The 57,671-nt window shown below is 34.7% G+C and carries 58 protein-coding genes, 1 tRNA gene, 1 pseudogene and 2 riboswitches (2 of these 62 running past the window's edge); of the genes and pseudogenes, 2 read left to right on the top strand and 58 right to left on the bottom strand.

Annotated features, from left to right (window positions below; genetic code table 11):
• The 22 genes from THYS13_RS13305 to THYS13_RS13200 all read right to left on the bottom strand — a co-directional run.
• On the bottom strand, positions 1 to 1,077 hold the 5' portion of the coding sequence (locus tag THYS13_RS13305; protein ID WP_042835014.1) for a M20 family metallopeptidase. The gene continues 96 nt to the left of window position 1, outside the view; 1,077 of the gene's 1,173 nt are visible here — the first part of the coding sequence; the start codon lies at positions 1,075 to 1,077; its stop codon lies off the left edge, out of view.
• 18 nt (positions 1,078 to 1,095) lie between these two features.
• Complete coding sequence (gene murI, locus THYS13_RS13300) at positions 1,096 to 1,890, bottom strand: glutamate racemase (RefSeq protein ID WP_042835013.1); 795 nt, start codon at positions 1,888 to 1,890, stop codon at positions 1,096 to 1,098.
• 68 nt (positions 1,891 to 1,958) lie between these two features.
• On the bottom strand, positions 1,959 to 2,558 hold the full coding sequence (locus THYS13_RS13295; RefSeq protein ID WP_042835012.1) for a class I SAM-dependent methyltransferase: 600 nt from the start codon (positions 2,556 to 2,558) through the stop codon (positions 1,959 to 1,961).
• Positions 2,559 to 2,641: 83 nt separating this feature from the next.
• Positions 2,642 to 3,901, bottom strand: a complete 1,260-nt coding sequence (gene purD, locus THYS13_RS13290; RefSeq protein ID WP_042835011.1) for a phosphoribosylamine--glycine ligase — start codon at positions 3,899 to 3,901, stop codon at positions 2,642 to 2,644.
• A 12-nt stretch (positions 3,902 to 3,913) separates the two neighbouring features.
• Positions 3,914 to 5,440: a bifunctional phosphoribosylaminoimidazolecarboxamide formyltransferase/IMP cyclohydrolase gene (gene purH / locus THYS13_RS13285; RefSeq protein WP_042835010.1), complete on the bottom strand. Its 1,527-nt coding sequence runs from the start codon at positions 5,438 to 5,440 to the stop codon at positions 3,914 to 3,916.
• Between the two features lie 35 nt (positions 5,441 to 5,475).
• Positions 5,476 to 6,090: a phosphoribosylglycinamide formyltransferase gene (purN, locus tag THYS13_RS13280; RefSeq protein ID WP_042835009.1), complete on the bottom strand. Its 615-nt coding sequence runs from the start codon at positions 6,088 to 6,090 to the stop codon at positions 5,476 to 5,478.
• Positions 6,087 to 7,097: a phosphoribosylformylglycinamidine cyclo-ligase gene (purM, locus tag THYS13_RS13275; protein ID WP_042835008.1), complete on the bottom strand. Its 1,011-nt coding sequence runs from the start codon at positions 7,095 to 7,097 to the stop codon at positions 6,087 to 6,089. The genes purN and purM overlap by 4 nt, the downstream gene beginning before the upstream one ends.
• 17 nt (positions 7,098 to 7,114) lie before the next feature.
• On the bottom strand, positions 7,115 to 8,512 hold the full coding sequence (gene purF / locus THYS13_RS13270; RefSeq protein WP_042835007.1) for an amidophosphoribosyltransferase: 1,398 nt from the start codon (positions 8,510 to 8,512) through the stop codon (positions 7,115 to 7,117).
• Entirely contained in the window at positions 8,491 to 10,692 is a 2,202-nt protein-coding gene (gene purL, locus THYS13_RS13265) for a phosphoribosylformylglycinamidine synthase subunit PurL (protein ID WP_042835093.1), read from the bottom strand. Before purL ends, purF begins: the two co-directional genes overlap by 22 nt.
• Positions 10,693 to 10,694: 2 nt before the next feature.
• Complete coding sequence (gene purQ, locus THYS13_RS13260) at positions 10,695 to 11,369, bottom strand: phosphoribosylformylglycinamidine synthase subunit PurQ (RefSeq protein WP_042835006.1); 675 nt, start codon at positions 11,367 to 11,369, stop codon at positions 10,695 to 10,697.
• Positions 11,370 to 11,371: 2 nt separating this feature from the next.
• Positions 11,372 to 11,620, bottom strand: coding sequence for a phosphoribosylformylglycinamidine synthase subunit PurS (gene purS / locus THYS13_RS13255; RefSeq protein ID WP_011025203.1), 249 nt, complete (start codon positions 11,618 to 11,620; stop codon positions 11,372 to 11,374).
• 1 nt (position 11,621) lies between these two features.
• Positions 11,622 to 12,329, bottom strand: coding sequence for a phosphoribosylaminoimidazolesuccinocarboxamide synthase (purC, locus tag THYS13_RS13250; protein WP_042835005.1), 708 nt, complete (start codon positions 12,327 to 12,329; stop codon positions 11,622 to 11,624).
• 19 nt (positions 12,330 to 12,348) lie between these two features.
• The gene (gene purE, locus THYS13_RS13245; protein ID WP_042835092.1) at positions 12,349 to 12,810 is read right to left on the bottom strand and encodes a 5-(carboxyamino)imidazole ribonucleotide mutase; all 462 of its coding nucleotides are present in this window, start codon (positions 12,808 to 12,810) and stop codon (positions 12,349 to 12,351) included.
• Between the two features lie 59 nt (positions 12,811 to 12,869).
• Complete coding sequence (locus tag THYS13_RS13240; protein ID WP_042835004.1) at positions 12,870 to 14,204, bottom strand: NCS2 family permease; 1,335 nt, start codon at positions 14,202 to 14,204, stop codon at positions 12,870 to 12,872.
• 153 nt (positions 14,205 to 14,357) lie between these two features.
• Positions 14,358 to 14,459: riboswitch (purine riboswitch) on the bottom strand.
• Positions 14,460 to 14,543: 84 nt separating this feature from the next.
• Positions 14,544 to 16,082, bottom strand: a complete 1,539-nt coding sequence (gene guaA / locus THYS13_RS13235; protein WP_042835003.1) for a glutamine-hydrolyzing GMP synthase — start codon at positions 16,080 to 16,082, stop codon at positions 14,544 to 14,546.
• A gap of 13 nt (positions 16,083 to 16,095) precedes the next feature.
• Positions 16,096 to 17,550, bottom strand: coding sequence for an IMP dehydrogenase (gene guaB, locus THYS13_RS13230; protein ID WP_042835002.1), 1,455 nt, complete (start codon positions 17,548 to 17,550; stop codon positions 16,096 to 16,098).
• A 135-nt stretch (positions 17,551 to 17,685) separates the two neighbouring features.
• A riboswitch (purine riboswitch) is annotated at positions 17,686 to 17,787 on the bottom strand.
• Positions 17,788 to 18,037: 250 nt separating this feature from the next.
• Positions 18,038 to 18,114 (bottom strand) — tRNA-Arg (locus THYS13_RS13225).
• A gap of 93 nt (positions 18,115 to 18,207) precedes the next feature.
• Positions 18,208 to 19,833, bottom strand: a complete 1,626-nt coding sequence (gene groL / locus THYS13_RS13220; protein ID WP_042835001.1) for a chaperonin GroEL — start codon at positions 19,831 to 19,833, stop codon at positions 18,208 to 18,210.
• Positions 19,834 to 19,847: 14 nt separating this feature from the next.
• Entirely contained in the window at positions 19,848 to 20,132 is a 285-nt protein-coding gene (groES, locus tag THYS13_RS13215; RefSeq protein ID WP_003870514.1) for a co-chaperone GroES, read from the bottom strand.
• Between the two features lie 234 nt (positions 20,133 to 20,366).
• Positions 20,367 to 21,341, bottom strand: a complete 975-nt coding sequence (locus tag THYS13_RS13210; RefSeq protein WP_042835000.1) for a hypothetical protein — start codon at positions 21,339 to 21,341, stop codon at positions 20,367 to 20,369.
• 270 nt (positions 21,342 to 21,611) lie between these two features.
• Positions 21,612 to 21,806 (bottom strand): hypothetical protein, encoded by a 195-nt coding sequence (locus THYS13_RS13205; RefSeq protein ID WP_042834999.1) that lies wholly within the window; start codon positions 21,804 to 21,806, stop codon positions 21,612 to 21,614.
• A gap of 71 nt (positions 21,807 to 21,877) precedes the next feature.
• Positions 21,878 to 22,063 carry a hypothetical protein gene (locus tag THYS13_RS13200; RefSeq protein WP_003869358.1) on the bottom strand — a complete coding sequence of 62 codons (186 nt, stop codon included), beginning with the start codon at positions 22,061 to 22,063 and terminating at the stop codon, positions 21,878 to 21,880.
• 307 nt (positions 22,064 to 22,370) lie between these two features.
• On the opposite strand from THYS13_RS13200, the gene THYS13_RS13195 reads away from it, so the two are divergent.
• Positions 22,371 to 23,609, top strand: a complete 1,239-nt coding sequence (locus tag THYS13_RS13195) for a S8 family peptidase (RefSeq protein WP_042834998.1) — start codon at positions 22,371 to 22,373, stop codon at positions 23,607 to 23,609.
• Between the two features lie 13 nt (positions 23,610 to 23,622).
• On the opposite strand, the gene THYS13_RS13190 is transcribed toward THYS13_RS13195, so the two are convergent.
• The 35 genes and pseudogenes from THYS13_RS13190 to THYS13_RS13030 all read right to left on the bottom strand — a co-directional run bounded on the left by THYS13_RS13190 (position 23,623) and on the right by THYS13_RS13030 (position 55,190).
• Complete coding sequence (locus THYS13_RS13190; protein WP_042834997.1) at positions 23,623 to 24,036, bottom strand: HutP family protein; 414 nt, start codon at positions 24,034 to 24,036, stop codon at positions 23,623 to 23,625.
• 17 nt (positions 24,037 to 24,053) lie between these two features.
• Positions 24,054 to 24,743: a DUF554 domain-containing protein gene (locus THYS13_RS13185; RefSeq protein WP_042834996.1), complete on the bottom strand. Its 690-nt coding sequence runs from the start codon at positions 24,741 to 24,743 to the stop codon at positions 24,054 to 24,056.
• The gene (locus tag THYS13_RS13180; protein ID WP_042834995.1) at positions 24,744 to 25,637 is read right to left on the bottom strand and encodes a DNA-3-methyladenine glycosylase; all 894 of its coding nucleotides are present in this window, start codon (positions 25,635 to 25,637) and stop codon (positions 24,744 to 24,746) included.
• Between the two features lie 146 nt (positions 25,638 to 25,783).
• The gene (gene gltA, locus THYS13_RS13175) at positions 25,784 to 27,175 is read right to left on the bottom strand and encodes an NADPH-dependent glutamate synthase (RefSeq protein ID WP_042834994.1); all 1,392 of its coding nucleotides are present in this window, start codon (positions 27,173 to 27,175) and stop codon (positions 25,784 to 25,786) included.
• Positions 27,165 to 28,016 carry a sulfide/dihydroorotate dehydrogenase-like FAD/NAD-binding protein gene (locus tag THYS13_RS13170; RefSeq protein WP_042834993.1) on the bottom strand — a complete coding sequence of 284 codons (852 nt, stop codon included), beginning with the start codon at positions 28,014 to 28,016 and terminating at the stop codon, positions 27,165 to 27,167. Before THYS13_RS13170 ends, gltA begins: the two co-directional genes overlap by 11 nt.
• Before the next feature lies 1 nt (position 28,017).
• On the bottom strand, positions 28,018 to 28,848 hold the full coding sequence (locus THYS13_RS13165; RefSeq protein WP_042834992.1) for an Asp23/Gls24 family envelope stress response protein: 831 nt from the start codon (positions 28,846 to 28,848) through the stop codon (positions 28,018 to 28,020).
• A gap of 392 nt (positions 28,849 to 29,240) precedes the next feature.
• On the bottom strand, positions 29,241 to 29,372 hold the full coding sequence (locus THYS13_RS14035; protein ID WP_072967242.1) for a cyclic lactone autoinducer peptide: 132 nt from the start codon (positions 29,370 to 29,372) through the stop codon (positions 29,241 to 29,243).
• Between the two features lie 252 nt (positions 29,373 to 29,624).
• The gene (locus tag THYS13_RS13160; protein WP_042834991.1) at positions 29,625 to 30,209 is read right to left on the bottom strand and encodes an accessory gene regulator B family protein; all 585 of its coding nucleotides are present in this window, start codon (positions 30,207 to 30,209) and stop codon (positions 29,625 to 29,627) included.
• Positions 30,202 to 31,065 (bottom strand): sensor histidine kinase, encoded by an 864-nt coding sequence (locus THYS13_RS13155; protein WP_042834990.1) that lies wholly within the window; start codon positions 31,063 to 31,065, stop codon positions 30,202 to 30,204. The genes THYS13_RS13160 and THYS13_RS13155 overlap by 8 nt, the downstream gene beginning before the upstream one ends.
• Positions 31,066 to 31,084: 19 nt before the next feature.
• Positions 31,085 to 31,795 carry a LytTR family DNA-binding domain-containing protein gene (locus THYS13_RS13150; RefSeq protein WP_042834989.1) on the bottom strand — a complete coding sequence of 237 codons (711 nt, stop codon included), beginning with the start codon at positions 31,793 to 31,795 and terminating at the stop codon, positions 31,085 to 31,087.
• Positions 31,796 to 31,816: 21 nt separating this feature from the next.
• Positions 31,817 to 32,275 carry a hypothetical protein gene (locus THYS13_RS13145; RefSeq protein ID WP_042834988.1) on the bottom strand — a complete coding sequence of 153 codons (459 nt, stop codon included), beginning with the start codon at positions 32,273 to 32,275 and terminating at the stop codon, positions 31,817 to 31,819.
• Positions 32,276 to 32,397: 122 nt separating this feature from the next.
• A pseudogene (locus tag THYS13_RS14995) lies at positions 32,398 to 32,547 on the bottom strand (butyrate kinase); the annotation flags it as partial.
• Positions 32,548 to 32,555: 8 nt separating this feature from the next.
• On the bottom strand, positions 32,556 to 33,368 hold the full coding sequence (locus tag THYS13_RS13140) for a methyl-accepting chemotaxis protein (protein WP_042834987.1): 813 nt from the start codon (positions 33,366 to 33,368) through the stop codon (positions 32,556 to 32,558).
• A gap of 37 nt (positions 33,369 to 33,405) precedes the next feature.
• Complete coding sequence (locus tag THYS13_RS13135) at positions 33,406 to 34,386, bottom strand: 3-oxoacyl-ACP synthase III family protein (protein ID WP_042834986.1); 981 nt, start codon at positions 34,384 to 34,386, stop codon at positions 33,406 to 33,408.
• A 16-nt stretch (positions 34,387 to 34,402) separates the two neighbouring features.
• Positions 34,403 to 35,299, bottom strand: coding sequence for an alpha/beta fold hydrolase (locus THYS13_RS13130; RefSeq protein WP_042834985.1), 897 nt, complete (start codon positions 35,297 to 35,299; stop codon positions 34,403 to 34,405).
• A gap of 113 nt (positions 35,300 to 35,412) precedes the next feature.
• Positions 35,413 to 36,621 (bottom strand): triacylglycerol lipase, encoded by a 1,209-nt coding sequence (locus tag THYS13_RS13125; RefSeq protein WP_042834984.1) that lies wholly within the window; start codon positions 36,619 to 36,621, stop codon positions 35,413 to 35,415.
• A 49-nt stretch (positions 36,622 to 36,670) separates the two neighbouring features.
• A complete protein-coding gene (locus THYS13_RS13120) occupies positions 36,671 to 37,966 on the bottom strand; it encodes an acetyl-CoA hydrolase/transferase family protein (protein WP_042834983.1) in 1,296 nt (431 codons plus the stop codon).
• 38 nt (positions 37,967 to 38,004) lie between these two features.
• Positions 38,005 to 39,033, bottom strand: coding sequence for a 3-oxoacyl-ACP synthase (locus THYS13_RS13115; RefSeq protein ID WP_042834982.1), 1,029 nt, complete (start codon positions 39,031 to 39,033; stop codon positions 38,005 to 38,007).
• Positions 39,009 to 39,848: an alpha/beta fold hydrolase gene (locus THYS13_RS13110; RefSeq protein WP_042834981.1), complete on the bottom strand. Its 840-nt coding sequence runs from the start codon at positions 39,846 to 39,848 to the stop codon at positions 39,009 to 39,011. Before THYS13_RS13110 ends, THYS13_RS13115 begins: the two co-directional genes overlap by 25 nt.
• 71 nt (positions 39,849 to 39,919) lie before the next feature.
• Positions 39,920 to 41,191 carry an ABC transporter substrate-binding protein gene (locus tag THYS13_RS13105; protein WP_042834980.1) on the bottom strand — a complete coding sequence of 424 codons (1,272 nt, stop codon included), beginning with the start codon at positions 41,189 to 41,191 and terminating at the stop codon, positions 39,920 to 39,922.
• Positions 41,192 to 41,213: 22 nt separating this feature from the next.
• Positions 41,214 to 41,942 carry an ABC transporter ATP-binding protein gene (locus THYS13_RS13100; protein ID WP_042834979.1) on the bottom strand — a complete coding sequence of 243 codons (729 nt, stop codon included), beginning with the start codon at positions 41,940 to 41,942 and terminating at the stop codon, positions 41,214 to 41,216.
• Positions 41,935 to 42,705, bottom strand: a complete 771-nt coding sequence (locus THYS13_RS13095; RefSeq protein ID WP_042834978.1) for an ABC transporter ATP-binding protein — start codon at positions 42,703 to 42,705, stop codon at positions 41,935 to 41,937. Before THYS13_RS13095 ends, THYS13_RS13100 begins: the two co-directional genes overlap by 8 nt.
• 10 nt (positions 42,706 to 42,715) lie before the next feature.
• Positions 42,716 to 43,711, bottom strand: a complete 996-nt coding sequence (locus tag THYS13_RS13090) for a branched-chain amino acid ABC transporter permease (RefSeq protein ID WP_042834977.1) — start codon at positions 43,709 to 43,711, stop codon at positions 42,716 to 42,718.
• A gap of 2 nt (positions 43,712 to 43,713) precedes the next feature.
• Positions 43,714 to 44,580: a branched-chain amino acid ABC transporter permease gene (locus tag THYS13_RS13085; RefSeq protein ID WP_042834976.1), complete on the bottom strand. Its 867-nt coding sequence runs from the start codon at positions 44,578 to 44,580 to the stop codon at positions 43,714 to 43,716.
• Positions 44,581 to 44,610: 30 nt separating this feature from the next.
• A complete protein-coding gene (locus tag THYS13_RS13080; protein WP_201035692.1) occupies positions 44,611 to 45,030 on the bottom strand; it encodes a MaoC family dehydratase in 420 nt (139 codons plus the stop codon).
• Positions 45,031 to 45,295: 265 nt separating this feature from the next.
• Positions 45,296 to 46,702, bottom strand: coding sequence for a sigma-54-dependent Fis family transcriptional regulator (locus tag THYS13_RS13075; protein ID WP_042834974.1), 1,407 nt, complete (start codon positions 46,700 to 46,702; stop codon positions 45,296 to 45,298).
• Between the two features lie 132 nt (positions 46,703 to 46,834).
• Positions 46,835 to 48,013, bottom strand: a complete 1,179-nt coding sequence (locus tag THYS13_RS13070) for an acetyl-CoA C-acetyltransferase (protein WP_042834973.1) — start codon at positions 48,011 to 48,013, stop codon at positions 46,835 to 46,837.
• 27 nt (positions 48,014 to 48,040) lie between these two features.
• Complete coding sequence (locus tag THYS13_RS13065; RefSeq protein WP_042834972.1) at positions 48,041 to 48,886, bottom strand: 3-hydroxybutyryl-CoA dehydrogenase; 846 nt, start codon at positions 48,884 to 48,886, stop codon at positions 48,041 to 48,043.
• An 82-nt stretch (positions 48,887 to 48,968) separates the two neighbouring features.
• Complete coding sequence (locus tag THYS13_RS13060) at positions 48,969 to 49,976, bottom strand: electron transfer flavoprotein subunit alpha/FixB family protein (protein ID WP_082990427.1); 1,008 nt, start codon at positions 49,974 to 49,976, stop codon at positions 48,969 to 48,971.
• A 15-nt stretch (positions 49,977 to 49,991) separates the two neighbouring features.
• On the bottom strand, positions 49,992 to 50,774 hold the full coding sequence (locus THYS13_RS13055; RefSeq protein WP_042834970.1) for an electron transfer flavoprotein subunit beta/FixA family protein: 783 nt from the start codon (positions 50,772 to 50,774) through the stop codon (positions 49,992 to 49,994).
• A 12-nt stretch (positions 50,775 to 50,786) separates the two neighbouring features.
• Positions 50,787 to 51,929 carry an acyl-CoA dehydrogenase gene (locus tag THYS13_RS13050; protein ID WP_042834969.1) on the bottom strand — a complete coding sequence of 381 codons (1,143 nt, stop codon included), beginning with the start codon at positions 51,927 to 51,929 and terminating at the stop codon, positions 50,787 to 50,789.
• A 76-nt stretch (positions 51,930 to 52,005) separates the two neighbouring features.
• Positions 52,006 to 52,788, bottom strand: a complete 783-nt coding sequence (locus THYS13_RS13045) for a short-chain-enoyl-CoA hydratase (protein ID WP_042834968.1) — start codon at positions 52,786 to 52,788, stop codon at positions 52,006 to 52,008.
• 82 nt (positions 52,789 to 52,870) lie between these two features.
• On the bottom strand, positions 52,871 to 53,545 hold the full coding sequence (locus THYS13_RS13040) for a redox-sensing transcriptional repressor Rex (protein ID WP_042834967.1): 675 nt from the start codon (positions 53,543 to 53,545) through the stop codon (positions 52,871 to 52,873).
• A gap of 129 nt (positions 53,546 to 53,674) precedes the next feature.
• Complete coding sequence (locus THYS13_RS13035) at positions 53,675 to 54,388, bottom strand: flagellar motor protein MotB (protein ID WP_042834966.1); 714 nt, start codon at positions 54,386 to 54,388, stop codon at positions 53,675 to 53,677.
• Positions 54,369 to 55,190, bottom strand: coding sequence for a flagellar motor protein (locus tag THYS13_RS13030; RefSeq protein ID WP_042834965.1), 822 nt, complete (start codon positions 55,188 to 55,190; stop codon positions 54,369 to 54,371). Before THYS13_RS13030 ends, THYS13_RS13035 begins: the two co-directional genes overlap by 20 nt.
• Before the next feature lie 125 nt (positions 55,191 to 55,315).
• Here THYS13_RS13030 and THYS13_RS13025 point away from each other — a divergent pair, with 125 nt between their 5' ends.
• Positions 55,316 to 57,208, top strand: coding sequence for an ABC-F family ATP-binding cassette domain-containing protein (locus tag THYS13_RS13025; protein WP_042834964.1), 1,893 nt, complete (start codon positions 55,316 to 55,318; stop codon positions 57,206 to 57,208).
• Between the two features lie 9 nt (positions 57,209 to 57,217).
• Here the strand turns inward: THYS13_RS13025 and THYS13_RS13020 are convergent, their stop codons facing one another.
• On the bottom strand, positions 57,218 to 57,671 hold the end of the coding sequence (locus THYS13_RS13020; protein ID WP_042834963.1) for a D-2-hydroxyacid dehydrogenase. 497 nt of this gene lie beyond the right edge of the window; the window shows 454 of its 951 coding nt (coding positions 498–951); its start codon lies beyond the right edge, outside the window; the stop codon is at positions 57,218 to 57,220.

Raw genomic sequence — 57,671 nt, 5'->3', positions numbered from 1 at the left:
TATAGGTTTATCTATTCCTTTTTCTTTATTGCCACACCCTAATTTATAAAAACTGCCAGGGACTTTTTGCAAGAAATAAGCGAAATCTTCTACTCCCATTGTTGGTGCCACTTCTATTACATTGCCTTCCCCTAGCAAAGGAAAAGCAGTTTCTTTTATGAGGTCTGTCATACCTTTGTGATTTACAAGGCAAGGATAACCTCTTGTTCTTCTAAATTCTACTTCTCCTCCCATAACTTTTGCTGTGTTATCGCAAATCTTCTCTACCATCTCAACAATCTCATCTCTTTTTTCTTCTTCCATCATTCTTATAATTCCAGACATCCTCACTTTGTCCGCTATTATATTTCGTGCGTATCCTCCTTCAATAGTGCCAATAGTTAGCACTATAGGACTCAATGGGTTAGCTTTTCTACTAACGACTGTTTGGAGTATATTTACAATATTAGCAGCAATCACTATGGCATCCACCGATTTGTGAGGCTCAGCCCCATGACTACTTTTGCCTTTTACAATTATATCAATCATGTCAGAAGAAGCATAAGCCTTTCCATAGGTTATCCCTATTTGCCCCACTTGAAGTTCTGGGTCTACATGTAGTCCTATTATAGCATCAACTTTAGGATTTTCTAAAACTCCTTCTTCAATCATCGGAAGAGCTCCCCCTGTTGTTTCTTCCGCTGGTTGAAATATAAACTTAACATTTCCCTTTAACTTATCTCTCATATTTGCCAAAAGTTTAGCAGTACCAAGAAGTATAGCTGTATGAACATCATGCCCACAAGCATGCATTCTTCCTGGAATCTGCGATGCATATTCTACATCATTTTCTTCTTGAATTGGGAGAGCGTCCATATCTGCTCTTATAGCTATCGTCTTGCTTCCATTGCCTTTAAGGGTACCCACAACGCCAGTTTTAGCAATTCTCTTTACTTCAATCCCTAAATTTTTTAAATAATCATAAACAACTTCGGAAGTTTTTGTTTCTTCAAAACCTAATTCAGGGTACATGTGTATTTTTCGCCTTAATTCTATTACTTCTTTTTCTACTTTTTCAGCTTCTTTGAGAATATCCATACTAAATCCCACCTGTTTTTAATATTTTTCTATGTCTACATGCAAAACATTCTCAATTTTCTCGCCTAATAGCATTTCTGCCGTTTTGATAAAATTATCTTTATCTCCACTTACAAAAAATTTTGTCTTGCCAATAATTTGAGGATTAAATAAATCTTTCTTTAATAAATAATCTTTCACATCATAAGCTAGTTTAATTGCAGGGTCTACTATTTTTACATTTTCTCCCATTATTTTTTCTATAACTTCTACCATTAAAGGATAATGAGTACAACCTAAAACAAGAGTATCTATCTCTTTTTCTTTTAATTCTTTTAAACACTTGTTAGCAGTTTCGTAGGCTATTGGCGAATTGTATAGCCCTTTTTCAATAAGGGGGACAAATTCAGGACATGCCTCTTGGTAGACTTCAATATTTTTATCAATAATTTTTATATTTTTTTCATAGCTTTTGCTTTCAACAGTTCTTGTAGTTGCAATAACACCTATTTTTTTGTTTATAGTATACAGGACAGCGCTCTCTGCCCCTGCTTTTAAAACATCAAAAAGAACCATATCATATTCGCTTTTATCTATAACTGCACAAGTAGTATTGCAAGCTATTACTACGGCTTTGACTTTTTGCTCTCTCATAAAATTTAAAATCTGTTTTGCAAATTTTTTTATCTCTCCTTCACTTCTATCGCCATAGGGAACTCTTTTTGTATCACCAAAGTAAATATAGTTTTCCCCTGGTAAAGCCTCAACAAGTCTTTTTAGTACTGTAAGTCCTCCTACTCCAGAGTCAAAAATACCTATTGGTCTTGAGTCCATTTCATCACACCCTAATAAAAATTTAAGCCAGTTAATTATTCATACCATGGTAATTATTATATCATAATTTATTTATTAGGTTGTAAGATGTATAAAGAAGCTTTTGAACTGATATCTACCATTTTTACTTCTTTAAAGTTTTCTTTTAGTTCTTTTTTAACTTCTTTTACAAAATTAAAATAATCTCCACCTTCCAACCATTCCACACATGAAGTAAAAAAGTCTCTGTTTTGATTGTAGTCATGAAGAATTACATAATGCTTTGCGACCCTTGACATTTCTTTATATAATATTTCCCGCTCATTCTTTTTAATACCATGAGCCACATAAGAAGCTGTAACCACATCAAAAAAATTATCTTCGAAAGGAAACCCTTCACCTGGATTTATCTTATATGCCTTAATATCCGTGTTTTTCAACCTTTTCATCGCTTGTGCTAACATACCTGCAGAAACTTCCACCCCAGAAACCTCAAAGCCAGCCTCTCTTAATACATAACACAATGCACCTGTACCACACCCTACATCTAAAAATTTTATGTAATTTCTTAAATCAATATGCTCTTTTAAAATAACTAATACTTTTTTATAATATTCCACCTGAGAATTAAAAAACCATCCATAAATTGGAGATATGATATCAAAAAGTTTTACATGGTCTTTGGGCATAATTTCTCCCCCATTTTTAAAAAATCAAGGCATATGTTAGTAGATATTATACCATAACTTTAAACTGATTAAAAACGCCAGGTTTACACCTGGCTTACCAAAGCAATATCTTTTCTATAGTACATCCCTTCAAATCTTATTTTTTTAATTTCTCTATAAACTTTTTCTCTCGCTTCTTCATATGAATCCCCTATTGAGGTAACAGCAAGCACTCTTCCACCTGACGTGGTAATTTTACCATCTTTTAATGACGTCCCTGCATGATATACAAATGCTTCTTTTACTTTTTCTAACCCTGTTATCTCAAAACCAGTCTGATATTCCCCTGGGTAACCGTTTGATACCGCAACGGCACATACAGCCTTTTTGTCTTCCCATTCAATTTGTATTTTATCAAGTTTTCCTTCTATGCTAGCTTCCATTATATCAATAAGGTCTGTTTTTAAAAGGGGCAGTACAACTTGTGTTTCAGGGTCTCCAAATCTTGCATTAAATTCTAAAACCTTAGGTCCTTCTTTTGTAAGCATTAAACCTGCATACAATACTCCTTTATATACAATGCCTTCTTTTTGAAGTGCCTTTACCATTGGTTTTAAAATACTTTCCATTACTTCTTTTAAAGTTTCTTCCTCAAGATAAGGATTTGGTGCAATGCTTCCCATACCTCCAGTGTTAGGACCTTTGTCTCCTTCATAGACCTTCTTGTAATCCATAGCAGAAACCATAGGTAAAATATTTTCTCCATCTGTAAATGCGAATACTGACGTTTCTTTTCCAAAAAGCATCTCTTCTATTATTACGATATCTCCTGATGCACCAAAAATCCTTTTTTTCATCATTAAATCAAGAGCTTCTTTTGCCTCTATAAAATCTTTTACAATAAACACTCCTTTACCCTGTGCCAGTCCATCTGCTTTCATCACAACAGGATACCATGTCTCTTTCAAAAATTTCAGAACCTCCTGATACTTGTCAAAGGCTTTAAACCTTCCAGTAGGAATATTGTATTTAGAAAGAAGCTGTTTAGTAAAATATTTGCTTCCCTCAACAGCTGCAGCACTTTTATTAGGCCCAAAGATTTTAAGCCCTGCTTTTTCAAATTCATCCACAATACCTTGTACTAATGGCATCTCTGGTCCTACAACTGTTAAATCAATGTTATTTTTTATGGCAAATTCTTTAAGCCTTTCAATATCTCCAACTTTTATATCAACACATTCTGCTAAAAGACCTATGCCAGCATTTCCGGGAGCACAGTAGATTTTATCCACCTTAGGACTTTGTGAAAGTTTGTGAACAATTGCATGTTCTCTTCCTCCTCCCCCTATGACTAAAACCTTCATACAAATTCCTCCTCAATGTTTAAAGTGCCTTATGCCGGTGAATATCATTGATATACCGCCTTTGTCTGCAGCTTCAATTGATAAAGCATCGTTTTGTGAGCCGCCTGGTTGGATTATGGCAGTTATACCAGCCTTTGAAGCTACCTCCACAACATCTGGAAATGGGAAAAAGGCATCTGATGCAAGGACACTTCCCTTTGCTTTTTCGCCTGCTTGTTTGATTGCTTGTTCTGCCGGCCATATCCTGTTGACTTGTCCCACGCCAATACCTACTGTAGCTCCATCTTTTGCTAAAACAATCGCATTGGATTTTACGTGCTTTACTACCTTCCAGGCAAACTTTAAATCTTCCATCTCTTTTTGAGTAGGTGCTTTTTTAGTAACTACTTTCAAATTATTCTCATCTAAATCTATTTCATCTTTTTCTTGTAGTAAAAGTCCGCCTTCTACTTTCTTTAAATCATATTCTTTTTCATATCCTTCTTTTAACCTCAATATCCTTAAGTTTTTCTTTTTCTTTAAAATCTCTAAGGCCTCTTCTTCAAAGTCTGGAGCAATTACTATTTCTAAGAATATTTTTATAAGTTCTTCAGCTGTTTTAACATCTACAGTTCTATTTAATGCTACAATTCCCCCAAAAATAGAGATAGGGTCACTCTCATAAGCTTTTAAGTAAGCATTGTATATATTATCTGCAATAGCTACTCCACAAGGATTTGTGTGCTTTACAGCAACTGCTGCAGGCTCTTTAAACTCTCTTAAAAGTTCTATTGCAGCATTTGCATCGTTTATATTGTTAAAAGAGAGCTCTTTACCGTGCAACTGCTCACATTCTGCAATGCCATAGGCTTTTATAGGATTTTTATAAAAAGCTGCTTTTTGATGAGGATTTTCACCATATCTCATGTCTTGAGCTTTTTCGAAGGCAAAGGCCATAATTTCGGGAAATTCTATGTTATTTTTTTGTATCAAATAGTTGTATATCAAAGAATCGTAAAGGGCTGTATGGCCAAAAGCTTTTGCTGCCAGATAAAATCTCGTCTCTTCTTTTGTATTGCCATATTGTTTTATTTCTTCAATGACTGTATTATAATCCTTTGGATCCACAAGAATAGTCACATATTTGTAGTTTTTAGCTGCAGCCCTTATAATTGAAGGACCGCCAATGTCTATATTTTCTATCGCTTCTTCTAAAGTCACATTTTCTTTGAGGATTGTCTCTTTAAAAGGATATAAATTTATAACAACTATATCTATTGGTTCAATGCCATGTTCTTTTAGAGCTTTAATGTGCTCTTCATTGTCTCTTATTGCAAGAAGCCCTCCATGAATTTTAGGGTGAAGCGTCTTTACTCTACCGTCCATAATTTCAGGAAAACCTGTTATGTCTGACACTTTTATTACATTTGCTCCATTTTCTTTAAGAAGGTTATAAGTACCACCCGTTGATATCACTTCATATCCTAATTCATTTAGCTTTTTAGCAAATTCAACTATTCCTTCTTTTTTTGAAACACTTATTAACGCTTTTTTGGCCATAGAATCTCCTCCTTTTTTACAGTTTTGTAATCCTTTTAAAACTCTAATATCTTCACTTTTCTACCTTCGACTTTTAACTTCCCTTCTGTAAAAAGCTTAACTGCATAAGGTAAAACTTTGTGTTCTACTTCCAGCACTTTTTTAGCAATGGCCTCTGGCGTATCCTCTTCATCAATTTTCACAACTTCTTGAAGAATAATAGGTCCTGTATCAGCACCACTGTCTACAAAGTGAACAGTACAGCCGGTGTATTTTACTCCGTATTCATAAACAGCCTGATGTACCTTCATTCCATAAAATCCTTTGCCACAAAAAGCAGGAATAAGTGAGGGATGTATATTTATTATCTTGTTTTCAAATGTTTGTACAATTTCTTCACTGAGAATTGTCAAAAAGCCTGCAAGAATTATTCCATCAGGATTCAATTTTTCAAGAAGTTTTAATAACTCTCTTTGAAAATTTTCTTTCAATTCTTTTTTGGGAAGGCAGTAAGTAGCAATTCCGTGTTTTTTTGCCCTTTCAAGAGCATAAGCTCCTTTTTTATCGCTAATAACAGCAATTATCCTGGCATTTATATATCCTTTTTCAATGGCATCAATTATTGACTGCAAATCAGTCCCATTACCTGATGCCATTACCACAAGGTTCATAAAATTACACCGCCTTCTTTTTCTACTATCTCCCCTATTACATAAGCTTTTTCACCCATGCCACTTAATTTTTCTAAAGCCTTATCTACATCAGATGGATCTATTATAACTACAATGCCAATCCCCATATTAAAAGTGCGATACATTTCTCTTTCTTCAATATCTCCCAATCTTTGAATTAAGTTAAAAATGGTTGGAATTTCCCAACTTCCTTTATTTATTTTTGCAGCTATACTTTTTCTTAGTATTCTGGGAATATTGTCAATAAAACCTCCTCCGGTAATATGAGCCATCCCTTTAATTTTTAACCTTTTTAAAGCCTCTATTGACTTGACATATATTTTTGTAGGGGTAAGGAGTGCATCTCCTAAATTCGTCCCAAGCTCTGGTATAAAGTCTTTTACTGAAAAATTATTTTCCTCAAAAAACACTTTCCTCACTAAAGAATAGCCATTGCTGTGAATTCCAGAAGAGGCAATCCCAATTATGGCATCTCCTTCTTTTATTGATTTTGTATTAATCAGCTCTTCTTTTTCTGCAATTCCTACACAAAAGCCTGCTAAATCGTATTCTCCTTCTTTATAAAAACCTGGAAGTTCTGCTGTTTCTCCTCCTATCAAAGCACAACCGGCTATTTTACAACCCTCTGCTATTCCTCTGATTACTTCTACTGCAGTCTCACTTTTCAACTTTCCAGTAGCGAAATAGTCAAGAAAAAACAAAGGCTTAGCACCAGTTACAATAATGTCATTTACACACATAGCTACAAGGTCTATTCCTATAGTATCGTGTTTGTCCATCATAAAGGCTATTTTAAGTTTTGTTCCAACTCCATCAGTGCTTGACACAAGCACAGGATTTTTATAATTTTTTATCTCAACAAGCCCAGCAAAACCTCCTATCCCTTCTAAAACATATTCATTTAAGGTTTGCTTAGCTAGCGGCTTTATCATTTCCACCAGTTTATTGCCTTCATCTATATTTACCCCAGCATCCTTATAATTCATAATCATACACCCACTTTTTATTTTTTCTCAAAAAGATACTTGCTTCCTTCTTTTGGAACATACATAGGATAATTGCCATCAAAGCAACCTGTGCAAATAGATTTAAGTCCTACACTTTTTATAAGCCCTTCAATACTTAAAAACTGTAGGCTGTCAGCTTCTATTAATTTGCATATCTCTTCAACTGACATCCTCGCCGCTATCAATTCTTTTTTTGTCGGAGTATCAATTCCAAAGTAGCAGGAATATTTAACAGGAGGTGAACTTATCCTCACATGGACTTCTTTTGCTCCTCCACTCTTTAATAAACTCACCAATCTCTTCATAGTAGTACCTCTAACAATTGAATCATCTATTAAAATTATTCTTTTGCCTTGAACCAATTCTTTTAATACATTCAGCTTTATTCTAACACCTGTCTCTCTATCCCTTTGGTCAGGAGCAATAAAAGTTCTTCCAACGTATTTATTTTTTATAAGTCCCTCACCCATTGGTATACCTGTTTTGAGAGAGTAACCTCTTGCAGAAGCAATACCTGAATCTGGAACTGGTACTACCAAGTCTGCATCTACAGGTGCTTCTTCAGCTAATCTTTTGCCCATCTCCAATCGTGTAAGATAAACACTTCTTCCATCTATGACACTGTCAGGTCTAGCAAAGTAAATATACTCGAAAACACAAGGCATCTTTTTTTCTTCTACTTCTAACTTAACTGACTCTATTCCTTTTTCATCAATTATAACTATTTCTCCTGCTTCTACATCTCGTATTAACTCTGCTCCTATTACGTCAAAGGCACAAGACTCAGAAGATAAGAAATAAGTGTCATCTTTTTTACCTATACAAAGAGGCCTTATACTGTTTACGTCTCTTATACCTATTAATTTATTGTCTGTTAATATCACTAAAGCGTATGAACCTTTTATTTGCTTTATTGTTTCCTTGAGGGCTTCTATTAAGCCATTTTGGAAATTCTTTGCAATTAAATGAAGGATTATTTCACTATCAGTTGTAGTTTGAAATATTCTACCGTCCTTCTCTAATTGGTCTCTTAACTTTTCTACGTTTATCAAATTACCATTATGGGCAAGAGCCATATATTCATTCTTAAAATCAGCAACAAGGGGTTGAGCATTTATAATGTCATTGCTGCCTGTAGTAGAATACCTTACATGGCCTACCCCCATTTTTCCCTCTAATGTCTTTAAATTTTCCTTATTAAAGACCTCGCTGACAAGTCCCAACCCCTTAATACAATTTATTTTTTCGCCATCATAAATAGCTATACCTGAACTTTCCTGCCCTCTGTGCTGCAAGGCTTGTAAGCCATAATAGATATAAGAAGTAACTGAAGTGGACAAACTAAAAGCACCAAAAACACCACATTCCTCTTTTAATTTCTCTCCATTTCCCATTTTATTCTCCCTCTCCAGCTTTCCTCTAAGACTTCTAAAGGAAGGTCTATTATTCTTTTACCATTTATATCAACTACAATATCTTTACCCTCTACAACTCCTACTTTTTGTGCTGGAACTTGGTATTCATAAGCTATTTTTAACACTTCATCTACTTTTTCAGGACTTACAGTAATTAATGCTCTTGATTGAGATTCAGAAAACAATTCTGTATCCTCGCTGAAAGAAGTTTGTAGCGAAATTTTTGCACCTTTTTTACCTGCAATTGCACTTTCAACCAAGGCAGCTGCAAAACCACCCTCTGATATGTCATGAGACGACTTAATTAAGCCTTTATCAATAAGTTTTAACACCAATTCTTGCAATCTTTTTTCTTCTTCCAAGTCTATTTGAGGTGGTTCCCCTTTTACTATTCCAAAGCAAACTTTTAGATACTCGCTTCCTCCAATCTCTCCTTTATTCTCACCTAAAATTATAATTACATCTCTTTCTTTTTTAAAGTCCATTGTACAAATTTTTGATACATCCTCTATAAGGCCTGCCATTCCTATCACAGGAGTAGGATAAATGGCCTCTCCCTCATTTTCATTGTAAAGACTGACATTTCCGCTTACCACAGGTATTTGAAAAGTTTCGCAGGCTTTAGCTATTCCAAATATAGAATTTTTTAACTGCCAATATATTTCTTTCTTTTCTGGATTGCCAAAATTCAAACAATCCGTAACCCCTATAGGCTTAGCACCAACCATACAAAGATTTCGAGCTGCCTCCGCTACAGCAATTTGAGAACCTATATAGGGATCTAAATAACAATATCTACCATTGCAATCCGTTGTCAATGCAACAGCTTTTCTTGTACCTTTTATCCTCACAACAGCCGCATCCATTCCTGGAGTTATTACTGTGTCTGTCCTCACCATGTAATCATATTGGTTGTATATCCATTCTTTACTTGCAATATTTAAAGAAGAAATTACATCTTTTAGAGCTTTATTCATATCCTCTGGAGGTTTTATTTCATTTATATCCAATTTCTTGACCTCTTCTTGCCATTTAGGCACTTCTTCTTCTCTAATATATTGTGGGGCATCTTCTGCTAAAGACTTGGCTGGAACTTCTGCAACTATTTTTCCATCTTTAATCACTCTTATCATTCCATCATCAGTGATTTTCCCTATTGTGGCGGCATTCAGCCCCCATTTTTTAAACACCTTTTGTACCTCTTCTTCTTTGCCTTTCTCTATTACAACCAACATCCTCTCCTGAGATTCAGAAAGCATTATTTCATAGGGTGTCATTCCCTTTTCTCTCAAAGGCACTTTATCAAGGTCAATTTCCATTCCAACTCCACCGCGGGAAGCCATCTCGCAAGAAGAAGAGGTAAGACCTGCTGCTCCCATATCTTGTATAGCAACTACGGCATCTGTTTCAAAAAGTTCTAAGCAAGCCTCTAAAAGCAGTTTTTCCATAAATGGGTCGCCAACCTGAACAGAAGGTCTTTTTTCTTCTGATTCCTCGCTTAATTCCTGAGAAGCAAAACTTGCTCCTCCAATGCCGTCTCTCCCCGTAGTAGCACCTACTATCATAACAGGATTACCTATACCTTTTGCTATCCCTTTCTTTATCTTGTCTTTTTCCACTATTCCTACGCACATCGCATTTACTAAAGGATTCCCTTTGTAACTTTCTTCAAAATAGGTATCACCACCCACCGTAGGAATTCCTATGCAATTTCCATAATCCCCTATACCGGCTACCACGTTTTCGATAAGATATTTAGTCCTTTTATCCTCAGGAATTCCAAATCTCAAAGAATCCAAAAGAGCAATTGGCCTTGCCCCCATTGTAAATATATCTCTTATTATTCCCCCAACACCTGTGGCTGCTCCTTGATAGGGTTCAATCGCCGAAGGATGATTATGACTTTCTATCTTCATCACAACTGCCAAATTATCCCCAATATCCAATACTCCTGCATTTTCTCCTGGCCCTTGTATTACTCTTTCGCCTTTTGTAGGTAGATATTTTAAAAGAGGTTTAGAGTTTTTATAGGCACAATGTTCAGACCACATAACACTATACATACCTAATTCAGTTATATTAGGCTCTCTTCCTAATATCGTAATAATCTTCTCATACTCCTCATCAGTAAGTCCTAATTCTCTCCATATTTTATCCATCATTAAACCCCGCCTTTTACAAAATTATCCACTATTGACCCTAAGATATAAAGCCCGTCAGTATTACCCAGCAAGTGGGTATAAGCTCTCTCTGGATGAGGCATCATTCCTAAAACATTTCCCTTTTTATTTATAACTCCGGCTATTCTCTCAACAGAGCCGTTGATATTTTCTTTATACCTAAAAACAATTTGATTGTTTTCTTTTAGTTCTTTTAAAGTTTTGTCATCTACATAATAATTGCCTTCTCCATGAGCAACTGGAAGTAAAATCTCCTGCCCTTTTTTAAGCCTTGTAGTAAAAGGAGTTTTGTCATTTTCAACTATTATACTGACAGTCTTGCAGATAAATTTCAGCCCTTCATTTTTTCTCAAAGCTCCCGGCAAAAGCCCTGCTTCTGTAAGTATCTGAAATCCGTTGCATATGCCTATAATAAATTTTCCTTTTTCTGCTTCTTCTCTGACAGCCTCCATGACAGGCGAAAACCTGGCAATAGCTCCTGCCCTCAAATAATCACCATAGGAAAATCCTCCTGGTAACATTATAACATCGTACTTGCTCAAATTTTTTTCTTGATGCCACACATACTCTACTTCTTCCCCAAGCCCATCTTTAACAGCATAATAGCAGTCCACATCGCAATTGGAACCTGGAAAAACTATAACAGCAAATTTCATCTTTATCCCTCCACAATTTCAAAGGTGTAATCTTCAATAATTGGATTTGTCAGTATCCTTTTACACATCTCATCTACTTTGTCCTTTAGGAGGGATAAATCGCCATCCTCAAAAGTTAATTCTATATATTTCCCAACCCGCACCTCTTTTACTTCTTCGTATCCTAATGAATGCAAAGCTCCCTTTACTGCTTTTCCTTGAGGGTCAAGTATTCCTTTTTTTAAAGTTATATAGACTTTTGCAATTAGCACTTTACATACCTCCAAGTCTTTTTAAAATTTCTAAATATGCTTCTTCTACTTTGCCCAAATCCTTCCTAAATCTATCTTTATCAAGTTTTTCCATAGTGTTTTTGTCCCAAAATCTGCAAGTATCTGGTGAGATTTCATCTGCTAATAATATTCCTTCACTGCTTTTCCCAAATTCTAATTTAAAATCCACTAAGATAATGTCTTTAGATAAAAAATATTCTGACAAAATTTTGTTGACTTTAAACGTCATTCCTGTCATAGTTTCAATCTCTTCTTTGGTGGCTAATTCGAGAGCTTGTATGTGATATTCGTTAATCATTGGGTCTTTCAATTCGTCATTTTTATATGAGAATTCTAATACAGGCGTTTTAAACTTTAGTCCTTCTTCAAGACCCAATCTTTTGCAAATACTTCCTGCTGCGTAATTTCTCACGATAACTTCTAAAGGGAAAATCTCAACCTTTTTAACCAACATTTCCCTGTCACTAAGTTTTTTCACATAATGGGTGGGTACATTATTTTTTTCTAATAATGCAAATAAAATTGCAGAAACTTTATTATTTACTATACCTTTTTCGGCAATTGTGCCTTTCTTTAAACCATTAAAAGCAGTTGCATCATCTTTGTATTCGATGATATAAAAATTCTCTTCATCTGTCTTATAAACTTTTTTAGCTTTTCCTTCATAAAGCAATTCTCTTTTTTCCATATTTATCTCCTCCAATCTCTTAATTGTTTAACACTTCTTCAGCCATTTTTTCTCTATAATCAGCCAAGGCTTCCTTTAAATAAGTATATTTCAAAGAGAGAATATGGCATGCTAAAAGAGCCGCATTCTCTGCTCCATCTATAGCCACTGTTGCAACAGGAATACCTTTAGGCATTTGGACAATTGATAAAAGAGAGTCAAGACCGTCTAAAGTAGAAGACTTTATGGGAAGACCAATAACAGGCAAGAGTGTATAAGAAGCAATAACACCAGGCAGATGAGCAGCTTTTCCTGCACCTGCGATGATTATATCATAATATTTATCTGCATTTACAGCAAACTCTTGTGTCTCAAAGGGAGTTCTATGGGCAGACAACACTTTAACATCATAGGAAATTTCAAATTCTTCAAGAATTTTTGTGCATCTTTCAACCACAGGCAAATCAGACTTACTTCCAATTATTATTGCAACTTTAGGCATTTTCAATAAAAACCTCCCATCTGTTTTAAATTTTTATAAATAAGAGGGGAAAACCCCTCTTATCTCAAAACAAAATTTATTGTAAAAGCAACAGCAATTACATACATCATCCAATGTATCTCTTTAGCTCTGCCCGATAATAATTTAACCAATGTATAAGAAATAAATCCCAAACCCAATCCTGTGGCAATGCTGTAAGTCAAAGGCATTCCTATTATGGTAATAAAAGCAGGAAAAACTTCTGTAAAATCTTCAAAGTTTATGTGTACTATTTCCGTCATCATCAAAGCTCCAACTATTATTAAGGCTGGCGCTGTAGCAAATGCTGGGACTAGCCCTACCAAAGGAGCTATGAAAAGTGCCAACAAGAAAAACACTGCTACTGTAATGCCTGTCAATCCAGTTTTTCCTCCTTCTGCAATGCCCGCAGCACTTTCAATGTAAGAAGTCACAGTACATGTCCCTAAAACTGGCGAAATCATCGTCCCAACAGAGTCAGAGATAAAAGCCCTTCCTAAAGCTGGAGATTCACCTTTCTCTCCTATCAACCCTGCTTTCTTAAGAAGCCCCATCAAAGTTCCCATGTTGTCAAAAAGTTCAACTATTGTGAAAGTAAAAATTATGTTTAAAAGTCCATAATGAAAAGCTCCTATAATATCAAGTTTACCAAATGTGGGAGCAAGACTCGGTATGTGAAAGCTTATCACATCGCTTATCCCTTTAGGAAGAGGTGAGACACCAAATATCATTGCTACCACAGTAGTAGCTAGAATTGATATTATGAGAGCTCCTCTGACACCTTTAGATATCAGAACAGCTGCCAGTATAAGTCCAAAAATAGAAAGAAAAGTCTCGGGCTTTAAAATATGCCCAAAAGCCACCAAAGTAGCATCAGATTTCACAACTATCCCTGCATTTATAAGTCCTATAAATGCTATGAAAAGTCCTATTCCTACAGGAATAGCTGACCTTAGTGAAGGAGGAACAGCTTCTATTATCCAGCTTCTTATCTTAGTGACAGTGAGAACTAAAAAGACTACTCCTGAAAAAAACACGGCTCCTAGCGCTACAGTCCAATGCAGTCCAAACTGCTTAACTACTGTATAGGTAAAAAAAGCATTTAACCCCATCCCCGGCGCAACAGCAATAGGATAATTTGCTAGAAGAGCCATAAGAGTCGTAGCAATTGCCGAAGACCATATAGTAGCAGCAATTGCAGCCTCTTTTGGAATTCCGGCTTCGCTTAAAATCTGTGGGTTTACAAATATTATATAAGCTAAAGTGATAAAAGTAGTAGTACCTGCCAAAACTTCTGTTTTAAAATCTGTGTTTCTCTCTCTTAATTTAAATAATCTTTCAATTAGTCCGTTTTGTATATTTGACTTGTTTTTCATTAATTCTCCTCCTTTTTCAATTTTAAGAAAAAAATATGCCCGGCAGGAATAGAGTGAAACCTATCCTCCCGGGCTTTTATCCCTTAGGTGTAGTATATGAAAACCCATATACCTGTACCGCTCGGTCCAAACACCTATAAACTAGGCTGGAACCCTAGGTACACTTTCACTCATAGTCGAACAATTTACGGTTGTTCGGTAGAAACTCCCGAGCCATATTCTCGGGATTATATGAGTGCTTTTTATTCAATTGTCACACTTATATCTTATCAACTTTTTTAATATTAGTCAACCTTGTTTACGAATTTTTTTATAAAAAGTCAAATTAATGTTCGGATTTTACTCCCACTCTATAGTAGCAGGCGGTTTAGAAGTAATGTCGTAAAGTACTCGATTTATTCCTGGAACTTCATTAGTAATACTAGTAGATATACTTTCTAAAATTTCATAAGGAAGCTTTGTCCAATCTGCTGTCATTCCGTCGTAGCTATCTACTACCCTCAAAATTATGGCATAGGCGTAAGTTCTCTCATCTCCCATAACTCCAACACTTTTTATACCAGGCAAAATCGCGAAAGATTGCCATACTTTATTGTACCAGCCAAACTTTTTCATTTCTCTTAAAACTATACTGTCAGCTTGTCTCAAAATTTCCAACTTCTCTTCTGTAACCTCACCAAGGATTCGAACTGCTAATCCTGGTCCAGGGAAAGGTTGCCTATACAATATTTCCTCGGGGATTCCCAATTCTTTTCCTACTTGCCTTACTTCATCTTTAAAAAGCATTTTCAAAGGTTCAATAAGTTCAAAACCTATATCTTCAGGCAAACCTCCCACATTGTGGTGGCTTTTAATAGTAGAAGATATACCATTGCCACTCTCTATTACATCAGGATACAAAGTACCTTGCACTAAAAACTTCACATCTCCTATTTTTAAGGCTTCTTCTTTAAAAACTTCTATAAAAACATTACCAATAATTTTTCTCTTTTCTTCTGGATCCGTAACTCCTTTAAGCCGTGACAAAAATCTATCCTTTGCATCTACCCGGATTATATTCATATCATAATTTTTTCTAAAAGTTTCAATAACTATATCTCCTTCGTTTTTCCTTAAAAGCCCTGTATCAACAAAAATGCACACCAATTGGTCGTGAATAGCTCTATCTACTAAAACAGCAGCCACTGAAGAATCTACACCACCAGACAGCGCACATACAGCTTTGTGTGTTCCTACTTTCGCTTTTATTTCCTTTACTGTCTGCTCAATTAAAGATTCCATTGTCCAATCTGCCGCGCAATCACATACTTCAAAAAGGAAATTTCTTATAATCTCTGTTCCTCTATGAGTATGTGAAACTTCAGGATGAAATTGAACTGCATACAATTTCTTTTCTACATTCGCAATTGCTGCGATAGGACAGTTGTCAGTAGAAGCTACTACCTTAAAATCTGGAGGAGGAAGTTCTATGTGGTCAGTATGGCTCATCCAAACAACAGTATCTCTTTCTATCCCTTTAAACAAAGGAATAGTATTATTTAAGACAATTTCTGTCTTGCCATATTCTTTCACAGGTGCTGGCACAACTTTCCCGCCTAAAAGCTCTGTCATAAGTTGTGCACCATAACATATACCTAGCACAGGATAGCCTAACTCAAAAATTTCCTTATCGCATTTAGGAGCATTTTTTGCATATACACTGGCAGGTCCTCCAGAAAGCACAATTCCTTTTGGCTCTTTTTTTCGTACCTCCTCTGGAGAAATATTGTAAGGAACAATCTCGCAAAAAACATTTGCTTCTCTTATTCTTCTCGCAATTAATTGTGTGTATTGGCCTCCAAAATCTAAAACTAACACTACTTCCCGTTTAATCCCCATTAAAATCCTCCTCTTATCTCAAATTATAATTAGGAGCTTCCTTTGTAATAATTATATCATGAGGATGACTTTCAGTTAATCCTGCCTGCGTTATTTTTATAAATTTTGTTTTTGACCTAAGTTCTTCAATATTGCGAACACCACAATATCCCATTCCTGCTCTTAAACCACCAACTAATTGATACACCGTCTCTTTTAAAGGTCCTTTATAAGGTACTCTCCCTTCTACCCCTTCTGGTACAAACTTCGTGACATCTTCTTGGAAATACCTATCTGAGCTTCCTTCTTTCATTGCTCCCAAAGAACCCATGCCTCTATAGACCTTATAGCTTCTCCCTTGATATATCTCTATTTCTCCGGGACTTTCTTCTGTTCCTGCAAAAAGGCTTCCCAGCATAACTACAGAAGCTCCTGCCGCAATGGCTTTTACGATGTCCCCCGAATACTTAATCCCTCCATCTGCAATTATAGGTATTCCATACTTGTCCGCTTCTTGAGCACAATCGTAAATAGCAGTAATTTGAGGAACTCCTATTCCAGCGATCACCCTCGTAGTACAAATTGACCCTGGGCCAATACCAACTTTTACACAATCTGTCCCTCTCTCTATTAACTCTCTTGTGGCTTCAGCCGTAGCTACATTCCCTGCTATCAGCTGCAGGTCTGGATATTTTTCTTTTATCTTAGAGACGGCCTCCAAAACTCCTTTAGAATGACCGTGAGCTGTATCTATCACGATAGCGTCTACACCTGCTTCTACTAATGCTTTGACTCTATCCATCATGTCTTTTCCAACACCGACAGCAGCAGCCACTAAAAGTCTTCCTTTGCTATCTTTTGCCGCATTAGGAAACTCAACGGCTTTTTCTATATCTTTTATGGTTATGAGCCCTTTTAAAACGTTGTTTCCATCTACTAACGGCAATTTTTCTATTTTATGTTTTTTTAGTATCTGTCTTGCTTCCTCTAAAGTAGTTCCAGGAGGAGCAGTTACCAAATTGTCTTTTGTCATAACTTCTCTTATCGGTTTATCCAAATCATCTTCAAATCTTATATCGCGATTAGTGATTATTCCTACAAGTTTCGAATCAACAGTGATAGGTACTCCCGATATTTTATACCTTGCCATAAGTTCAGCTGCATCTTTAATAGTATGGTCAGGAGTAAGAGAGAAAGGATCCGTTATGACACCATGTTCTGACCTTTTGACTTTGTCAACTTCTAAAGCTTGTCTTTCAACAGACATGTTTTTGTGAATTACACCTATGCCGCCCTCTCTTGCTATAGCAATTGCAAGTTTGGATTCTGTAACAGTGTCCATTCCAGCGCTCATTAAAGGAATGTTTAAAGTAATTTTTTTAGTAAGTTTCGTCTTTAAATCTACATCCTTAGGAAGCACATCGGATTTAGCAGGAATTAAAAGAACATCATCAAAAGTTAAACCTTCTTTAACAAATTTTCCCTCCATATTTACATCTCCCTTTTAGTTTTATTATAACATATTATTCGCAAAATTTTTTTGAACATCATACAATTTACACAATTAACTTGTGGGCCTTTATAAAATAAAAGCCCGAGGGTAGAATTTCCTCAGGCCAAAAAGGCAACAACAAATTCCACCCATAGTAAAGCAGTTTACGGCTGCTTTGTAGAAACTCCCGTGCCATATTCACGGGATTATATGAGTTCCTCTAATAAAACTATTGACTTGTTAAATGAATAATTTATTATTCAATATAACAAATTTACATGTCTATGTCAACAGTACAAAAAATACAATTCAACTTCTCAATTGTAATGAACTACAACGAGTTATCATTTATCCCTCCAGGTAGTTTTGGGACTGTCCCTGAACCATATAAAATATTCGAAAAGAAAATAATTGAATGACCTCCCAAAAGGGAGGTCAAATTTTTCTCATTTAATTTTCATTTTAGGAAGTTTTATCGTGAAAATGGTGCGCCCGAGAGGACTCGAACCTCCGGCACGCAGTTTAGGAAACTGCTGCTCTATCCTGCTGAGCTACGGGCGCTCAAAAACTTGCTACAAAAGTATTTTATCAGACAATTTCAAAGCTGTCAAGGCTAAAACTTAAAAGGGCTAAGCTTTCGCTCAGCCCTTTTTATCACATCATATCCATTCCTGCTCCGGGATTTGGCATTGCTGTATTCTTCTCTGGGATATCTACCACTACTGCTTCTGTCGTGAGTATCATTGAAGCAATTGATGCAGCATTTTGCAAAGCTGTCCTTGTAACCTTTGTTGGGTCTACAATACCTGCTTTGAACATGTCTGTAAATTCTTCCTTGTAAGCATCATATCCGAAGTTTGGATCTTTAGCAACTTTTATTTTTTCTACTATTACAGAACCGTCAACACCAGCATTTGCTGCAATTTGTCTTACGGGTTCTTCTAATGCCCTTAAAACTATCTTCGCACCTGTCTTGAAGTCGCCATCTAAGGAATCAACTACTTTTTGCACATCTTCTATTACATTGAGAAGTGCAATACCGCCACCAGGCACTATACCTTCCTCCACTGCTGCTTTTGTAGCCGCCAATGCGTCTTCAATTCTGTGTTTCTTTTCTTTAAGCTCTGTCTCAGTTGCAGCACCAGCTTGAATGACAGCTACACCACCCGCCAATTTTGCTAGTCTTTCTTGTAATTTTTCTCTATCATAATCAGAGGTAGTTTCCTCAATTTGAGCCTTAATTTGATTTACTCTCTTCTTAATTTCTGCAGCATCGCCTGCTCCGCCTACAATTGTGGTATTCTCTTTTGTAACTTTTACTTGTCTTGCGCGGCCAAGCATATCTAATCTTACATCTTTTAAGTCATAACCTAATTCTTCTGAAATTACTTGACCACCTGTCAGTATTGCTATATCTTGTAGCATTTCTTTTCTTCTGTCACCAAAGCCAGGAGCTTTTACTGCTACACACGTAAATGTACCTCTTAATTTGTTGACAACTAATGTTGCCAATGCTTCACCTTCTACATCATCAGCTATAATAAGAAGTTTCTTACCGTGTTGCACTACTTGCTCCAAGAGTGGCAACAAGTCTTGGATATTTGAAAGTTTCTTATCTGTTATGAGTATAACAGGCTCTTCTAATACTGCTTCCATTTTTTCAGCATCAGTTACCATGTATGGAGAAATATATCCTCTGTCAAATTGCATTCCTTCAACAACCTCAAGGGTTGTACCTAAAGTCTTTGATTCTTCAACCGTTATAACTCCATCTTTACCTACTTTGTCCATTGCTTCTGCAATGAGATTACCTATTTCTTCATCAGCAGCAGAGATAGAAGCAACATGGGCAATTGATTCTTTATTATCAATAGGTTTAGATATCCTCTTTAACCCCTCAACTGCAGCATCTACAGCCTTCGCAATACCTCTTCTTAAAAGCATTGGGTTAGCTCCCGCAGCAAGGTTCTTGAGTCCCTCACGAACCATTGCCTGAGCTAAAAGCGTTGCAGTCGTTGTACCATCACCAGCAACATCATTAGTTTTTGTAGCTACTTCCTTCAAAAGTTGCGCACCTTGATTTTCAAAGGGATCCTCTAATTCAATTTCTCTTGCAATAGTAACACCGTCATTTGTAACCGTAGGGGAACCATATTTTTTGTCCAATACTACATTACGACCCCTTGGTCCTAATGTAACTTTTACAGTATCCGCAACTGCATTAACTCCTCTTTCTAATGCTCTTCTTGCTTCCTCTCCATATTTGATTTGTTTTGCCATTTTCAACTACCTCCTTATTCTATAATTGCTAGAATATCGCTTTCTCTTAAAAGTAGATATTCTTCACCATCTAACTTAACTTCTGTTCCCGCATACTTGGAGAAGATTACTCTATCACCGACTTTTACTTCTAATTCTACTTTTTTACCGTCTATGTATTCCCCTGTTCCTACTGCAACTACTTCACCTTGTTGTGGTTTTTCTTTTGCTGTACCTGGTAAAATAACTCCGCCTTTTGTAACTTCTTCTGCCTGGATTACTTTGACCACAACTCTGTCTCCGAGTGGTTTTAATCTCATATACTTTATCCCTCCTCCTTCATTTATTAGCACTCAACTTATGTGAGTGCTAATCCCAATCTTTATATTAATTTAAGTGGTAAAACATATCAAACTTTATTATAGCCTATTTTAGGCCATATATTCTGATTATCTATGATTTTACCCAAATATTATGATTTTATGCCATTATTTATCGATTTAGACTATGTTTCTGTATTTTGTATTTAAAAATAAAAAATACAGGGAAAATATTTATTCCCCTTTACCATCAGATTTAACTAATCCTTGTTGTTTAAGATAATTAATCATATTATACATATACTGCTGCTGTTCCTTTGTCAACATAGATTTGAGATTGTCTATAATTGCTACCTGCTGGTCAGATAATCCTTGAGGTAATGAATTGTTTTCTTCTTTCTCTAATTGTTCCTCTGTTTCTTTTTTATTGGTATCTAAAATTTTATCTCCTTCCTCTATTTTCGATATTTCCTCTTTATCTTCTATTCTTTCTATTTCCTCTTTATTTTCTTCTGATTTTTGTTCTTCTTCCTCCATACTCCTAGTAGAAGATTGTAATTGTTTTTTCTCCTCTTTCATGCTGTTCATAATACCCTCTGCTTTGTTTAATACTTCCAACAATTTTATATTCTTTGCCAGCTTATCAGTTTCTTCTAACTTTTCTTCAGGAATTATAGGCCTTAGGGCCTCATAAATATCAATTATTTTGTCGAAAATATTGTCTTTATCTTCTTCTTTTGAATATTTCTCCATTTTTTCTTGCAAATTCTTCAACGCTTCATGAAATTTTAAAAACTTATCTATCACAATTTTTTTATCTTCCGTTATGTAGGGTTTTATCGCTTTCAAAATTCCTATTTTATCTACTTCTATTTTTTCTGCCACTTCAATTTCTTCTTCTGAAAGGCTCATCAATTTTTTTTGTATTTCAATTATTTCGGCTATTTTAGAGAAAATATCTACATAATATTGGTCTCTCTTGTTTAGATAAGGCTTTACGCTACCTACAAAATCTTTTCCCTTTGTTATCACTTCGTACACATCTATTGAAGTTTTTTTATTTTCCTGCGGTGAAGATAATTCATCTTTATCTTCTTCTGTAACTTCTTCTTTTTTTCTTTCCTTTTCTATACCCATTACCTGAAATCTCACAAATGCTACTATCAAAAGTTCTACAGCAAGTATTTTTAATAAAATCTCCTTTTGCAAAACAAATTCCCCCTATTTTTAATCTCTTACTAAATATATGTAAGGGGTTAGTCTATTATTATAGACCACCCCTATTTTTTGTCTAATTTTTTTCCCAAATAATTATTCCTGGAACAAATAGAAGTATTAAAATTATTATTATGAAAATCCAAAACCAACCTCCGACAAATCCTATTCCTTTTTCTTCTGGCATAAATACTACCTCCCTTCAGACAGGTAAATAATAGGGAAATAAATTTTTTATCTTTAGCTAATATATAATACGTAATTTTAAGAATTTGTGTTACCAAAATTAATGCCTGTTAATGACCACAAAAATCGCTTTGCTTTTTTTCGCGGTTTTTCTTCCTGCAAAATTACAAGTATTAAAAAGAAGAACAGTAGACTTTCAAGCTCAAATCTTACATCCAACAGCAAGGTTAAAATTACAAAGAAGAACAACAGAGCATCTCCAGAAAAAGACATATATTATCACTCCACACGCATCAAATTTTCTAAGTAAACAAGGCTCTATCGCAGGATAGAGCCCTTTAAAATTACTTGAGTTCATTGAAAAACCAGCCTAATCCGCCATCCATTATTATTACAAGGAGTATGAAGAAGAACAGCAATGTCTCTAAAGACCATGTTACATTAAGCCAGCCTCCACCAAGCGCTAATACAAGTATCAAGAAGAAAAACAACAAATTGCTTTCGCCAAAAACTGAACTTGTTCCTGCCATATTGATCCCCCTTTAAGCAATTTTTAACACCTAATCAAGTTTTTGGTTCTTCAACGATAATTCCTGGGATAAACAAGAAAATCAACAGTATGATGATTATGATCCAAAACCACCCAAATCCTGCTCCGCTTTTATCTACTGGCATAAATAATTTTCCTCCTTTCAAGTTTCATCCTTTTCTATGTGGGTCTTTAAAGACCTACTACATAATATGACATAACTTTGTATGGTGACACTTTTTTTAATTTCCACTAACAAATTTTTATATTTCACATATTGTGTTAATAGCATGAAAGGAGGTATGCTAATGAATCTAATTCCATTATTTGCTTTTTCTAAAATAGCAAAGGAAATTTATGTCTCAAATAAAATCGATAAAAGGCTTTTAAAAAAAGCATTATATCTAAGAAGTGAATGTGTTCCTGTAATTTTGTATTCCCATTTACCTTATGACATTTTAAAAGAAAAAATCGAAAAAATAGGAGGAAGCATAAAATTTGAACTACCAATTATAAAAGCCTGGTCAGTAAATTTACCTTGTGATAAATTAAAAAATTTTGCTACATTAAAAGGAATTCATTTTATAGCAGAAGACTCCGCTGTTAAGTTGCAGCTTAATATTGCCACTCAAGAAATCGCCTCTCGAAAAGTTAACGACCTAGGCTACACCGGTAAAGGAGTAACAATTGCCTTTTTAGATACTGGAATATATCTTCACCCTGATTTTACCAAGCCTAAAAACCGTATAGTGGCATTTCACGATGTAGTAAATGGAAAAAAACAACCTTACGATGACAATGGCCATGGCACTCATGTAGCTGGGGACGCTGCTGGAAATGGATATGCTTCTAATGGCAAATACAAAGGCGTAGCTCCAGAAGCTAATATAGTAGCAGTAAAAGTATTAGATGCCTATGGTAGAGGTTTATCCTCTGACATCCTTGCTGGAATGCAATGGATTTTAGACAATAAAGATAAATACAATATACGGATAGTTTCTCTATCAATAGGTGAAACTCCATCTCTTCCTACTTTCTTAGATCCTTTGGTAAGAGGAGTAGATACTCTTTGGAGAAATGGATTAGTAGTAACTGTTGCAGCTGGAAACTCAGGTCCTAATTACAACACAATAACTTCTCCTGGCACCAGTAAAAATGTCATAACTGTAGGAGCAGTAGATGACAAAAGAACCTCCGACATAAGTGATGACGAAATAGCTCAATTTTCTGGAAGAGGTTCGCCTTATCTATACAAACCAGACATAGTAGCACCAGGTGTAAAAATAGTCTCTACTGCATCGGGAAATGTACCTGTTGGCGCAGATGAAATTATGATAAATAAAGCATATAGAACAGCAACAGGAACTTCCATGGCAACTCCAATGGCAGCAGGAGCAGCAGCATTGTTACTAGAAAAAAATCCTCATTTGACCAATGTGCAAATAAAAAATATATTAAAAGCAACAGCTACAAAAATTGACGAGGCAGGTTTATGGACCCAAGGTAGTGGAATGATAAATATAGAAGAGGCGTTAAAAAAAGTATGAGGGGGTTAACCCCTCATTTTAATGACCTATGTCCTAGTCCAATTGCCACTTCATTTAAGTTTAGCATCCCCACAGCAAAAAACACACAAACACAAAGATGCTCGTCAGCATAGGCAATGCCTATTTTCCCACCTACATTAAGTCCCATAGCTTTGTTCATGACTTGTATAGCAGCCTCGTGCGCAGCCCCTGCTACTGCTCCTTCTGCAGCGTGTGTGTCTTCTATAATTCCTTCTCTTTTAGCCGCTACTACCGCTCTTTCAATAATTTTAGATATAGAATTTACATATTCGCCACCATAGTCAACAGCTGCAACTTTTACTCCATGTTGCCAATATTTGTGTTTTAAACTCTCTTCCTCTTCTCTTGTAGACATAGCCATTTTAACTGCAATTCTGGCTACATCGATGCTTTTTAGTGGTTTCATATCCACACCGCCTAAAATCATTTTATAATATTTAGTAAAATATGATAAAAAATAGGTATAAAAATAGCTGGCAGCAAATTCCCCACTTTTATATTCTTGATCTCTAACATATTCAAAGAAATGGCAAATATCAATATTCCTCCTACAGCTGTCATGTCATCAATAACTGGTTTTATCAAAAGCTCTTGCAAAAAAGATGCACCTAATGAAATAGAGCCTTGATACAAAAATACCGAAATCGCTGAAAAAACAACTCCTATTCCAAAAGTGGAAGCAAAAATTATTGAGGAAATTCCATCTAGAACAGATTTAGCAAATAGTATACTGTGGTCTCCTGAAAGTCCATCCTTCAAAGCACCTACAATCGCCATAGCACCAATGCAATAAACTAAACTTGCGGTCACAAAGCCTTTGCTAATTGTAGAACTGTTATCTTTACTTAATTTTTTTTGCAATGTATTTCCAAACTTATTTAAATATTCTTCAATATTTAAGGCTTCTCCTATAATACCACCTATTACAAGACTCACGATCACTACCATTAAATTATTAAATTGAAGGCCACTAGAAATCCCTATTATCATCACACTTAAGGCGACACCCTGCATGACTATATTTTTAAACCTTTCCGGAATTCCTACTTTAAGAAAAGTGCCAATAGCACCACCCACAATTATTGCAATTGAATTTACAACAGTTCCTAACATTTATTTCTTCCTTTCGTTAAAAATTTTTTTCCCCATCTCCCTACCATAATAGAATAAATACTGTTGAGCAAAACCAGACAAATCTCCAAACTTATCTATCGCAAATAACTGAATTTCTAAAGGAGTTCCTTCTCTTTTCAAATACAAATATTCAACAATTCTTTTTATCCATACATCTGTAGGAAAAGTATCATACCTGCCTATAGAATACAAAATAACACAATCTGCAACTTTGGGACCTACCCCACTTATACTCATAAGAATATCTCTTATCTCATTAGTACTGTATTCAAACAATTTCAAAAGATCTATTTCTCCAGAAAAAACTTTAGAAGCCGCGTCCAATATATATTTCGCCCTAAAACCACATTTTGTCTTGGCAATCGTCTCAACATCAAACATAACTAATTCTTCTGCTTTAGGAAAAGTATAATAGACTTTTCCTTTGTACTCAATGGGCTCTCCAAATGAACTGGCGAGATTTTCTATAACTTTTTTTATTTGGGGTATTCTATTATTTTGTGAGATTATAAAAGAAACTAGAGTTTCCCATGTATCTTGGCGCAAAATCCTTATACCTTGCCCATATTGAATTGCTTCTTTTAATATAGGATCTTTTGAAAGGCTTTCTTTTATTTGTCTGTAATCCCTTGCTAAGTCAAAATAATCAAACCAAATGTCATAAAAGTCATTTAAATCTGTATTGTCAATTATCAACATGTCTTTTTCCAATTTCACGTTTATAACTTTATCGTAGGCAACTCCTGTATAGCTCCCATCCTCTTCTTCATTCCATCTAAAACACTGTCCACATTCAAAAGTTTCCTTAAGATTAAAATCTTCAATCCCCCTTACAATTACCTTTGTCCCCTTTTCTTCCACACTATATTTCATCTTCCTCACCCACATTGAGTTTATTTACTTACTAACTATCATATTTCTCTATCCTGTTAATTATTATTATATAATTTTTTCTGTACAAAAAAAAGCCAAAACCGGCTTTTTATTTTTTTATTAATACAAGTTAATAATTTTTGTCTTTATTTTTTATCTCTCAAATATTCATCAATTGCCTTTGCCGCCTGCTTTCCAGCACCCATTGCAAGTATTACAGTTGCTGCTCCTGTTACTGCATCTCCACCAGCAAAAACACCCGGTTTTGAAGTTTTACCTGTTTCATCAGCAATTATGCCGCCCCATTTTTGAATCTCGACATCTTTTGTGGTGGAAGGAATCAAATTATTAGGGCTTGTTCCTAATGCCATAATCACTGTATCTACCTCTATTGTAAACTCAGAGCCAGGTATTTCAATAGGTCTCCTTCTTCCTGAGCTATCAGGCTCACCTAATTCCATTCTTATTACGTCCATACTTTTTACCCATCCATCTTCTGTCCCATTTATCCGTATTGGATTAGCTAAAAACTCAAATTTTATGCCTTCTTCAATAGCATGCTCTATCTCCTCCGCCCTTGCTGGCATCTCCTCTTTTGAACGCCTGTATACTACAGTTACTTCTTCCACACCATCAAGCCTTAGAGCAGAGCGAGCAGCATCCATTGCAACATTCCCTCCACCTATTACAGCTACTCTCTTACCTACTACAATAGGAGTATCATATTCAGGAAATTTATATGCTTTCATAAGATTTATTCTTGTCAAAAATTCATTAGCAGAATAAACACCATTCAAGTTCTTGCCCGGAATATCCATTAACTTAGGAAGTCCAGCACCTGTGCCAACAAATACTGCTTCAAAGCCTTCTTCCTCCATCAATTGGTCAATCGTAACTGTCCTTCCCACAACCACATTAGTTTCAACTTTTGCACCTAATTTCTTTAATCTTTCTATTTCTGCTTCCACAATTCTCTTGGGTAATCTAAATTCGGGAATCCCATAGGTCAAAACTCCACCTAAAGCATGCAAAGCCTCAAAAATTGTAACATCATAGCCCATTTTCAGAAGGTCTCCTGCACAAGTAAGTCCTGCAGGTCCTCCTCCTATTATAGCCACTTTTTTATTTTTCTTCTCAGGCTTTACTTCTTCTTCAATATTATTTTGAAGGGCATAATCAGCTACAAATCTCTCTAATCTTCCAATAGCAATAGGTTTGCCAATTTTATTTAATACGCAATTCTTTTCACACTGTTCTTCCTGCGGACATACTCTGCCACAGACGGCAGGTAAACTATTTGTGCTCTTTATAATTTTATACGCTTCTTCAAATTCTCTTTTAGTGATTGCTTTGATAAATTCAGGTATTCTCACATGGACGGGACACCCGGCCACACAAGTAGGTTTAGGACATTGTATACACCTTGAAGCCTCTAGAATTGCTTCCTCCTCTGTATAACCTAGTGCTACTTCATTAAAATTTTTCCTTCTCTCTTTTGGATCCTGTTCTTTCATAGGCACTCTATCTTTAACGGCCATGGTGATCACCTCCATGATGTTGTTCATACAATTCTAATGACACTTTTTCTTGCTTTTTAAACATATTAAGCCTTGTCATGGCTAAGTCAAAATTCACAAGATGGCCATCAAAAATCGGCCCATCCATACATACAAACTTTGTATCGCCGCCAACCTCAATTCTACAAGCGCCACACATTCCTGTTCCATCTACCATCAATGGGTTCATACTGACTATAGTTGGTATATTGTATTCTTTGGTTATTTTGCAAACATTTTTCATCATTATGACAGGACCAACTGTAATGATATAATCTATTTCTTTGTCATTTTCCAATACTTCTTTCAATACATCTGTTACAAACCCTTTTTTCCCTAAAGTACCATCGTCTGTAGCATAATATACTTTATCACAGACAGCCTCCATCTCTTTCTTGAAAATTACATATTCTTCACTTCTACCGCCAAGAATTGCTTCAACTCTATAACCTTCTTGATGTAATGCTTTTAATTTAGGATAAAGGGCTGGTATACCTACACCACCACCCACGCCTAATATTTTTTTAGCTTCCTTAGGCACCTCCATAAAATTCCCTAAAGGCCCCACAAAATCTAAAATATAATCTCCTTCATTGAGAGTCCCCAATAACTTCGTCGATTTGCCAACCTCTTGAAATACAATTGTAACTGTTCCCTTTTCAGGGTCATAATCTGCAATAGTAAGAGGAATTCTTTCCCCTTTATCATAAATTCTAATAATGACAAACTGACCAGGTTTTGCACTTTTCGCAACTCTTGGCGCTTCAATATCCATGAGTTTGACAACAGGATTTAGTATCTCTTTTCTCACGATTTTGTACATATCACACACCCTTTTCTCCAATATTTATTTTTTCTATATGCAGATTTTTTACATAAATGTCCATTTGTAGGACATTTAAGGCCGTCATATACTCCAATTGTTTTTTTATATTTTTCATAGCTTCTTTTAATACAGGGACAATTTGGTAGCCATATCTCATCGTAACGTCTACCTTCAAAATTATTCCTTCAGGTTTTTTTTCCGTCAAAACCCTATTAACTCTGTAAACTTCACTAAACAGAATAAGTTCGTGAGCCACTATTGAATTTATAACACTTTCAGAAATGGTGTATTTCCCTAAGTAGCTGTAATTAGGCCTTACTATTGTCTTTTCAAAATAACCACCTTTATTTCTTCTAAAAATCCTGAGCGGATCTAAAAAATAGCCTGAGAACTGCTTTTTAACTTCAAAAGTTGGAACAGGGATAACATGTTTTCCCTCCAATAGCCGTTTTTCACGGGCTATTTCAATCTGTTTAGGGGGAACTACATCTTTAATATATATCCTTACACTCACTGGTGGAAGCCCCAATTTTTCAGCTATAGCATCCACCATTTTATCAGAAGTACCTATTATGAGGATTTTATCCGGTTTCGCCTCTTCAATAGCTTTTTTTACTTCCTCTACATGCGTAGGATCAGTAAATAATGCTCTTTTTATGGCTCCAATTTTTGTAGCCTCTTTTTTAGCAGAAACTCCTGCAATAATGTTACTACCTTTTATTAAAATTCCATCATCAATGATATACCTAATGCCATACCTGCCAGCAATAGAAGAAGCATGATGGCTTTTACCCGTCCCACTTTCTCCAACTAAAGAATAAACCTTCAACAGAATAACCCCCTAAAAATGCAATATAAAAATCAACCAATAATCTTTTGAATTGTTTTACAATATTAATTATACGGTTTTATATAAATTTTTCAATCACAAAAAATAGTATTGATTTAACATGTTATTGAAAAAGTCAGCTATATATACCCCCCTATCCTATACCCCGTTCAAAGGTTATTATAACTTTCTTACTATTTTAAAGTCAAGACTATCCACTTAAATCTTTTTCATCAATTCTATTATTTAAGCAAAAATTATACCAACAATTTTTTAAAATACTAAAATAAAAAGTGCCGAAAACTCGGCACAAAATCAATTTAAATCTATGTAAAAACTCAGGAAAATGTTGAAACCCACGAGGGAAGGGTAGAAAAGATCTTTGAGATATATTACTTTTTCAACAAAACATCAGGAACTTGCGGCTTATAAAACCAGCCGATGCAAGCAGAACTTGCAAGTCCCAATGTTCCTATAAATGTAAGCAGTGTTCCTAACAATGATAGTGGGTTAATTCTTTTCATTCAGTTCACCTCCCACTCATCTTTATTTAATTATACAACATTTAAAAAGCTTTGTGTGGATTTCGGAACGAAAGTGTCATTTTTGGGAACGAAAATGCATTTTTCGCCTAAATATATCCAAATATTTACATAAAATCCCATTTTTTTATGTAATAAATACAATATATTCCTTTAAAAACCATTAATTTTTTGTATAAAAATATATTATTTGCTTATATTTACATAAAAAGGTTGAAAAAATAAAAAAATTTTTTATATCCCTGCTTTTTTAAACAACGTATCTGCAATGTTTACTATAGTTTCTCCTAATGTAGTCCTCATAACACCTTGTAATGTAAAACCTATAGATACTAAAAACAATATTTTAATATAGACTATTGAATTGGCAAAAAATAAAAAAATATTTATACCAACTAAACTCAGAATTATAACCCTGTAAAATTTATTATCCTTCACTATCGCTAAAACTATAAAATATAACAATAGGCTTGTAAAAATTTTAAATTCTAAAGGAAAATGTATATCTACAAATTTCGCTAAAACAGCAAAAGGTATAAAATAAACTGCCGTAAAAGTTACACATCTATTATAGGTTGAACAATGAGCCCCTCCTGTATTTATCCTCAAAAAAAGAGCAGAAATCATTATTACTACAGTGTAAAATCCAAACCCCAATATTAAAGAAATAGCATAAACTAAAGTAAATTCAATTATTACACCTAAAATTAAGCTTATACCATATTGTATTTTTGCAATTTCAATATCCGTTAAATTTTGAGTTTTAAACAGTCTTTGTGTTAACTTCTCAGCTAACTTTTCGATATTAATTTTAATCACCCTCCAGAGAAAATTTGGGAATTTCTACAATAACGTCAAAGTAACCTCCATCGGTTTGTACTTCTATTTTACCGCGATACTTTTCTACTATATTTCTAACAATATACAGTCCTTCTCCTCTGCCTCTACCCTCTTTTGTAGAAAACCCTTCTTCGAAAAAGATAGATGGTTTTAGATTTGTTTGAAAATTATATTTATTTTTTATGTGAAATGTGTAATCTATTGGGTCTTCTTTCATCTCTATAATTATGTATTTATCTTTTCCCATTTCATCACAAGCCTCTATTGCATTGTCTATTAAATTTCCTAAAACCGAAACTAAATTAAGCACGTGTTTTTTGCTGCACTGGATTTGTGTATCACATTTAAAATCCACTTCAATATCTTTACTCTTAGCATTACTTATTTTCGAATAAAGCAATATATCAATTTCATTTACACCTGTGTTTATCGTCACTAAATTTTTATCAATTTCTTCCATATATGAAGACAAATAATTCTCCAGTTCACTATATCTTTTTTCCTTGACTAATTCAGAAATGATTATCAAGTGATTTTTAATATCATGGTGATTTTGCCTATAGATACGATTTTGTTCCTCTATGTATTTAAATCTAATACTATTTATCAAAAATTGGCGTTCTTCTTTATTTTTAGCATACAGCTCTCTTAACACAAAAATAGAAAACCCATTCAGTATAAAAATTAAAATTCCTATGAAAATCCTAAACAACTCTTGATTTTTTGGTTGAAATACATCAAGACTTTTCATAAAATTGTTGTTTACTAGTATTACTATCAATACCATTTGCACTACATAAATCATCATCGCATTTTTGTAACTATCCTTAAACATAAAACCTCTTCCAATCTAATTATGATTTGTAAATAGCTTTTATTCTCCTCCTAAATTCTTCATACAATTCTTTAGAGAGATAAGCCTTATAATTTGAACCTTTAAAACGTATCTCAAAGGAAGTCCTATTGTTATCTTTTAACAGCTCAACTTTAAAGAGGTTCACTAGAAAAGACCGATTTGTTCTAAAAAACATGCTACTATCTAACAATTCCTCTATTTCTTTTAAAGAGTAATCACATATAAATTTTTCTTTTTGGGTATAAACTATGCTCCTTTTTTTACTGGCTTGAACACAATAAATTTCCTTTGGATTCATAAGCTTTACTCCATCTTCCGTCTTAAAAGGGATAACATTTTCTACTTCCAAAAGTTTTTTCTTTATCCTATCTAAAGTTTCTCTCAGCCTCTTCTCATCAAGAGGCTTCTCAATATAATCAGAAGCATAGAGTCTCACAGCATCTTTTATGTATTCCTCAAAAGAAGTAATAAAAATTATTTCTAAAAAAGGCATGTATTCTCTAATCTTTTTCGCCACCTCAATGCCCGATATTCCTGGTAATCCTATATCTAAAATGGCAACGTCCGGTTTAATTTTAATTAATGCTTCTAATGCGTCATTTCCGTCTCCCGTAGAATATTCAACATTTACACCTTCCATTGTTAAAAGAATTTTTATGAGTTCTTTTTTAAAATTTATATCGTCTTCTGCAATGACTACTCTTAACATATAAATTCATCTCCCAATACATTACTCTGTAAACAGATAAAGTTTATATTTGCGTATAGCAAAAGAAACCAAAATTGCTATTAATAATTGGGGTAAAAAACACTCAAATCGTAAGACATAGTTCTTCAATAAAATTACAGGATCTATATCAAATAAAAATTGAATTGCCGTAACATTTAGATATTCTATTATTAAATAAATGGAAACAGATAAAATAACACTCATCATACCTTTAAAAAAGTCCATAACTTTAAATACCAAAAACAAAATCATTAATACCCCGATATAAAGTATAACATTTACAATATAACTACTGACCAATGGCCTTATAAAGTACAATATGATTCCAGTAAGTAAGCTTATATACAAAATCTTTCTTGGCTTAAACTTTACTCCCCCTAAACCAAAAGCAATACTTATTATAACTGCTGCCTCTGGTACTGAAAACAAAAATACTTCCCAAATCGTCAACTTATCCATTTTTCTCGCCTTTCTACTTTACATAATCTCAAATATAATTGTAATTTTTATTAATTATGATGTCAATTAAAATTAAAAAAACTGACAAGAGGACCAACATAAGCCTCTTATCAGTTTTCATTTTATACATATTCTTTTGCCTTTTCTTCACCGTTTAAAACTCTCAAAGCCCCTTGAGCTAAAGCTAGCATTTCCTCTTCTCCCGGATATACATAAATAGGTGCTATAAAATTTACTCTATCTTTTATAAGTGTTACAAATTCCTCACTATATGTCTTATTTAATAAAGTCGCGTTTTATTGTAAAGTTCCTCAAACATTTTGTTTATTTCTTCAAGTTCACTATTCGCATTTTCTATAAGTTTATATAGATTCACATTTGTATTCTTTATTTCTTTCATATTTTTATCAATTTTGTAACTTATTTCTCTAAGTTTTATAAGTACATTGTTTATAGATTCTACAGAGTCTTTGGTTGACATAGATAATTTCCTTATTTCATTTGCAACTATTGTAAACCCTTTGCCACTCTCACCAACTCTCGCAGCTTCTATTGCCGCATTTAAGCCCAATAAATTTGTTTCTGAAGAGATATGTTTAATAAAGTCTATAAGCTCGTCAGTAGATTGAGCATTATTTTTTGCATATTCTGCAAGCTTTGAGGCTTCATCGCTTATTTCAGATACATTTTTTGAAATTAGAAATATCTCTTGTATCATAGAGTGAATCTGCTGCAATGAAGAAAACACTTTTTCAGTTATATTTGCTATCTCATCCTGTTTTGCTGTCGATTGAAATATACTTACTCCTCCTGTTATTACACCGTTTTCTATCAGCGGAAATGCTATAGCAATATATGGGAAACCATACACTTCGCTTCCCACTCTTCTAACAATACGTTTTCCACTTTTTATTGCTTCATATATAGCGGTACCCTCTTTTAAAGGATCTCCTATCTTTATGTTATGATTAATTTTTTTACCAGGTAAATATAATACGCATTCATTAACATCACATATTGATATACCTAGATCCTCTGTTGTCATTATATTAATAAAAGGTGCTATTTTTTTAAACGCATCAATAAGGGTCATTTCATCACCCCATATTATTCACCAAGATATGCACTGCTTAATATATAAAAGCTGATGCAGCCATAGAAAATCCTACTCCTGAACCTACAAAAACAATTAAGTCTCCTCTCTTTATCCTATTATTTTTTACTGCATCATCTAAAGCCATAGGAAGACAAGCTGAACCAGTATAGCCGTACTTTTCCATAATAGTAGTTGCTTTTGACCGGTCAAGCCCTAATGTATCCATAACCTCTAATATTACCGACTTATTTATCTGAGTAAAGAAAATATGATCAATATCTTCAACTTTATAACCCGCTCTTTCCACAACTTCCTTTACAAGAGGGGGCCACATTTTAAGGTTTCTATCTGGAGGAAGAGGCTTGAAAGATATCAAAAGCTGGTCTTTAGGATTGTCTTTTCTAAACGGATTTTTTGCTCCACCATCATATATACCCAAAAAATCATACTGTGTACCATCACCTATAAATTTAGATGCTAAAAATCCAGCATCTTCTTCTGTTGAAGTAAGTACAACCGCTCCACCACCATCTGCAAATATAGCAGAAAGTCCTGGTGTATTATAGTCAATAAATTTGCTCATGTTATATGCACCAATAACTAAGACTTTATTTAATGAATCATCAGCCATAATCATTTTTGATGCAACTGCAAGAGAGCCTGCAAATCCAGCGCAAGAAGCATTTATATCAAAAAAGCCAGCATTTATTGCTCCAAGCCTTCCTTGTACAATTGCAGAAGTTGGAGGAGTAATATACTCGTGAGTATCCGTTGATAAAATTATCAAATCGATGTCCTTTGCTGATATATCTGCCATTTCTAAGGCCCTGATAGCTGCTTCATAAGCAAGATCTGCAGTGCTTTCATCTGGACCAGTTATATATCTTTGTAGTATTCCAACCTTATTTTCAAAATTTATGCTTATTGGCTCACCTATTCTTTTTGACAGTTCTTCATTTGTTATCAAATTCTTTGGGTGATAACTTCCCACTCCTATGATTCGCGCCCTTCTCATATATTCATCTCCTCCTCTATTTCTCAATAAAATCTAGCATAACTTTTAATGTTTGTTCTTCATTATCAATAAACACACTATGAGCCGCATTTTCAATAACTACAACATGGGCATTCTCCCCGATTTCTTTAGCTGTTTCTTCGCTATACTCTTTTTTTACGATTACATCATATTCTCCCCATAATAACAATACAGGCATCTTTAGATTGTCTACTTCTCCTGTGCCCATGACCACACCATTATGAAAGTGAGATATATTAAAAATCTGAGTTGCCCACGCACAATCAGGATAATTTCTTACTGTAAAAATATCCTCTATGAGCTCTTTGTAATATTTTTCTTCAGGCTTTTTATAGTTAAACACAGCAGAATCCCAAATATTTTTCATTATTTCTCTGTTTCCCGATCTCAATGCATAAACTATCGGCAAAACTTGTACTTTATCATTAAACACTTCTTCTTTTGTGTTCCAATATTCACCCGGTATCACTCTACCTTCTTCATCTTTTTTTGTAAATGGTATACCTTTGCAAGATGGTGAACTTACAAGGATCAATTTTTTTACTGCATCAGGGTGGTCAGCCGCTAGTTGCATAGAAATCACTCCGCCCATCGACCACCCTACAAGAATAAACTTTTTGATATTCATTTCTTGTGAAAAAAGCCATATATCTTCAGAAAAATCCCTCATTGTTTCAATAGGCTTGTTATATGAAGAGATTCCTGCTCCTCTCAAATCTACTGCATAAAGTTTAAAATTTTCAGGAAATCTTTGCATAAATTTTTCCCAATATTTTGATGAAACTAAATTACCATGAACAAAAATTATTGCGTCTTTTCCTCCTTCTCTTTCTCTGTAACCAATTTCCTCTCCATTTGGTAAAGCAATTTTTTTATATATTACTCTACACATAAATTTTAACCCCCTTTATTTTTAACATCTACAAAATATAATATTTTAATTTGTTTCCTAGGAAATAAACTGCTTGAAATATAATTTACTTTTGCTAAAAGCAATTCCTTTTCTCATTTTGACAATTGTGCATCTATCCAATCCATAGCTGATTTATCATATGCCAGCTCAAGGTGATTTAAATGGTATACGTCTTTCGCTAAAAGTTTTGCTCCTGATTTTGTCATTGTCGATGTATCAGTAGCACTTTTTACAAATACTAATCCATCACTGGGCCCTGTGGTCTCCCACGGAACACCATTTATATAATTATAATCTCCAGCCAACACAGCTATTTCTACAGAAGGATCTACAGGGGAATTCTGTAATGTATTAATAAGATTCCCACCTTCTTTAATTGCATAATCTATTCCATAGGAGTAACTAGCAAATCCCCAACCTCCATAATAAGTTGTATACCAATCTTGCTGCGTTGTATTTAGAGGATATACACTATCCCATCTTGCTAGCATCTGAAGTTGTCCTGGATAGGCACCACCTTCTGTATATATACTGTGATAGGTGGTATTATACCATAATCCATAAATCAACATATAAGTATAAGGAACAGGTCCAAATCCTCCAGTTGTCATTATACCCCATGCCATATTTGGATTCCTAAAAGTAAAGTCAATTCCACCATTTGGAGCTCCCAGCTGGATATATCTTCTCACATCTTTTCTAAAATCAACTCCCCATGATTCTTTGACATTTGACACGTACATTCTCGCAGACATATTGCCTTTACTATGTGCTATAATATCAACTTTACTTGCTCCTGTTACAGCTTTAACCTTCTGAATCACATCAGCAAGAATCTCTCTTTGAATGTAGTTGTCCCCATGAGGATGCGCAAATGTAACAGCAAAGACTTTATAACCTCTTTGCGAAAGATATTGCATCAAACCAGTAATCGAACCATCCCTTTTAGGATCTGTAAAAAAGTTTGCATCAGAACCAGCACCGTGAACAAGAATTACAGGATATGGCTTTGTGCCTGTATCCCAAGCCGGTGCATAATGGAGCAAAAAATATTGCGAATTTGGTTGAGGATTGTTGTTAAATTCTTTGATGATTTCTGAATCCTTCTGTTGATTATCTGTTATGAATTTTTCTTGTCCTATGTTAGGATTGCTATCCCTTAAAAGTTCCACTTTAGCCCAGTATTTGGAGTCTGTAAAGGTTTTTATTGGTGTTGGGTCAAAATATGATGTTGCTTTATAATGTCCTTGAAATAATAATAACATTATTACCAATAAAGGAAATACTCTTAGCTTCTTCATAAATTGTTCCTCCTTTCTTCATCGTCATTTTATCTTTAACATTCAAATATTACCATATCATAAGCTCTTTAGCCTTTTCCCTGAGTTCATCTCTAAATTTAGGGTGAGCAATGTTTATTAAATTTCTTACTCTGTCTCTTATCGACCGTCCTCTCATTTCTGCAATGCCATACTCTGTAACAATATAGTCTACATCATTTCTTGAAAGAGTCACTGCAGCACCTTCTGTTAGCACAGGAACTATTGTAGATATAGCATCGTTTTTTACAGATGAGTACAGTGCTATTATTGATTTTCCTCCTTTTGAAATTTGTGCCCCTACTGCCGTGTCTGCTTGTCCCCCTGTCCCACTGAATTGCCTTATCCCCAGAGATTCTGAACAAACTTGACCTGTTAAATCTACCTGGAGTGCAGTATTTATAGATACCATTTTATAATTTTGGCCTATTACATATGGGTCATTGACAACTGCACCTCTTTGAAATTCTATTCCCATATTATCATCTATAAAATCATACAGTTTCTTAGTACCAAGTGCAAATGTAGCTATAGATTTTCCTTTCCATAAGGTTTTTTTCTTATTGGTGATTACCCCAGCTTCAAATAAATCCACCATTCCTTCTGTAAACATCTCTGTGTGTATGCCAAGGTCCTTTTTATTTAAAAGTGCTTTTGCCACCGCATTGGGTATTCCACCTATTCCCAATTGAATCGTTGAGCCGTCCTCTACTAACTCAGCTATATAATTTCCTATTATTTTGTCTTTTTCGTTTGGTTCTACAATAGGAATTTCAGGAACAGGAGCATGATTTTCAACAATGAAGTCCACCTGACTTATGTGGATTTGTGTATCACCATATGTCCTTGGGAGGTTTTCATTTACCTCTAAAACAACATAATCAGCGTTCTCAAGAATATCTTTTTCATAAGTAATACCTAAAGATAATGATAAATATCCATGTTTATCCATTGGAGTTGCTGTGCCTAGGAAAAACCTAGGTTTTCTATAGTATAATCTTTTTGTTGAAGCTAAATGAAGATGATTGGGTATAAAAGATACTGTCCCGTATTTATGTGCTTCCCTTAATCCTGCAGTATAAAACCATGATTCAGTAAGAAAATGCCCTTTCATTGATGAATTCATAAAAAATTCATAATCTTTCATTGGAAGACATACAACAACCGTTACATCTTCAACTCTATCTTTTATAGTATGGAGTTTACTTAAAATGCCTTGAGGCTCTGAAGCAGCCATAGCAGAAACAATTTCATCTTCACTGTTAATCTTTGATAAAATTTCTTCAACAGAAACTAACTTTTTCTTGTATAGTTCTTTATGATCCATGTTTAAAACCTCCTGTCATAAAATTTATGCCATAAAACTTATTCTATAGGTCCCCACTTTATTGTAATTGCATCCCATACATAACCTATCCCTGCACTTACCCATACTACTACATCACCATCTTTTATTTTTCCTTCTTCTAGTGCAAGTTGTGTTGAAAGTATCTGGTCAATCTGACCCATATGCCCATAGTTTTCTAAGTAAATCGATTTGTCAGGAGATAAGCCTAGTTCATTTAAAATAAATTCATGAGCAGACCTTTTCATGTGAAGTATAGCAAGATAGCCAATATCGGAAGGTGTATAACCGCTTTTCCTTAGAGATTCTTTAATCACACCTAAAAAATTAGGCATCGATTTTTCTTCAAGGCCTTTTTTCATATGTTCCATATTCAAAACATCTAATTTATACAGTCCTTTATCAATCATTTCATGGCTTACAGGATATTTTGTCCCTCCACCGACAACAGCAACATCTTCAGAAAAGGAACCATCTGTTATAATTGATGCTTCAAGTACAATATTTCTATTATAATTTTTCTTAAGGAGAATTGCCCCTCCTCCTGCAGCAAGGTCATACATGAAAGATACGCGGGGATTTTTATAGTCAATAAAGTCAACATTTCTATAACCACCAGCAATTAAAACAGTGTTGATATTGTCATCTGCAATCATCATATCTTTTGCTATCTTCAAAGCTGCAACTGCCGTACCACATCTCAAAGCCATGTCAAAAGCCCACGCATTCTCTGCACCTATCTCATACTGCAATTTGATACCAGAGGTCCAAAGCAGATATTCCTTATGTTCCTCGCCTATATATATAATGAGGTCTATTTCTTTTGGATCAACACCAGTTCTTTTAAGACAATCTTTCGCCGCTTGTATTCCCATATAACAAGTATGGTCTTCCGGACCCGGTATAGGCTTTCTTATAATCCCAAATTTGGTTTTTATAATTTCTTCAGGTATCCCTGTTTCTTTTGCTATATCTTCAGCTGTCATATATGTCTCAGGAATGTAAAGTCCTGTTCCAACAATCCCTACGTTAATATCCTTTCTTTCCATTTTTCATCTCCTCCTATAGGTTTTGTTAAAAACTCTACAATTTTTTGATTCACTTCCTCTGCTTTTTCTATAAAAAACATGTGTCCTGCATTATCAAAAAATTCAACTTCTGAGTTCTCAATTTTTGAATGCAATAAAAGAGCATTTTCATAAGGTACAATTTTATCGTCTTTACCTGCCATTATTAAAGTAGGAGATTTAATCAAATGAACTCTTGATTCTTCATCAAATGCTAATCCAGCGTAAAATTGTCTTTTATAAGCGTAAAATGGTTGCGGCTTTTCAAATTTCCATTTCACAATCTGTTCAAATTCATCTTTATGAGTAGAAAGATATTCATCGCTAAAACTTAAAGACATAGCAATTCGCAAATTTTCCAGTGCATTACCTGCACCTGCTCCATTCAACATAATGCTAAGAGTAGATAATGGTATTGGCACGATATTTGGTCCTCCATAATGAGTAGAACATAATATCAACCTATCAACAAGAGCAGGATATTCCAAAGCAAGTTCTTGTGCTATATAACCACCCATAGAAACCCCAAGTACGTGAACTTTTTTAAACCCAAGTTCTGTTACCAGAGCCGCTGTATCATCAGCAAACAGCTTAATAGAATATTCCATATCAGGTTTATCAGAATCACCAACACCCCTCAAGTCAAAAACAATAACCTTAAAATGCTTTTTTAACTCATTTATCTGTTTAAACCACATCCATTTCGAACAAGCAAGGCCTTCTATTAGTACAAGAGGTTGACCATTTCCGTGTATTTCATAATATAATTCAATATTATTAACTCTGATTTTGGGCATTTTATAGCCTCCTATCATAAGGTTTTTAGAAAGGGCTTTTTAAAAAGCCCTTTCTAAAATATTAAAAAGTATCACCTAGGTTCAATGTAATCGGTAATTATCTCATAAGTATATTTATTTTCGTTTTTGTATATAGCCTTCATAAAATACATTGCCCTTTGCGGACTATGGTCTGTCTCTGTATAGGTAAGTTTATAAGCAAGGCCGTCATTCCAATCTTTAAATGTCTCCATGGCTTTTATAAAACCATCCCAAGTAAGATTATCGCCAGCTCTTTTTAATCCTTCAACAAAAGTTTGAGCAGCAATCCATCCTGCAACATGATATCCTGAAGGTGTTTCATTAGGAAAATATTTTTTTATTGTATCAAGGAATAATTTAACTTTAGGTTCATTCTCAGTTTTACCATATATTGGGTAAGCCCATCCTGCAACTATTGCTCCATTCCAAGCATCCTTTGCAAGTTTAAACATTGTAAGGTCAGAAACCACATAGGAGGCAAGGAATTGCGGTTTATACCCAATTTCTTTTGCCTTGACAGCAATACCTGCAAGAGGTTTCGCTGTACCAAGGAGTATTACAACATCTCCATTGACCTCTTTTGCCTTTAATACTGGTGTACTAAAATCTACATCAGTTGTGTTAAAAGGAACAGCAGCTTTCAAAAGGTCAGATTTCCCAAGCTTTTCGAGTTGTTCTTTTATAGCATTTAGTCCTTCTGTACCTTGTTCATCGTTTTGATAAATTACTACAATATTTTTCGCATTTAAATTATCAACCGCATATTGTGCTAGCACATGTCCTTCTGTAGTATAATTAGGCTGTACAGGAAAATAATTTTTCTTGAAGGGAATTGCAAACTTACTTGACCCTGAGCCCTGGTATACATCAGGAATTCCCTTTTGAACGATATAATCCATTGATGCAAGCAATCCTGGAGTCCCAAGCGTACCTACAAGAGCAAATACTTTATCTTGTTCAACTAATTCCTGAGTTTTTTGTACTGTTACAGCAGGGTTAAATTGATCATCTTTGTAAATGAGTTCTATTTTTCTTCCATTCACTCCTCCTTGATCATTGATATAATTAAAATACGCTTGCATACCATGGAGCATTGGTGTGCCAATTACTGCTACTGGTCCTGTCAACGCCAGTGTTGTACCTACTTTTACCGTTGTATCTGTCACTCCTTGAGCCAGTTCTTTTTTTGTTTGTTCTTTTTGTGAAGCCGGGGTATTTGCCTGTTCACTATTTTTGTTTCCACAACCTGTTAAAACAACCCCTAATGTAAATATTAAAGCAAACGCTAATACAAACAATTTTTTAATAAACCTTTTTCCCATAATTATCCTCCTCTTATTATTTTTAATTTATATTCGACCCTGGACTTTTACCTCCAAGATAAGTTGCTTTCACCTCCTCATTATTTTTTAAATCTTCTGTTTTGCCTTCCATTACTACTAATCCAGTTTGCAAAATATAAGCATAATTAGCTATTGCTAATGCCTGTCTGGCATTTTGCTCCACTAAAAGTACTGTTACCCCCTCTTGATTAATTTCTTTAATAATTTCAAATATTTCCTTAACTACACGTGGTGCAAGTCCTAATGAAGGTTCATCGAGCATTAACAATTTGGGCTTTGCCATCAATGCTCTTGCTATTGCGAGCATTTGTTGCTCTCCACCACTTAAAGTACCAGCAATTTGATTTTGTCTTTCTCTCAGCCGTGGAAAATAATGATAAATCCTATCAAGGTCTTTTGAAATATTATTTTTGTCCTTTCTGGTATAAGCACCTATTTTTAAATTTTCTAAAACGGATAAACCGGGGAAAATTTCTCTTCCTTCAGGAGATTGGACAATACCCTTAGATACAATTAATTCGGGAGGTTTGCCATCTATTCTTTCTCCCATAAACTCTATTTTCCCACGGTCAGGTTTTAAAAGCCCTGATATAGTTCTAAGTATTGTGGTTTTTCCTGCACCATTAGCACCTAAAATCGCAACAATATCCCCTTCTTTTATTTCAATTGTTATGCCTTTTAGCACTTTAACATATCCGTAGGAAGATTCTATATCAATAAGGCTAAGCAATCTCTTCACCCCCCAGATATGCTTCGATGACAGCAGGATCAGATTTTACTTTTTCTGGTGTACCTTCGCATATTTTTTTGCCAAAATTCATTACACAAATATTCTCACATATATTCATGACAAGAGACATGTCATGTTCTACTAAAAGTATTGTAATACCAAGCTCATCTCGCAATTTTAATATTAATTCAGCTAATTCATCTGTTTCACTGTGATTCATACCTGCAGCAGGTTCATCTAACATGATTAGTCGTGGTTGAGATACAAGTGCTCTTCCTATTTCTACTAGCTTTTGTATTCCATAAGGTTGTGCCGATGCATATTCATGTGCTTTGTCTTCTATATTGAGAATTTTAAGTATTCCCATAGCTTCCTCCCTAATTCTTCTCTCTTCTTTTCTTACAGAAGAGAGCATAAAAGCAGCGGATAATATGTTCTCTCTTGTAAATGCAACTTGACCAACAAGCAAATTTTCTAATACAGTCATATGCTTAAAGAGTTCTACATTTTGAAAAGTTCTAGATATCCCTGCTCTTATTATTTCATGAGGTTTAAGCCTTGTAATTTCCTTACCCTCAAAAATAATTCTGCCGGAGGTAGGATTGTAAAATCTTGATACGCAATTAAAAACAGTTGTTTTCCCAGCACCATTAGGACCTATAAGCCCATAGATTTCACCCTTTTTAACACTAAAACTGAGAGAATCAACAGCTTTCAAACCTCCAAATTCCATAGTTAAATTGTCAACTATTAAATGTTCCATGCATTATCCCTCACTTCTCTATCTTAACTACGATTTTTTCTTGGTGCTTCGCAAATAATTTCTCAAATTTATCTTTTAGTCTAGCTCCCGCATATGCTATACCGTTTGGATAAAAGATTACGACGGCTATTATAATTGCACCTGTAATAATTTGCGATAAACTTTTTATTGGTAAATTGGAGGTAATCTGTGGAAGCCACGTCATAATTATTGTCCCAATTATGGATCCACTTATTGTTCCTATCCCGCCTATAACAATCATTGCAAGAAAATTAAGAGACATCCCTATACTGAATGCATAATCATAAGGAGTCATAAAACCAAGCAGGTGAGCATAAAGGCTTCCTGCAATTCCTGTATAAAATGCGCTTAATCCAAAAGCTAATGTTTTATAATACGAAACATTTATTCCCATTGCCTTTGCAGCAATTTCACTGTCTCTCATTGCCATTAGGCTTCTGCCAACTTTTGTCCTTATAATATTCCAAGTCAATATTACAAGAACAATAGTTAAAATTAAGATAATATAGTAATAACTTAGATACGAATTAAACTTAAAGCCAAATAATTCAGGTTTCAATGGTTTTATACCTGAAAAACCACCAGTAAAACTTGTCCATATAGCAAAAATTTGTGTTACAGCTACACCAAATCCAAGAGTAGCTATCGCTAAATAATTCCCTTCCAACTTCAGTGCAGGAAGTCCTAAAAGAATCCCCACAATACCTGTTATTAAACCTGATAATATAAGTGCTATAAAAAATGGCACATGAAGTGTAAGTGTTAAATATGCTGAAGTATAAGCACCAACAGCCAAAAAAGCACCATGTCCCAAGGATATCTGTCCTGCATAACCCATTAGAAGATTAAGGCCTATTGCGACAATTGCATATATAAGCGACAAATCTAAAAGATACTGAAGACTACCCGGTAAATTTAATATAGGTGGAATTAATGTAGCAATTAAAATTAGAACTATCCATAAGATGTATTTTTTTGCATTCATTTTTACACCTTCTTTCCCACTTTTTGCCCAACAAGTCCCGTAGGCCTAATCCATAGCATTATAACTATAAGAGCAAACGCAAATGTCGAACTCAGTTGCGCAGAAATATAGCCACTTGCAATGTTTTCTAACACTCCAAGTATTAACCCTCCTACTACAGGCCCCACAAAAGTTGTAAATCCTCCTAAAACTGCAGCAGTAAATGCCTTTAGCAACACAGAAGACATCATATTTACATCAAGAAATGTAGTTGGGGCTATGAACATACCTGCAATTGCACCAAGTATAGAACTTACAACCCAAGTAATAGAATAAACATGATTAACAGCAATACCCATTAACCTTGCAATAGTTGGATTTTCTGATGTAGCCCTTATAGCAATTCCAGCAAGAGTATATTTCAACATATAAAACAAAATTCCCATTATAAATACTGTAATAACTAATGTCAAAAGATTTGACTTTGATATCACTGCACCAAAAATTTTTAGTTCCCCTCCCACAATTGCTGGAAAACTATGAGTCTCAAAACCAAATGCCCATCCTGCTATACCATTTACAATCATCATAAGACCTAATGTCACAATTAAAAGACTTAAAACTGGAGCATTTTGTATAGGTCTTATGAAAAATCTTTCTACGATAAATCCTAAAACTGACGCAAACAAAAGTGCCAATATAAAAGCTTCCCAATAAGACATACCATAGGATGTCATAGTTGTATATGCAATAAAAGTAGAAAACATAGCCATTTCGCCCTGTGCGAAATTTACTACATCAGAAGTTTTGTATATCAATACGAGACCTAATGCTGCTAATGCATATAATCCACCTGTAGCAAAACCGCTTATTAATTGTTGCAATAACATGTGCTAGCCTCCCATTCCAATAATTTCTGCTTACTCCTTTGTTGGTGCAAGTACTGTCGCCATGCCCTCCAGTACAACTTCGTTATTTTGATTTGTGCATATTGTTTTTAATTTAACTCGATTTTTTTCAGGAATGATTTCTACTACTTCTACCTCAGCTTTGATTGTATCGCCAATCCTTACAGGTTTTGTAAACTTCAATTCTTGACCAAGATAAATAGTTCCCGGTCCTGGTAACTTAGTACCCAAAACAGCAGAAATTAACCCCGCTGTCAACATTCCGTGAGCTATCCTTCCCTTAAACATCGTTTTTTCAGATGCTACCTGATTAATATGGGCAGGATTAAAATCACCTGTAATCCCAGCATATAAATATACATCTGTTTCTGTAATTGTTTTCTCAAAATAGTCTTTGTCACCAATTTTTAATTCATTAATCGTTTTCCCCATAATGCTACTCCTTTCAGTTGTTTTTCTCTAAATAGTAAAAGCAAAAAAAGTGCCAACTATTAATTTTGCTTAAAAATTTTTAAAAAATAAGCAGTCAAATGTGAATTTCTTAAATATCCACCTTTTAAATTAAAAATTTTCTTGTTGCTTTTAAAGATATTACAAAATACAATTTTTTATTGATAAATGTCTCACAATAATACAAAAAAACGCAAGAGATATGTCTCCTGCGTTTTCAAAATTTGTAGCTTTTCGCTACATAGTATCATTTTACTTCATTATCTTCGAGAATATTAAACTTTTTTAGCTTTCGATAAAGTCTTGACCTTGGTATTTTTAATATTTCTGCTGCTTGTGATTTATTATAATTACACTCTTTTAAAGTCTCAAGGATTATCTTCTCTTCAAATTCTTCAAGCATTTGCTGAAGTCCCGACCCTTTCTTCCTTATGGGTATCTCTTTGTTTAGAATATAAAGAGGAATGTCTGTTTTCCTAATTGTATCACCTTCCGAATTGACAACCATTCGCTCAACTGCATTTCTAAGTTCCCTTATGTTGCCTGGCCAATCATATTTCTCCAAAATGTCATACACTTCCTTAGAAACTTTTTTGTATATTCCAGAATTCTGAGCCAAAAGGTACAAAAAATGATCTATCAAAAGTGGAATATCTCCTCTTCTTTCACGCAATGGTGGAACATTAAGCATTAATACATTTATTCTGTAAAATAAATCGCTCCTAAATTTCCCCTCTTTAATAAGCTTTTGAAGGTCTTTGTTAGTTGCCGAAATCACACGTACATCAACTCTAATAGGTTCTTTGCCACCTACTCTTTCTATTTCTCCTTCTTGAAGCACTCTTAGAAGTTTTGCTTGCATTGTATACGGCATATCACCTATTTCATCTAAAAAGATAGTACCATGATTTGCAAGCTCAAACTTACCTATTTTGCCACCTTTTTGAGCTCCTGTAAAAGCGCCTTCTTCATAACCAAATAGCTCTGATTCCATTAACTGCTCTGGTATAGCAGCACAATTTACAGTCACAAATGGATAATCTCTTCTGTTACTTGAATTGTGGATTGCCTGAGCAAAAAGTTCTTTCCCTACCCCACTTTCTCCATATATAAGAATATTGGAACCCATACTAGCCATCTTTATAGCTTTTTTCTTACACTCAATTATTGCATCACTTTTTCCAACAATACTCTCCCATGAATACCTGGCACCACGAATTTTTCTTAATGTTTTTTTATAGTGATTAAGTTCAGTCTCTAAAAGCCTGTTTTTTTCTATGAGTTTTCTAAGTTCATTTAAATCCTCAAACAAAATCATTCCAAAACCGCCAATAACCTCGTCGTCATCTTTTATCGCAATTCTATGCACAATAGCTTCTTTTCCATTGGCAAACTTATGTCTATAGGCAATCTCGTTCTGTCCTGTTTTCAAAACAAGAGGAAATCGCGAGTTTCGATCAACGTCCAATACGTATCTGTTAATAACTTTTTCTTTTTCCAAGCCTAAAAAATCTAAAAACGTTTTATTCATCATTTTTACATTACCTTCTGCATCAAGTATATCAAAAGCAATTGGCAGTTTGTCAAAAACACTCTCAAATAAAAATTCCATTTCTTCACTAAACAAAAAGGATTTATCAATGTTTTTCGGCATCTTTTCACTCCCCCTAATATTAAAAAAGATGTATCATTTTAGGACATCCTTTGTATTTATTATATCTGTAATCGTTATTAAAAGTCAATAACCCCCAGCATGAACCGAGGGTCATTATTTTCTCTATATATTTTACATTTCTACAATCATTGATATGCCCATGCCACCACCTATGCAAAGTGTCGCAAGCCCAAGATGGGAACCTCTCTTTCTCATCTCGTAAAGGAGTGTCACTAAAATTCTGGCTCCACTTGCACCAATAGGATGGCCTAAAGCTATTGCACCACCGTTTACGTTTACTTTATCCATATCAAAATTGAGTTCTTTCGCAACTGCTAATGCCTGGGCTGCAAAAGCTTCATTAGCTTCTATGAGGTCAATATCTTCAATTTTTAAGCCTGCTTTATCAAGAGCCTTCCTTGTAGAATAAATAGGACCTAATCCCATAACGCTCGGGTCTACTCCTGCATAAGCATAAGACTTTATAGTAGCAAGGGGAGTAATTCCTAATTTTTTTGCCTTTTCTTTAGACATAACTACCAAAGCAGCTGCTCCATCATTTATACCAGATGCATTCCCTGCTGTAACTGTTCCATCCGGTTTAAAAGCAGGTTTTAATTTTGAAAGAGCTTCTAATGTAGTACCAGGTCTATAATGCTCATCAACTTTGAATTCTATTGGATCACCTTTTTTCTGCGGGATTAACACAGGTACAATTTCATCGTTAAACCTTCCTGATGTAATTGCAGCTTCTGCAAGTTTCTGGCTTCTTAGTGCAAATTCGTCTTGCTCTTCCCTTGTAATTCCATATCTTTCAGCAACATTTTCAGCTGTTATACCCATGTGGTATTGATTAAACACATCTGTCAAGCCATCATACACCATAGAGTCCACTATTTTACCATCATTCATTTTATATCCAAATCGAGCTTCATTGAGAAGGTACGGAGCTCTTGACATGCTTTCCATTCCGCCTGCAACAACAATCTCTGCATCCCCTGTCATAATAGCCTGTGATGCCATCGCTACAGTTCTAAGTCCTGAGCCACAAACCATATTAATTGTTGCGGCAGGTACTTCAACCGGAATACTTGCTTTAACTGCTGACTGCCTTGCAGGATTTTGTCCTAATCCTGCCTGCAAGACATTTCCCATAAGTACCTCATCCACTTGTTCAGGAGCAATATTTGCTCTTTTCAAAGCTTCTTTTATGACAATCGCTCCCAAGTCCACAACAGGAATACTTGCCAATGTCCCCCCAAATTTGCCTATTGCTGTCCTTACACCACTTACAATTACAACTTCTCTCATATAAATCCTCCTCAAGTAATTTTAATTTTACTTATATTCAAAAAATCCTTTCCCTGTTTTTCTTCCCAAAAGTCCTGCTCTAACCATTTTTCTCAAAAGCGGATGGGGTCTGTATTTTGAATCATTAAATTCTGAATAAAGTGTATCCATTATTGCAAGAACTACGTCATTGCCTATAAGGTCAGAAAGAGCAAGAGGTCCTATGGGATGGTTTGCTCCTAATTTCATCGCTTCATCTATGTCAGACGCAGAAGCTACTCCATCAGCTAAAACCCCTATAGCTTCATTTATCATGGGAATTAAAATTCTGTTTACCACAAAGCCAGGAGCTTCATTTACTTCAACAGGAGTTTTACCCAGTCTCTGCGCCAGTTCTCTTACTATATTAAAAGTCTCTTCAGAAGTCTTCATGCCTTTTATCACTTCCACTAATTTCATGACAGGCACAGGGTTAAAAAAGTGCATTCCGATAACTTTTTCAGGCCTTTTAGTACTACTTGCTATTTCCGTTATTGAAAGAGAAGAAGTGTTTGTTGCAAGTACTGTACCTTCTTTGCATACGTTATCAAGCTCTTTAAAAATTTGCTTTTTAATCTCCATGTTTTCTATAGCTGCTTCAATAACAAAGTCAGCATCTTTCGCCTCATTGATATCAACAGTGCCTTTTATTCTTTCTAGAATTTTATTTTTTTCTTCTTCTGTAATCTTGCCTTTTTCAACACTTCTTTTGAGATTGTTTTCAATTATTCCTAAACCTCTTTCTACAAACTTGATATCTACATCTCTTATTATGACATCAAAACCACTTTCTGCAAATACCTGGGCTATTCCCGAACCCATTGTACCTGCACCGACTACAAATATTTTTTGCATTTTAAAACACCCCTTCTAAACTTATTTATAAGAGGGTCAGCTGCCAAAAGGTCAGCCGCCCTCTTTTTTATATATGCAAAATTCATGCCATTTCGCTATTTTTAACTCTCTTTATCTCCTCTATCAATGCCGGTATTACTTTAAATAAATCTCCAACTATTCCATAATCAGCTACTTTAAAAATAGGTGCATCAGGATTTTTGTTTATAGCAACTATCGTTTTTGCACTTCCCATGCCTGCAATATGCTGTATCGCACCACTTATGCCACAAGCTATATAAAGTTTTGGCCTTACGGTTTTACCCGTCTGACCTACTTGATGGTCTTGTGAAATCCATCCTGCATCAACTGCAGCACGAGAAGCTCCTACCACTCCTCCTAAAACATCGGCTAATTGCTGAATTAACTTAAACCCTTCTGCCCCTCCTACCCCCCTTCCTCCAGAAACAATAATATCTGCCTCTTCTATATTTACTTTACTTTTTGCTTCTTTTATAACATCAACGATTTGTGCCCTTATGTCACTCTCTTTAATATTTGCCTGTATTTCTATGATTTTCCCTTCGCGCTTTTCGTCTTTTGGAGCTTTTTTCATAACTCCAGGCCTCACAGTCGCCATCTGAGGCCTTCTTTCTGGACATATTATTGTAGCAATGAGATTGCCTCCAAAAGCAGGACGTATTTGTAAAAGCAATCCACTTTCATCTATATCAAGTCCCGTACAGTCTGCTGTAAGGCCAGTATGCAATCGTGAAGCAATTCTTGGTGCAAGGTCTCTTCCTATATATGTGGCTCCATACAAAATTACTTCTGGATTTAGCTCATTTGCAAGGTCTGCAATGACTTTTGCATAGCCTTCTGTCGTATAATTTTTAAGAAGAGGATTATCTATTACGTACACTACATCAGCACCATATTTGATTAATTCCTCAGCCAGTCCTTTTACACCATATCCAACTAACACTGCACAAACTTTTACACCTTTTTTATCGGCAAGTTTTCTTGCTTCTCCCAATATCTCTAAAGATACATTCATTAATCTTTGCTCTCTTTGCTCGGCGAACACCCATATATCTTTGTATTCATTCATTTTTTCCAGCCTCCTTCATATAACATACTTTTCAACTAATCTTTGGACAAGGTTTTGCACACATTCCTTTACGTTGCCTGTAAAAATTTCTCCTGCCCTTTGTGTCTCTGGAGTAGTTGTGGAAATAACTTTTGTAGGAGACCCTTTAAGTCCAACTTCTTGAGGATCTACTCCTAAGTCTGCAGCAGTCACAATTTTAACTTCTTTTTCTCTATACGCTTCAAATATTCCCTTTATAGAAGGATACCTTGGAGTATTAAGCTCTTTAATCGCCGTCAAAAGTACAGGCATTTTGACTTTTATAACTTCGTATCCGTCTTCAAGTGCCCTTTTTACGATAAGGGTATCACCTTCAATTTTTACTTCTTTAACATATGTCACTTGAGGAATATTAAGCTGTTCAGCTAATTGGGGACCTACCTGCGCAGTATCACCATCTATAGCTTGTCTACCACAGAATATTATGTCATAGTCAAATTTTTTAGCCATATTTGCCAAAGTTTTGGCAGTTGCATAAGTATCAGCACCCGCAAATACTCTGTCAGTCAAAAGATATGCTTCATCAGATCCCATCGCAAGCGCCTCTCTTAACGCAGTTTCAGCCTGTGGAGGTCCCATTGTTATGACAATAACTTTTGCTCCATATTCTTCTTTAATTCTTATAGCTTCTTCTAAAGCATTTTTATCATCTGGATTTATTATGCTGGGAACCCCTTCTCTTATAAGGGTTTTTGTAACTGGATCTATCTTAACTTCATTGGTATCAGGCACTTGTTTTATAAACACAAGTATATTCACGGCAATTCCTCCTTACATCTTTAATAAATTCGAAGCTATGACCATCTTTTGAACTTCTGAAGTACCTTCATATATTTCTGTTATCTTTGCGTCTCTCATTAATCTCTCAACTGGATAATCTTTTGTATAACCATACCCACCAAAAATTTGTACTGCCTTTGTAGTAACTTCCATGGCTGTCTCAGAAGCAAAAAGCTTTGCCATAGCAGCTTCCATCGTATAACTTAAATTGTTTTGCTTTCTCCATGCAGCGTAGTAAACAAGATGTCTAGCTGCACTTACTTTTGTAGCCATTTCAGCAATATACCACTGTAAGCCCTGAAATTTCCCTATAGGCCTTCCGAATTGCTGCCTCTCTTTTACATATTTTGTGACCTCGTCTAACGCTGCCTGAGCTATGCCTAAGGCTTGAGCGCCAATACCTATTCTTCCGCCGTCCAAAGTCGCCATTGCTATCTTAAACCCTTCTCCTTCTTTGCCAATAAGGTTTTCTTTAGGTACTACACAGTCTTCAAATACTAATTCTGCTGCCCTCGAGCCTCTTATACCCATTTTTTCTTCCACTTTTCCTATATAAAAACCAGGAAAATCTTTTTCAACAATAAAAGCACTTATTCCTTTAGTACCTTTAGATTTATCGGTCATAGCAAAAACTATATATACATCTGCCTTTCCGCCGTTGGTTATAAAAATCTTAGAGCCGTTTAAAATGTAATGATCTCCTTCTAATACTGCTGTAGTTTGCTGAGCTGCTGCATCAGTTCCAGCATTAGGCTCTGTAAGCGCAAAAGCCCCTAACTTTTCTCCTTTTGCCAATGGTATTAAGTATTTCTCTTTTTGCTCTTTTGTTCCCCACTGGAAAATAGGAAAACATGCCAATGATGTATGAGCAGACAATATAACGCCTGTAGCCGCACAAGCGCGTGATATCTCTTCCACTGCAATAATATAACTTATATAATCTCCTCCTGCTCCTCCATATTCTTTTGGATACGGAATTCCCATCATATCAGCTTTCGCCATTTTTTTGACATTATCCCACGGAAATTCACCCGTTAAATCAATTTCCTTTGCTTTAGGTGTAATCTCTTTTTCAGCAAATTCTCTTACTATTTTCCTTACCATTTGTTGTTCTTTTGTCAATGAAAAATCCATTAAAACTCCTCCTTTTTGATATTTTTTTAACACTAAAGATTACAGATAAAGGGTCATCACCCTTTATCACCACATATCACTTATCCACAAATTTAGGAGCTCTTTTTTCTAAAAAAGCTGCCATACCTTCTTTTTGTTCCTCTGTAGCAAAACAAAGCGCAAAAGCCTTTGCTTCATAGCTCATACCTGTTTCAATATCCACATTAATACCCATATTTATGGCTTCCTTTGCAAGCCCTACAGCAATTGTCCCCTTTGACATTATTTTTTTCGCAATGTTATGGGCTTCTTCCAATAATTTTTCTTGATCTACTACTTTTGAAACAAGTCCCATTCTTAAAGCTTCTTCAGCATCTATCATATCCCCTGTGTAAATAAGCTCCTTCGCTTTTGACATGCCTACAATTCGAGGTAGTCTTTGTGTGCCTCCAAATCCCGGTATAATGCCAAGTCCCACCTCTGGCTGCCCAAATTTTGCATTATGACTTGCAATCCTTATGTCACAAGCCATTGCCAGTTCACAGCCTCCTCCAAGAGCGTAACCGTTAACAGCAGCAATAACAGGCTTCTTCATAAGTTCAATCTTTCTAAACGCTTTTTGGCCAAACTCAGCAAATTCTTTTGCTTTAAGGGGATTCATATCCTTCATTTCAGAAATGTCCGCTCCCGCTACAAAAGCTTTTTCTCCTGCTCCTGTTATTATTACTACTTTCACCTCATCATTTTCCTTAACTTCTTCTAAAGCCTGGTCTATTTCTTTAAGAGTTTCTAAATTCAACGCATTCAAAGATTTAGGTCTGTCAATAGCAATGAGACAAACACCTTCCTTTAGTTCTAGCTTAATATTTCTAAATTCCATAAAAAACCCCCTTCCTTGTTTTATCATTAAAATTTAAAAGCAAAATTCATGCCAAAATTAAAATAGATGGATAGAAAATTTACTACCCATCTATTTTAGCAGTTTCTCCTTTTAACTTTTTAAAGAGCTCTTCTTCATTTAATCTATATGATACAGTAAATAAACTATCACTTAAATGAACATTTTCTAAAATTACGTCATCAGGCACCTTTAAATCTATTGGCGAAAAATTCCAAATCGCCTTAATCCCCGCTCTCACCAGTCTGTCAGCAGTATATTGAGCACTATCCTTGGGAATGCACAAAATACCTATGTCGATTTTATTATGGGCTATAAAATCTTCTACTGTTTCTACGTCCATTACTTCAACATCTCTAATTTTAAGCCCAAATAAACGAGGATTAATATCAAAAATTCCCTTTAAATTAAAGCCAGATTTCTCAAACCTAGTATAATTGGCAATCGCTTGTCCTAAGTTACCTGCCCCTATAATGATAGTATTATAAGTTTTATCAAGGCCTAAAATCTTAGTCAAATTATTATAAAGCTCTTCTACATTATAGCCATATCCCTGCTGCCCAAAACCGCCAAAATTATTTAAATCTTGTCTAATTTGAGAAGCAGTAACTCCCATCTTTTCGCTTAATTCTCTAGAAGAAATACGCTTTACATCGTTTTTAAGAAGTTCTTCAAGATATCTATGATATCTTGGGAGCCTTCTTATTACAGCCATTGATACTATGGTCTTTTTGCTCACTGTCCTCACCTCATTCTACTATGTAATTGAATTATATAATATTGTAAATTTTTTGTCAACGTAACAAAAACATAGTAGAATATGAGGAATTATAAAAAATTTCTGTAATAGCACTAAAATTTTTTAATTTTACTGGCTTTTAGGCTCCCATTTATTATATTCTGTATTCATAATGACAATGTCTACTCTTCTATTAAGTCTTCTATGTTCTTCTGAGTCATTTGGAACAACAGGCCTGTATTCCCCATATCCTACTGCTGAAATTCTCTGGGGTTCTATTCCTACTTCATTTACCAATATTTTTACCACATTAGTTGCTCTTATAACAGACAGTTCCCAGTTTGAATCGAATTTACTGTTGTGTATAGGGAGGTCATCTGTAAATCCTTCCACTCTAATGTGATTTGGAAGGTCTTTTAACATACTGCCTATTTTTATCAAAACATCTTTTTCATCAGGATGTACATCAGCAGAGCCTAAATCAAATAGAAGAGTATCTTGTAAACTTATTACCAATCCTCTTTCATCGATATAACTTGTTACCATGCCTTGAAGATTATTCTCTTTTATGAAGGCATTTAGTTGTTGTTGGACCTTCCCAAGATTGCTTTTATTTTCTAGATTCCCAGGTACTACGCTTTTACCGGTATATTGTCCTATTACATAATTAGTTCCTGTAAAAGTTCTACTTAAAGAACTTGCTATTTGAGTAAATTTTGTCGCGTTAATAGTACTTATAGTATACATAACTATAAAAAATATTAAAAGTAAAGTAATCATATCAGAATAAGTAAGCAGCCATCTTTCGTGATTTGGCTTTGATTCATCTTCCAACCTCTTCATTTAATTCAACACTACCTTTCTGAGGTATATTTTTGCGCTGCGCTTGTGTAATAAATGTCATTAACTTTCTCTCTAAAATCTTTGGATTTTCACCTGCTTGTAACGAAAGACTTCCTTCTAATATCAATTCTCTTTCTGTCCTTTTAATGTTTGTCCTATTTTTGAGCTTTTGAGCTATAGGAAGCCAAAACAAATTAGCAGAACTTACCCCATATAATGTTGCAATAAATGCCATCGCTATAGCAGGGCCTAATTTATCCGGTTCCTTTAAGCTACTCAATACGTGAACAAGTCCCATAACCGTTCCTATTATACCCATTGTAGGAGCATACCCACCTGCTGCTTCAAAAATCCCTGCTTCTTTTTTAGCTTCTCTATCTTCTACATATATTTTATTTTCCATAGTTGTTTTAATGAGTTCCATATCAGATCCATCAACAACTAATTCTAAGCATTCTTTTAAAATAGGATCAAATTTCTTTATCTCCTCAGACTCTATTTCGGATTCAAGACTTAAAAGACCTTCACTTCTGGCTTTTTGGGCCAAATAAGTAAAATACTTTATTATATCAAGATAATTATCCTTTTCATTTTTAAAAGCCCTTGCTAAAAGCTTCGGCACTTTTTTAATGTCATCCATAGAATAAGAAGTTATAGTAGCACCTATAGTACCCCCAAAAACTATTAAAGCAGCTGAAACACCTATTAAAGAAGCAACAGTACCTCCCTCTAATGTAAATGCATAAATCAAAGAGCCTACTCCAAGAACTATACCCACTATTGTTGCTATATCCAAGTCCATCACCTTCCATTTAGAAATACACTCATTAATTTTTATCGACACATATTAAAAAAAAGTTATAGTTTACTACACTTTTACAAAATAAATTTTTTTGATATATTTAATATGAACAGGAGGTTATATTTATGGCAATCATAACTGTAAGCAATGTGACAAAAAGTTACGGTATCGATATAATTCTACAAAATATTTCTTTTATAGTCAATGAAGGAGACAAAATAGGAGTAATTGGCGAAAATGGTGCTGGAAAGTCCACACTTTTTAACCTTTTAGCCGGTTTTACCGAAGCTGACAGTGGAACAATTTCAATTTCTACAAATAAAATGGGATATCTACAGCAAAACACTGTAATTGATTCCGAAAAAAGTATATATGAGGAAGTAAAAATAGCTTTTGAGGAAATATTCCAATTAGATAAACAAATTAAATCTCTGGAGGAAAAAATCTCAAAAACAAAAGATTCACATCTACTTGATAAACTTTTTTTAGAATATTCGTTTTTAACAGACAAATATATGGAATTAGATGGTTATTCTGTAGAAAGTAAAATAAGAGGTGTACTAAATGGATTAGGGTTTGATGTGTCGCAATTCGATACACCTGTATCAATCTTAAGTGGTGGTCAAAAAACCCGTCTTATGCTGGCAAAAACTTTACTTTTAAGTCCAGATGTCCTATTATTAGACGAACCCACCAATCACTTAGACATAAACTCAATAGAATGGTTAGAGCAATATTTAAAATTTTATAATGGTACAATTTTGATTATATCCCATGATAGGTATTTTTTGGATAAAATTGTAACTCGGATATTTGAGATAGAAAACACTAATCTATCAGTTTATGAAGGTAACTATACAGAATATTTAAAAAGAAAAAAATTAGAGTTGGAAGCAAAGTTAAAAACCTATGAAGAACAGCAAAAAGAAATAAAAAGAATTAAATCAATTATACAGATTCAAAAAAACCGTAGAACAGAAAAGTCAGTAAAGATGGCAGAAAGCAAGCAAAAACTTTTAGAAAAAATAGAAATAGCAGAAAAGCCAATGATAAATAACAGGTCTATCAACCTGCATTTTGATTTTGATCTGGAAAGCGGAAATGATGTGTTAGCAGTTAAAAATTTGTCCTTAAGTTTTGATAGGCAAATTTTTTCTAATGTATCTTTTGAAATAAAAAAAGGAGAAAAAATCGCCCTCTTAGGCCCAAACGGGATAGGTAAAAGCTCGCTTTTAAAAATATTAGTGGGGGAAATTGACAATTTTGAAGGAGAAATTAAATTTGGCACAAACGTAATAATAGGCTATTACGAGCAAGAATTTAAAAGTTTAAATGCTAAAAAAACAGTCATTGATGAAATATGGGATGAAAATCCATATCTTACTCAAACAGAAGTGAGGACACTATTAGCTTCTTTTCTTTTTAAAGAAGAAGATGTCTTTAAAACTATCTCTACACTAAGTGGTGGTGAAAAGGCAAGACTTTCATTGCTAAAGCTCATCCTTTCAAAAGCAAATTTTCTGCTTATGGATGAGCCAACTAACCATTTAGATTTAAAAGCAAAAGAAGTATTAGAAGAAGCTTTGTTAGAATACACTGGAACTTTATTATTTGTCTCCCATGACAGATACTTTATAGACAAAATTGCTACCAAAATGATGATTTTGACACCTCAAGGGGTAGAAGTATACTTAGGTAATTACAGTTATTATATAGAAAAGAAAAACCAGCTTAATGAAAAGCAAGAAGAAGCAATCAAAAAGACAAAAACCCAAATAAAAAACGAAAGGTATAAAGAAAGATTGGCTAAACTTAAGTTAAAGCAACAAAAAGAATATCTAAAAAACCTTGAAAATTCAATTTATCAAGCTGAAGAAAGAATAAAATATTTAGAAGAAAAAATGTGTGATGCTAAAATTTATAAAACAGGAGAAATTGTAGAAATACAAAAAGAATACAACGCCCTTAAAAGCAAATTGGAAGAAATGTATGAAGAATGGGAAAATTTAAGCGGGTAAAAACCCGCTTTAGTATCCTTTATCTAAATTTACAATATTTTTTAAGGGTCTTCTTTCTTTATAAGCATCCAAATTTTCTTTCAATATTTCCATCGCTCTTTGCATATATAAAGGCGTAACCCCTGCCATGTGAGGAGTAATTATCACATTTTCCATATCCCAAAAAGGGCTGTCTTCTCTTAAAGGCTCTTCTTCAAAAACATCTAATGCAGCCCCTTTTATGACTTTATTATTAATGGCATTTAGCAAAGCTTTTTCATCCACTACTTTCCCTCTTCCAACATTTATAAAGTAACTGCTATTTTTCATCCTACTAAATACGGTTTCTCCTATCAAATGGTAAGTGTCTTTAGTCAAAGGAAGTATAGATATCACATAATCGGCAAACGACAATACATCACAGTCTTCAATAGAAGTATACATTTTTTCAACATATAAAGAAGGCTTCCCCGAGCTTCTTATA

Source organism: Thermoanaerobacter sp. YS13 (assembly GCF_000806225.2).
Taxonomy (GTDB): Bacteria; Bacillota; Thermoanaerobacteria; order Thermoanaerobacterales; family Thermoanaerobacteraceae; genus Thermoanaerobacter; species Thermoanaerobacter uzonensis.
Note: the sequence above shows the minus strand (reverse complement) of the source record. Positions and strands in the feature narration are given on the sequence as shown.

What these genes read in the sequence shown, in the direction of transcription:
- purM (WP_042835008.1), bottom strand. Translation starts at nt 7,097, where the DNA reads ATGAATTATAAGGATGCTGGGGTAAATATAGATGAAGGCAATAAACTG.
- THYS13_RS13080 (WP_201035692.1), bottom strand. Translation starts at nt 45,030, where the DNA reads ATGGGGAAAACGATTAATGAATTAAAAATTGGTGACAAAGACTATTTT.
- THYS13_RS13205 (WP_042834999.1), bottom strand. Translation starts at nt 21,806, where the DNA reads ATGTCTTTTTCTGGAGATGCTCTGTTGTTCTTCTTTGTAATTTTAACC.
- purE (WP_042835092.1), bottom strand. Translation starts at nt 12,810, where the DNA reads ATGCCTAAAGTTGCAATAATAATTGGAAGTAAGTCTGATTTGCCTGTG.
- THYS13_RS13190 (WP_042834997.1), bottom strand. Translation starts at nt 24,036, where the DNA reads ATGAAACCACTAAAAAGCATCGATGTAGCCAGAATTGCAGTTAAAATG.
- THYS13_RS13140 (WP_042834987.1), bottom strand. Translation starts at nt 33,368, where the DNA reads ATGACCCTTATTGATGCGTTTAAAAAAATAGCACCTTTTATTAATATA.
- THYS13_RS13150 (WP_042834989.1), bottom strand. Translation starts at nt 31,795, where the DNA reads ATGTTAAGAGTAGTCATTGCAGAAGACGATATAAATTTTAAAAAAGAA.
- THYS13_RS13065 (WP_042834972.1), bottom strand. Translation starts at nt 48,886, where the DNA reads ATGCAAAAAATATTTGTAGTCGGTGCAGGTACAATGGGTTCGGGAATA.
- THYS13_RS13060 (WP_082990427.1), bottom strand. Translation starts at nt 49,976, where the DNA reads ATGAATGAATACAAAGATATATGGGTGTTCGCCGAGCAAAGAGAGCAA.
- THYS13_RS13075 (WP_042834974.1), bottom strand. Translation starts at nt 46,702, where the DNA reads ATGCCGAAAAACATTGATAAATCCTTTTTGTTTAGTGAAGAAATGGAA.
- THYS13_RS13180 (WP_042834995.1), bottom strand. Translation starts at nt 25,637, where the DNA reads ATGAAATATAGTGTGGAAGAAAAGGGGACAAAGGTAATTGTAAGGGGG.
- THYS13_RS13035 (WP_042834966.1), bottom strand. Translation starts at nt 54,388, where the DNA reads ATGAAGAGGTTGGAAGATGAATCAAAGCCAAATCACGAAAGATGGCTG.
- THYS13_RS13050 (WP_042834969.1), bottom strand. Translation starts at nt 51,929, where the DNA reads ATGGATTTTTCATTGACAAAAGAACAACAAATGGTAAGGAAAATAGTA.
- purH (WP_042835010.1), bottom strand. Translation starts at nt 5,440, where the DNA reads ATGGCCAAAAAAGCGTTAATAAGTGTTTCAAAAAAAGAAGGAATAGTT.
- THYS13_RS13185 (WP_042834996.1), bottom strand. Translation starts at nt 24,743, where the DNA reads ATGTTAGGAACTGTTGTAAATTCAATTGCAATAATTGTGGGTGGTGCT.
- THYS13_RS13120 (WP_042834983.1), bottom strand. Translation starts at nt 37,966, where the DNA reads ATGGATCATAAAGAACTATACAAGAAAAAGTTAGTTTCTGTTGAAGAA.
- THYS13_RS13130 (WP_042834985.1), bottom strand. Translation starts at nt 35,299, where the DNA reads ATGTGTAGAGTAATATATAAAAAAATTGCTTTACCAAATGGAGAGGAA.
- THYS13_RS13145 (WP_042834988.1), bottom strand. Translation starts at nt 32,275, where the DNA reads ATGGATAAGTTGACGATTTGGGAAGTATTTTTGTTTTCAGTACCAGAG.
- THYS13_RS13155 (WP_042834990.1), bottom strand. Translation starts at nt 31,065, where the DNA reads ATGTTTAAGGATAGTTACAAAAATGCGATGATGATTTATGTAGTGCAA.
- THYS13_RS13025 (WP_042834964.1), top strand. Translation starts at nt 55,316, where the DNA reads ATGGCAATCATAACTGTAAGCAATGTGACAAAAAGTTACGGTATCGAT.
- guaA (WP_042835003.1), bottom strand. Translation starts at nt 16,082, where the DNA reads ATGGGGATTAAACGGGAAGTAGTGTTAGTTTTAGATTTTGGAGGCCAA.
- THYS13_RS13085 (WP_042834976.1), bottom strand. Translation starts at nt 44,580, where the DNA reads ATGTTATTGCAACAATTAATAAGCGGTTTTGCTACAGGTGGATTATAT.
- THYS13_RS13030 (WP_042834965.1), bottom strand. Translation starts at nt 55,190, where the DNA reads ATGGACTTGGATATAGCAACAATAGTGGGTATAGTTCTTGGAGTAGGC.
- THYS13_RS13295 (WP_042835012.1), bottom strand. Translation starts at nt 2,558, where the DNA reads ATGCCCAAAGACCATGTAAAACTTTTTGATATCATATCTCCAATTTAT.
- purL (WP_042835093.1), bottom strand. Translation starts at nt 10,692, where the DNA reads ATGGATAAAATATGGAGAGAATTAGGACTTACTGATGAGGAGTATGAG.
- purN (WP_042835009.1), bottom strand. Translation starts at nt 6,090, where the DNA reads ATGAACCTTGTGGTAATGGCATCAGGTAATGGGACTGATTTGCAGTCA.
- groL (WP_042835001.1), bottom strand. Translation starts at nt 19,833, where the DNA reads ATGGCAAAACAAATCAAATATGGAGAGGAAGCAAGAAGAGCATTAGAA.
- THYS13_RS13045 (WP_042834968.1), bottom strand. Translation starts at nt 52,788, where the DNA reads ATGGAATTTAGAAATATTAAGCTAGAACTAAAGGAAGGTGTTTGTCTC.
- THYS13_RS13240 (WP_042835004.1), bottom strand. Translation starts at nt 14,204, where the DNA reads ATGAAAAACAAGTCAAATATACAAAACGGACTAATTGAAAGATTATTT.
- THYS13_RS13070 (WP_042834973.1), bottom strand. Translation starts at nt 48,013, where the DNA reads ATGAGAGAAGTTGTAATTGTAAGTGGTGTAAGGACAGCAATAGGCAAA.
- gltA (WP_042834994.1), bottom strand. Translation starts at nt 27,175, where the DNA reads ATGGCCGTTAAAGATAGAGTGCCTATGAAAGAACAGGATCCAAAAGAG.
- THYS13_RS13135 (WP_042834986.1), bottom strand. Translation starts at nt 34,386, where the DNA reads ATGAGAAGGGCGCGAATCATAGGAGTGGGAAGTTATCACCCAAAGAAT.
- THYS13_RS14035 (WP_072967242.1), bottom strand. Translation starts at nt 29,372, where the DNA reads ATGAAAAGAATTAACCCACTATCATTGTTAGGAACACTGCTTACATTT.
- THYS13_RS13090 (WP_042834977.1), bottom strand. Translation starts at nt 43,711, where the DNA reads ATGAATGCAAAAAAATACATCTTATGGATAGTTCTAATTTTAATTGCT.
- purC (WP_042835005.1), bottom strand. Translation starts at nt 12,329, where the DNA reads ATGGAAAAAAGAGAATTGCTTTATGAAGGAAAAGCTAAAAAAGTTTAT.
- purD (WP_042835011.1), bottom strand. Translation starts at nt 3,901, where the DNA reads ATGAAGGTTTTAGTCATAGGGGGAGGAGGAAGAGAACATGCAATTGTT.
- guaB (WP_042835002.1), bottom strand. Translation starts at nt 17,550, where the DNA reads ATGGAGGGAAAATTTGTTAAAGAAGGTTTAACTTTTGATGATGTTCTT.
- THYS13_RS13110 (WP_042834981.1), bottom strand. Translation starts at nt 39,848, where the DNA reads ATGCCCAAAATCAGAGTTAATAATATTGAATTATATTATGAAATACAC.
- THYS13_RS13095 (WP_042834978.1), bottom strand. Translation starts at nt 42,705, where the DNA reads ATGGAACATTTAATAGTTGACAATTTAACTATGGAATTTGGAGGTTTG.
- murI (WP_042835013.1), bottom strand. Translation starts at nt 1,890, where the DNA reads ATGGACTCAAGACCAATAGGTATTTTTGACTCTGGAGTAGGAGGACTT.
- THYS13_RS13125 (WP_042834984.1), bottom strand. Translation starts at nt 36,621, where the DNA reads ATGAAGAAGCTAAGAGTATTTCCTTTATTGGTAATAATGTTATTATTA.
- THYS13_RS13115 (WP_042834982.1), bottom strand. Translation starts at nt 39,033, where the DNA reads ATGGAAAGAAAGGATATTAACGTAGGGATTGTTGGAACAGGACTTTAC.
- THYS13_RS13195 (WP_042834998.1), top strand. Translation starts at nt 22,371, where the DNA reads ATGAATCTAATTCCATTATTTGCTTTTTCTAAAATAGCAAAGGAAATT.
- THYS13_RS13105 (WP_042834980.1), bottom strand. Translation starts at nt 41,191, where the DNA reads ATGGGAAAAAGGTTTATTAAAAAATTGTTTGTATTAGCGTTTGCTTTA.
- purF (WP_042835007.1), bottom strand. Translation starts at nt 8,512, where the DNA reads ATGGGAAATGGAGAGAAATTAAAAGAGGAATGTGGTGTTTTTGGTGCT.
- groES (WP_003870514.1), bottom strand. Translation starts at nt 20,132, where the DNA reads ATGAGATTAAAACCACTCGGAGACAGAGTTGTGGTCAAAGTAATCCAG.
- purQ (WP_042835006.1), bottom strand. Translation starts at nt 11,369, where the DNA reads ATGAAATTTGCTGTTATAGTTTTTCCAGGTTCCAATTGCGATGTGGAC.
- THYS13_RS13200 (WP_003869358.1), bottom strand. Translation starts at nt 22,063, where the DNA reads ATGGCAGGAACAAGTTCAGTTTTTGGCGAAAGCAATTTGTTGTTTTTC.
- THYS13_RS13170 (WP_042834993.1), bottom strand. Translation starts at nt 28,016, where the DNA reads ATGTACAAAATCGTGAGAAAAGAGATACTAAATCCTGTTGTCAAACTC.